Origin of the sequence: Rothia nasimurium (assembly GCF_049068285.1) — a bacterium.
Classification (GTDB): domain Bacteria; phylum Actinomycetota; class Actinomycetes; order Actinomycetales; family Micrococcaceae; genus Rothia; species Rothia nasimurium_I.
Genome location: NZ_JBLKPV010000003.1, coordinates 115,344 through 171,874 on the forward strand (window position 1 = coordinate 115,344; position 56,531 = coordinate 171,874).

Genomic DNA, 56,531 nt, shown 5'->3' on the forward strand with positions numbered 1-56,531 from the left:
CTGTCCATAAAGGCGTCCACCTGGCTCTCTTCGTAGGCCATAGAGCCGGTTCCACTGGTGAAAACCGTCCGGCGGATATCATCCATAGAAAGCCTCTCCTTGGCCTGCATGTGAAGCATCATGCGGCGGCAGAAAGCGTCGACGTCCTTCACATAGTAGCCCTTCGTCAGGCGGCGGGCAGGGCGGCGGAAACGCTGCCCCGGCTCCCGGGAGAGGCGGCCCAAAAGGAGGTCCCGCAGCTCAGCAACAGCCTTGAGCCAGATCTCCTCACCGTAAGTGTCGATGTAGAGGTCACGTTCAGTTTCAGCGTAGATGTCTTCAACCCGCTCCATCATGGCGTCCACATCGGCAAGGACGTAGCCCCCCGGCTCCGAATTGAACATTTTGGCTCGGATTGACCGGGACGTTGAAATTTTAGACGTGTCAGCGCCTGAAAGGAGCACCTGGTAGTCCTCCATCAGGCTGGTGGTGTAGGCGTCAACTTCTTCGACGGAGTAGCCGACCTCGCGGGCCTCCGCCCGGGCTAGGTCTTTAATATCGTGGGGGATTTCTTTTAACAAGGGGTTTTCCTCCTGCCTGAGGGCCGGTTAGGCGGGTAGGGCTTCTAGAAGGGCAAAGACGGCGTAGCCGCTGGCGATAGCGAAGACAATGGAGTCAAGGCGGTCCATGACCCCGCCGTGGCCGGGCAGAATATGAGACATGTCCTTGATACCAATTTCGCGTTTGACCATGGATTCGCCCAGGTCACCTGCGGTTGAGGCGATGACGAGGACGACAGCAACGATCAGCCCGTGCCACCAGGGGGCACCAATTGCTACAGCGCAGATAGTGCCCACAATCAGGGAGCCGACCATAGAGCCGGCAAAGCCCTCCCAGGTCTTCTTGGGACTAATCTTGGGCGCCATCGGAGTTTTACCCCATTTGACGCCTGCAATGTAGCCCCAGGTATCGTTGCCAATGGCCATCAGTAGGATCATCAGCACCTTACCGGGGCCTGATTCTTCCCGGTAGAGCAAGAGGGCCAGGGAAATCATGAAGGGCACCCAGGACATGACAAAGATGGATCCCATGATGCTCATAATCATGCCGTCTTTGGGGCCAACAGCCCGCCAGGCTATGGTCAGCAAAATCGCTGCAACCACGGTAAAGATGAGCCAGCTCCCCCCACCGTAATAGGCGGCGAAGGGCATGAGCAAGGCTGTCCCCACGGCAGGAACGATAGGTATTCCCATGCCCCGTTTTTGGTTGAGGCCGTGGCAGACCTCCCAGGTGCCGACGGAGACAGCAGCTGCTGCCAGCAGAACGAGAACGATGGGCAGGTAAGACAAACCCACCGCCAGCAGAGCGCCCAGCACGAGGCCGACGGTGATGGCGGCGGGTAGGTTCCTGCCGGCTTTTGAGGCCTTGGGGGGCTGTTCTTGTGAGTGAACAGTCATGACGGTACTAGACCTCGAGGAGCTCTGCTTCCTTGTGCTTCAGCAGGGCGTCGATGTTGTCGATGTGCTTCTTGGTGATAGCGTCGAGTTCCTTTTCGCCGCGTGCGCCTTCGTCCTCACCGATTTCGCCGTCCTTGACCAGCTTGTCGAGGGCGGTCTTGGCGTGGCGGCGGGTGTTGCGGACGGCAACGCGGCCTTCTTCTGCCTTGTGGCCGGCCATCTTGATGTATTCCTTGCGGCGCTCTTCGGTCATTTCGGGCATGACAACGCGCACGACGTTGCCGTCGTTAGCGGGGTTGGCACCCAGGTCTGAGTCGCGGATTGCCTTCTCAATGGCACCGAGGGCGCTCTTGTCGTAGGGGGTAATCAGGATGGTGCGGGCTTCGGGGGTCTGGAAGGACGCCAGCTGCTGCAGGGGGGTGGGTGCACCGTAGTAGTCTGCGGTGAGGTTTGCGAAGAGGGCGGGGTTGGCGCGTCCGGTGCGGATTGAGGCAAATTCGTTCTTGAGGGCCTCAACGGACTTGTCCATCTTTTCGCCGGCTTCGAGCAGGGTTTCTTCAACCATCTGTTGTTCGTCCTTAGTAGTTTGTGCCCGTCAGTGGGCGCGGTAGGTAATCTTTATCTAGTCTAGTGGGCTTGGGGCCTTTAGGCGGTCACCAGGGTGCCGATTTCTTCGCCAAGGATGGCGCGAGCCACATTTCCTTCACCCTGCATACCGAAGACGCGCATGGTGACGTTGTTGTCCTTGCAGAGGGAGAAGGCAGTCTGGTCCATGACGCGGATGTTGCGCTTCAGGGCTTCGTCGTAGGTGAGCTGGTAGAGACGCTCAGCGTTGGGGTCCTTGTTGGGGTCTGCGGTGTAGATACCGTCCACACCGTTCTTGGCAACCAGAACCTCGTCGGCGTGGATTTCGAGGGCACGCTGGGCGGAGACGGTGTCGGTGGAGAAGTAGGGCAGACCTGCACCTGCGCCGAAGATGACGACGCGGTCCTTTTGCATGTGGCGGATGGCGCGGCGGGGGATGTAGTTTTCAGCAACCTGCTGCATGGAGATGGCTGACTGGACGCGGGTGTCGATTCCGGCCTGCTCCAGGAAGTCCTGCAGGGCCAGGGAGTTCATGACGGTGCCCAGCATACCGATGTTGTCGGCGCGGGAGCGGTCCATGCCAGCTTCTGAGAGTTCAGCGCCGCGGAAGAAGTTACCGCCGCCCACTACGACTGCTACTTCAACCTTGCCGATGGTTGAGGCGATCTGTTCTGCGATGCCGCGGACGACCTCGGTGGAGATACCGACTTCACCACCGCCGAAGACCTCGCCGGAGAGCTTGAGTAGGACGCGGCGTCGTCCGGTGTCGTCACGGTGGATGTTGCGGGTTTCCTCTGCCATGTGGCCCTCCTGAAAAAGGTCAAAATTTTTTGCGCTACCAGCTGGTAGACGCTTTGTTTCTAGCATACGACAAAGGGGAGCACCCGGGCAGGGGCTCCCCTTTGTTTTTGCGTTTTTAGTGCTCAATCACAGTTGGCGGACGCCGGTGATTGGGCTAGTAACGCCGGGTGAGGCTAGGTGGCCTTATGCGCCGACGCGGAAACGCTCGAAAGCGGTTGCGGTTGCACCGTTCTCTTCCAGAACAGCAGCTACGGACTTGGAGGAGTCCTTAGCGAAGTCCTGGTCAAGCAGGGTGTTTTCCTTGTAGAAAGCCTTGAGCTTGCCTTCAACGATCTTGGGGATGATCTGCTCGGGCTTGCCTTCGCCGCGGGCGGTTTCTTCAGCAACGCGCTTCTCGGCTTCGATGTCCTCAGCTGAGATGGAGTCTGAGTTGAGGTACTTGGGGCTCATAGCTGCGATGTGAACGGCTACGTCGTGAGCAACTTCGTCGGTGTTGTCGCCGGTGACTGCCAGCAGGACGCCAACCTGAGCGGGCAGGTCCTTGGAGGTCTTGTGCAGGTAAACAGCAACGTTTTCGCCTTCAACGCGGGCTACGCGACGAACAACGATCTTCTCGCCGAGCAGGGCACCTGCGTCGGTGGTGAGTTCTTCAACGGTCTTGCCCTCGTAGGAGGCAGCCTTGAGCTCTTCCAGGGTGGAAGCGTTAGCAGCAACAGCTGCTTCCAGAACGTCGTTACCGAACTTGATGAAGGGCTCGGACTTAGCAACGAAGTCGGTTTCTGAGTTAACTTCAATCATGAAGCCAACGCCGTTTTCAACGCGGGCAGCAACGAGGCCTTCTGCGGTGGCGCGGCCTTCGCGCTTGGTAACGCCCTTGAGGCCCTTGACGCGGATGATTTCCATTGCCTTCTGCTGGTCGCCGTTGGCCTCGTCGAGGGCCTTCTTGACGTCGAGCATGCCTGCGCCGGTCTTTTCGCGCAGGGCCTTGATGTCAGCTGCGGTGTAGTTCGCCATGGTGAACTCCTTTTCGCGGTTTTCAGATGGGGTGAATCTTGCGCCCCGCGTCGCGGGCGGGGCTAGAAAAGATGAGGCACCCACCGAGGTGGGCGGGTGCCTCATCTTATGAAGTTTTACTTAGCTTCTTCAGCGGGTGCTTCAGCCTTGGCAGCTTCGTGCTGCTCCAGCAGTTCGCGTTCCCATTCAGCCATGGGCTCTTCGGAAGCGGTTGCGGACTTGCCGGCCTTCTTGTTTTCGCGTTCCAGCAGACCTTCAGCAACTGCGTCAGCGATAACGCGGGTGAGCAGGTTGACGGAGCGGATTGCGTCGTCGTTGCCGGGGATGGGGAAGGCAACTTCGTCAGGATCGCAGTTGGTGTCGAGGATAGCAACTACGGGGATGCCGAGCTTCTGAGCTTCGTCAACAGCCAGGTGTTCCTTCTTGGTGTCAACAACCCAAATCAGGGAGGGAGCCTTGGTCAGGTTGCGGATACCGCCGAGGGTCTTTTCGAGCTTTTCGTGCTCGCGACGGAGCAGCAGCAGTTCCTTCTTGGTGAACTGTGAGCCTGCGACGTCGTCGAAGTCGATCTGCTCAAGTTCCTTCATGCGCTCGATACGCTTTGAAACGGTGGCGAAGTTGGTCAGCATACCACCGAGCCAGCGGTGGTTAACGTAAGGCATGTTGACGCGGGTAGCCTGCTCAGCGATGGCTTCCTGGGCCTGCTTCTTGGTACCAACGAACAGGACGGTGCCGCCGTGGGCGACGGTTGCCTTAACAGCTTCGTAAGCCTGGTCGATGAAGGCCAGGGACTGCTGCAGGTCGATGATGTAGATGCCGTTGCGCTCGGTGAAAATGAAGCGCTTCATCTTGGGGTTCCAGCGGCGGGTCTGGTGACCGAAGTGGACACCTGAATCGAGAAGCTGGCGCATAGTTACGACGGGCATGTCGTCTCCTTTGAATGTGGGTGCCGGGCGGGTCCCTGATTCCAGGCTAACCGCGCTCCGCGCATAGTAGTTATCGGTTTACATGTGGAGCGTCTGAGGCTGATGCCTCGCTCCCCTGGTAAGACTCAGGTTGGCCGCTGGAGTGGCGGGTGGCCTCAGACCTTCACCGGTAGCTTTACCGGACCGAAAGTTCCTTATCAGGTTCAGCCCTAATGACTTTCCCTGCTTTGTCTTACGCGACGTCAGATCCTAGTGGTGGCACACCCCGCCCTTTTCAGAGGGCATTGGTGGACTAAATCTAGGAGGGGTCTCTATGTAAAGGGATCCCCCTTGCCTTCCTGCTGACTCCAGAAGGAGGTGGCAGGTGGCAAACTGCAATCAACAACTATACCGTACACAGGCGGTTTAAGCACAGGGGATTTAGACGACTTTTTGCCGGTTATTCCGCCCGTGATGAGGCCTAACGCAACCCTTCTCATTTAATGTAACTGCAACCACATATACCTCTTGTATTAGCGACCTTCATCTGGTTACCCTAGAGGCATACCGTGATTTCGCCGGGGTAAGGGCCGGGGGTACACGGAGGTTTTCATGTCGATGACGACACTCATCTTTCGCCTATCCGCCAGCGCCTTGCGTTTGACGGTTTTTCTTGTTGCCGTAGGGATCCTACTTCTTCCGCCCGCGCCGAGCGGGGCGACGTCGTCCTTCCCCTTCTCTGCTTCCTCCTGGGTGCCCCCGGTTGGCCAGGGTCTTGAGGTTGTTCGGGGTTTTGAAAAGCCGGACGCCCGGTGGTCAGCTGGCCATCGCGGTGTTGATTTGGCTTTAGAAGCAGGTGGGGAAATCCTGGCCCCGCATGAGGGGGAGGTTGTTTTTGCGGGCACCGTCGTGGACCGGCAGGTGCTCACCCTGGAGCACCCGGACGGGCGGCGGTCGTCCTTTGAGCCGGTGACCAGCCCCTTGCCAGTGGGCAGCCTGGTGCAGGCTGGGGACGTGATTGCCCACTTGGATCCTGATGTTCAGCATTGCGCCCCACGCTTCTGCCTGCACTGGGGCGTGCGTCAGCCGGTTCCATCGGGCGGAGACGCCAGCAACGGACTCGACTACGTCAACCCCCTCCTTTTGCTGGGCCAGGTGGGCCCCAGCGTCCTGCTCCCTATCGGCGATGACTTCTCAGCCTAACTCCCCTGCCTTTAGGAGCATTTGGAGTGTGAAGCTGGGGAGATAGATGGTCTGGGCTGACCCCTCTGATTTTGGAGCCATCTCCCATACGGTTTTTCCGTTGCTCTCTTTAAAGGTGGTCATTCGCTTTTTCTCAACGGTGGAAGGTAAAACGAGAGTTCCACCAGGGTGGAACTATTCCGACTTTGAGGAAGCTGCAAAGGCCACTGTGCGAGATCATGACTGCTTTATCCCTGCGAAGAAAGGGCCTCCTTTTGTCAAAATAATGGACGATTTGTCGGGGAATAATGTGGTACTCAAGGCACAGGTTCACCCAGGCACAAGTCAAATAGTTCACTTCTATCCGAACGTGCCAAAACCCTACTGCTGAATCTTCGAGCAGAAAAGGGAAACTACCAGGCAAAGCTCGCACCCCCAGCTCCGGGCGTCCTGGCACCCTAATTCTGTCTGACCCTGCCCCGGCCGGAGAACCTGCTACTGACCCCCGTCAGGAATACGCCGAAGCTCTCTTCAGCCATTAAACAGAATTGTGCCCAGACGGCACCCCACCATTTCAAGACCAGCGGTAACAACGGCACAGAGTTCCCCACCGACCGATACGGCCGCAGCCCCTTCGGCTGGGCCAGAGTGCTCACCGGCGCCGAAAACTGCGGCTTCTGCATACTCCTAGCCGCCCGAGGCCCGGTCTACCAGAGCCAGCGGAGCGCCGAATACATCAGCGATTCCAAGGCCGCCAAACGTAACGCCCTGGGCAAGAGCAAGCTACGCCACGAATACCATGACCGCTGTGACTGTATCGTGGTGCCAGTCTTTACCAGTAAACAGTGGCCCGGTAAGGAATCCTACGAAAAGGCCCGCGCCTTCTACGACTACTTTGCTGTTGAGAAAAACCTTAAAGGCAAAGACCTGATCATGGACATGAACAGAACAGTCGATGTGATGAAACAAAACGGCTGGATCCTCGACGTACCCCAAATCCGCCCCGGCGCCGGCTGGCAAGACAAAGACTGGCACTGGCCACCCAAAAACCTCCCCACAACAGACCTAGAACCCATCAACCACACCATCACCGACCAAGAATTCCACCACATCTGGCACGGAGAACCCAACAAACCCACTAAAGGAGGACACGGCCCAGGAGTAGGCCGGAACGAAAAAACCGAATTCCCCACCACCTGGACCCCAGAAAAAGCCAGAGAAGCTATCAACCACGCCATCAAAGACCCCGATGTTTACACCTACGAAGTTGACCCCCGAGGGAATGCAACATTCGAAGCCTACAAACTCATCGACGACGTCGTGGTCTACACCAGGCTACTCAAGAAGCCAAATAAACCCTGGAAAATGCACTCAGGCTACCCCTGGCGAGGCATAAACACCTATGTTAACCTAGGAAACAAACCCCTCCTCAGAGCACCCCTCTACGGCGACTTCCTCACAGAAAAGTTCAAAAATGGCGATACCACTTTATATGCTCGAAATGGATGATGTAGCAGCCTACTACATCAACAAAGCTCTTTTCGAAAACGCACCGGAAGAAGCCAAAAAATACCTCAGAGAACATGGGGGACAAGGCGAAACCGACTACCTCATCACAGACGGTATTAGCCTTATCGAATACTACGATATCCCTATCCCCCCACGCGCCTGGGTCGCCTGGCGAAACGTCAACCCCCTCCCCTACGACTCCCAATGGCCACCTGACCTAGACGCAATCCCCTGGATCAAAAACATCGACGCCCGCCCCGAAATGCAAGCCGAATTCAAACGCCGCGGACTCACCCCCCAATAAAAACCCATACCCCAGCTCAAGAGCCCCTACCGAACACCGTTCGATAGGGGCTCTTGCTCTACCCACAGGAGAAACCCATGACCGACACCACCCCCACCCCAGAAACCCCTGAAACCGCAGAAACCCCCGCCCTCGACGCCACCACCTCCACCCCGCCCTGGGGCAACGAAGAGAACTTTGCCCCCGCCAAGGTCAGAGTAAGTATCAACGGTATACCCTAGTGCATGACGAGAACGGGCGCTTTTACAGGCAAGACCACCCAAAGAACAAGCGAGCGCGGGCAACGATTCTCCCACCGTTCGTTGCACAGATGCTGATGAGGCGGCGTGATACTGAGATACCGGCTCACGCACGCACAACGGCATGGGCAGAGCCTGACATGTTCGTGTTCCCCTCAACTACTGGCACTCTTCAAGATCCGAACAATTTTCGCCGCAAGTGGCGGGAACAGGTCAAGGGAACTGATTACGAGGGCGTGCCCCCTCACAATATCCGTTCTACCGTGGCAACGTTCCTTAACCAAAATGCTGACCTCACCACAGCATCATTACAGCTTGGTCACTCAGACACGAGAGTGACAGCACAGCATTATGTGAAACGTGAGGAACTGGCACCAGACTCAACAGCTATTTTGGAGCTGTACGGGAGAGAAGTTTAGCCTGATGCAGGTTTTTGAAAACGTGCCCAAAACGTGCCCGCCTAACCCATAAAGAAAAGGCCCCTCACCTGTTTTACCAAGTGAGGGGCTTATTTTGTAGGGCCTGCGGGGCTTGAACCCGCGACCAAGGGATTATGAGTCCCCTGCTCTGACCAGCTGAGCTAAGGCCCCACTGCACACCAGCCGCAAAGACTGGGCACTGCCTCTAAGAATACCCAACAGCAGGCAGGTTAGCCAAACTCCACCCGTCCTGCGCCGAAGCTATCGGGGCAACAGCCAGCCAACCAGTGAGAAACCTCAGAACTGTTACTCCCTAACCCCGGTAGCCAGCCACGTACTGCTGGTAAAGGTCATCAGAAACGTAAAGAGACTCGAAAGTCTGCCAGGTCTTCTCAGCTGCATGCTTAGACACCATCTCATACGAGTGGGCTCCCATAGCCTGGCGACGGCCCTCATCTGCCCCCAAGACGTCAGCAAGGCGGGCTGCTAGCTCATCAGAGTTGCCAGGCTCAAAGAGGTACCCGTTCTTCCCCGAATCAACCAGGTGGGGCAGGGCCAAGGCATTAGCGAGCACCACCGGCTTTGAGGCACTCATAGCCTCTAGGGTTACCAGCGACTGCAGCTCGGCGGTACCCGGCTGGCAGAACACGTCCGAGCGCAGGTAGCCTGCGCGTAGCTCCTCATCAGATACATACCCCAAGAAACGCACTCGGTCAGCCACACCGCAAGCCTCAGCCTTAGCCTGCAGCTCACCCAGAATCTCGCCGGTCCCCGCGATTTCCAGCACCGTCCGTCCGCGCAACTCAACAGGGAGCTTCGAATAAGCCTCAATCAGAACATCAATATTCTTCTCGACCGCCAACCGGCCCGCAAAGAAAATATTGAGCTGACCGGCCGGCTTATCAACCACTTCACCCGGCGCTAACTCATAATCAGAACTCTGAATACCGTTAGATACCGGCAAGACCGGGTTACTGAACCGGCCTGCCTCTTCCATAGCCTTCGCCCCAATCGGGGTCGGGTTAGTTACCACCGCAGCATTCTTCAACACCCGGCGCATATCACCCCATGAGGCCTTGACCAGCAGCTCATTGCCCACCTTTCCAAAAGGCAGGAAGGGGGTAATGTTCTCAGGCATCACATGGTTGGTTGCAACAACCCGAATGCCCCGTTTGGCACCAATCCGGGCCAAAACCCGGCCAATCAACCAATGGCACTGAATATGAATCACATCGGGCTGAATCTCCTGCACAATCCGATCAGCCTCAGCGTAAATCTCCCAGGGGAGGTTCAGACGCATATAAGGGTGGGTAACAACCCTGTGGGAGCGCATGCGGTGCTCAACAATACCGTCGATGCTGTGCCGGGAGGTCTTACCTTGCTCCTGTTTAGGGGCCATCACATGAACGGTATGTCCTCGGTCTTTGAGGGCATGGGCCAGACGGGAGGCGAACTGGGCGGCTCCGTTGATATCGGGCGGGTAGGTGTCGGCGCCGATGAGGACGGTCAGGGGCTTACTCGCCATGCGCGGTTTCACTCCAAGATGTTAAAGGGGTTCTGCCCTCACGACCTTACCGGGTTCGGCGGGCTTTCGCATCAGCCGGGAGGCTGATTTGCTCGTGGGTCTAGGCACTTCTTGTGGTTTATTGGCCGTTTTGGGTAGGACGTTTTACGGCCAGGAGAAGCACAACAGCCCGCTTCCTACCTGGTGGGGCTGGGAGCGGGCTGTTGCGGCACGCTTATGGTGGGCTATGTGCCCAAAGCTTAGGTTGCTCGTGCGAGTGAGCTACTGCGCTGTTTTATTTGCGGGTGATGAGCTTGCCGAGGAAGACGATTGCTGCGGTGAGGGCCGCGGCCAGGGTTGCGACGGACTTCCAACGGGCCTGCAGGGTTTCAGGGTTGGTGATGTTGGCAGCAAGCTGCTTACCACCGTCAACTGCGGTTACGGGTGCGTTCTTGACAGAGTTCTTGGCGTTCTGGACAAGACCCTTGGCACCGGCCTGGACATCCTTGGCGTAGGTGTCGATATCGTCACGCAGGGTCTTGAGGTGTTCGCGACGCTGCTTAGTGCGCTGGATGAGCTGGGCCTTGTTGGGGGCGGGGGTAGCCGGCTTCTGCTCGTCCTTCTCGGCTTCCTTTTCAGCCTTCTTAGCGGCGGCCTTCGCTTCTGCCTTTTCTGCCTGCTCACGCTTGAGACGCTTGGAGGTCATGGCTGAGCCTTCCTTGAGGACGCCCAGGTCGTAGAGGAGGCCGAAGACTGCAGATTCGGGGGCGAAGGGCAGCTGAGCCTTGATCATCTTGACGCCTACCAGAGCACAGATGGCTGCAAGAATCAGGAAGAGGGCGATCAGGATGAGTGCTGCAGCCCAGTCGGGAACGAGGGCTGATAGGCCAACATAAGCGAGGATAACAATGGCAATGGCCATAAAGAGGGCGAAGACAAGGGCTACTGCGGCAACAGCTGCGCCCTTGCCCAGGTCGATGCCTTTTTCTTTGACCTCAATCTTGGCAATGGAGATTTCATCTTTAAGCTGCTTGGGGGCAAGGCTTTTGACGACTTTGCCAGCGTCAACGATGTTGGTGATATTGCTCTTGACACTGTTGATGCCAGAGCGCAGACCCTGTGCTCGGTGTGAGCCGTTCAGGTCGTTGGGAGTGGTCATGTGCCACCTCTCTATGTGTCGATAAGCGTGCTTGCGTATTACATGTACCAAATAGTAAGTTTACCGGCTTTAAGGGCTTGTGGCGACTGCGCCCCGATTTGTGATGCGATTATTGGTTCTTAGTCTTGCGCTGTTTCGAGATGGGCCAGTGCAACCGCAAGATGCATTCGGACGCCGGTGATGAGGGCTTCGTCATTAGCGTAGAAACGCGGTGAGTGGTTGGGAGCAAAACCGCGTCCGCCGTCAACAGGTTCTGGCATTGCACCCGAGCCGAACTTCACGTCCTGCACACCGAGCAGGGCATACATACCGGTGTACCGGTTAATGAACTCAGAGACGTCGTCGTACCCCAGCGACGCTGGCGCTGCAAAGACCTGATCCGGGTCTGCCGCTGCGCTTTCCAAAGCAGGGCGCAAGACTTCGACCGTTTCAGGCGCGTTAACCACAGCCGGAATTTGCTGCAAGAACTCAACGGTAGCTGTACAGTCATAGGCTTCTGCGATGTGGGTAGCTGTACGGGAAATCTTAGTGTTGACGGCGTCCATCAGTCCGTCTTTGAGACAGCGCACAGTGCCCCAAAGGGTTACCTTTTCGCCGATGATGTTGAAACGCCCCTGATCTTCAACATGTCCAATGGAAATAGTAAACGCGTCTTTAGCATCTATCTGGCGGTAGATTTGCCCCATGGCGCTGATGATGTCCGCAGCCGCTGGCATCGGATCTCGTCCCGCCCACGGCGATGAACCGTGCACCTGCTCACCGCACACGGTTATCTTGACCATTTCAGATGAAGCGTGCTGCACACCCGAGGACCATCCCACATAGCCACTTGGTGCAGGAATTACATGCATACCAAAGGCCAGAGTTGGCTGGGGGTCAAGTGAGTCAAAGGCCGCATCAGTTAGCATGTAGGCAGCGCCGCCCTCTTCTTCCACTGGGGCACCTTCTTCAGCTGGCTGGAAGACGAAGAAGATGGTTCCGGCGAGTTCCTCCCGATGCTCTGTGAAGGCACGCGCTGCTCCCAACAGCATGGCGACGTGGCAGTCGTGACCACAGGCATGGGCAACGGGGAAGGGGCCACCGGGGTATTTTTCATCTACTGCTTCAGAGGCATAAGGCAGATCGGTTTCTTCTTTGACGGGCAAGCCATCCATGTCCGCCCGTAATAGAACGGCCTTTTCTGAGGGGGTGCCCCCTCGCAGGGTGGCGATAATTCCGGTTCCGCCGATGTTCTGCTGTATGTCAGTATCTGCGAAGCCCATATCCTTGAGGCGTTCAACAATGTAAGCCGCTGTTTTGGTCTCGCGGTTTGAAAGTTCTGGGTGCTGGTGAAGGTGGTGACGCCAGGTGATGACGTCTTTTTCGTTTCGAGCGGCGGTGGCGTAGAGGTCGTTTAGAAGTTGCTGGTCAGACATTTTCTATTCCTTCATCTATGAACTATGGAACAGTTCACATGCTACGCCCCTTCAGACAAAGCCACCACCCTTAGTGAATAGAGGACAAGACTCCAGCAAGTATGGCGCTGATTCCCAGATGTGACAGTGGCTCCACCACATATGGCAGCCAGTACCACATATGGAAAGCGTAAGCATACAAAAAAGCCCGGCCATAAGACCGGGCTTTTTATTTGCTCCCCCGATGAGCCAGCGGGGTTAGTGTGGGTAGTCATGGTGTACCTCTAATCTGATGGTTAGCAAGCGTGCTTTTATAATGCTCGTATCAGCTTGCAATTTTTTCGGCCTTAAGGCGATATGACACAGGTGACGCTCGACATTGGGGTTGGGTGTGTTGCATCCAGCCCCCGCCCTTGCACTTTGGACCAAACCCGGGCCGTCCTGACACCACTTTGGACCAAGTCCGGGCCGTCCTGACACCACTTTGGACCATTGCAAGCCCGCCCCGAGCTACTTTGGACCATCCCCAGCCCACCCCGAGCTACTTTGGACTACATACAGCTCAAAAAAGCCTGATTTTGGGGCCTATTTTGAGCCCAGGATGGTCCAAAACTAATGCAAATGAGCTTGAACTGGTCCAAAGTTTTGATGGGTGCACTAGCCAGATGAGGTGAAATTTTCCAAACACACAAGGAAGCCAAAAGACACCAAACCCGGGCCGTCCTGACACTACTTTGGACCATTGCAAACTCAGCCCGCACCTATTTGGACCACCCCGAGCCACTTTGGACCAGCCCGGAGCCGTCCTACCACCACTTTGGACCATCCCCAGCCCGCCCCGAGCTACTTTGGACCGCATTCAGCTCAAAAAAGCCTGATTTTGGGGCCCATTTTGAGCCCAGGGTGGTCAAAACTAATGCAGTTGAGCTTGAACTGGTCCAAAGTTTGATGGGCGCGCTAGCCAGATGAGGCGAGCTTTTCCGAGCGAGCGAGGAAGTAAAAAGTTCGCTGAATCCCGAGCGGAGCGAGGGGGTTCTGGTAATGCAAAAGACCCAGCCGAAGCTGGGTCTTTGGTTGGCTCCCCCGACTGGACTCGAACCAGTAACCCTTCGATTAACAGTCGAATGCTCTGCCAATTGAGCTACGGGGGAATGTTGTTTGCGATGTTTTCATCGCTGCAACGAGTAATAACTTTACACGGGGTTTTTTGCGAGCGCAAATCCACACCCGGTTATCTACATCACACCTTGTGGGGTGGGGTTTAGTCCTGACCTTGCATGAGTTGGCGGCGCTGGGTTTCGAGGGTAAGAAGCTGCTGCTGGATGGTGCGGTAGTCGGTGGTTTGGGGGTCGGTGTTTTGTAGTTGGATCAGGAGGTCTGATTTTTGGCGGGTGATTTCTTGTTCGAAGAGCCGGTTCAGAATATCGCGGGAGTAACGGCCCAGCTGCTCTTCGGTGCGGGCAGGAATGGGGGTAACAGATAGCTCAGCTATGAGGTGGTGGACCGGCTCAGGAGCGTAGGTTCGAACTGTGTTGATCCAGGTGGCCCCTGCGGTAGGGGCGATGGTGGAAGCTGCGCCGATGATGCCTTGGGCGATGCCGGTGTGGGCACCGTAGCGGTAGTGCACGGTTGCAAAGCTTTGCCACTGGTCAACGGAAAGATATTGGGGGTATTGGAGGATGACCTCGAGGGCTTCCCGTTCGGTGCGGGCTGCCGGATCGTTGAGGTCGGGGAGGGCATAGGGGTCGGGGACGGGCGCAACCGGCTGGTTTTCGGTTTCTGCGATGCGGGCGGCTCGTTCTGCTTCTGTAGCTTCTGCTCTTTGGCTGGCGGAGGCCTGCGGATTAGCTGCCGCGGCGCTCACTGCTCGCTGCACTTCGGCAACGTCAAGCCCTAACTGCCCTGAGACTTGCCGGACGTAGGCGGGGCGGAGGGCGGCGTCCTTAATGCCTGCGATGATGGGGGCGATAGCCCTCATGCCGCGTACTCGCCCTTCGAGGGTGGTGAGGTCGTAGTTGGAGAGGGTTGCGTCGATTGCGAATTCAAAGAGGGGACGGCGGGAGACGATGAGGGAGCGGACGGCGGCGTCCCCGCGGGTTAGGCGCAGGTCGCAGGGGTCCATGCCGTCTTTGGCGACGGCGACGAAGGTTTGGGCGACGAAGCGCTGGTCTTCGGCGAAGGCGGAGAGGGCTGCTTTTTGGCCGGCAGCGTCGCCGTCGAAGGTGAAGATGACTTCCCCGCCGCTGCCGTCGTCGGAAATGAGGCGGCGGACAATTTTGATGTGGTCGGTGCCGAAGGCGGTGCCGCAGGTGGCGACGGCGGTGTCGATACCGGCCAGGTGGGCGGCCATGACGTCGGTGTAGCCCTCAACCACAACGATTTGCTTCTTTTTAGAGATAGGACGTTTGGCCAGGTCAAGGCCGTAGAGCACCTGGGATTTTTTGTAGAGGGGGGTTTCGGGGGTGTTGAGGTATTTAGGGCCCTGGTCGTCCTCAAAGAGGCGGCGGGCGCCGAAGCCGATGGTTTCGCCGGTGATATTGCGAATAGGCCAGATGATGCGGCCACGGAAGCGGTCGTAGAGGCCGCGCTGGCCTTCTGAGAACATGCCGGTCTCGCGGAGCTCCTCGACGGTGAAGCCCTTATTCATCAGGTATTTGAGCAGGTTATCCCAGCCGCGCGGGGCAAAGCCAACCCCAAATTTTTGGGTCGAGACAGGGTCAAAGCCGCGAGCGCCAAGGAACTTTTGAGCGTCAATGGCTGCGGGGGTGTAGAGGTTTTTCTGGAAGAACTCTGCAGCGATTTTGTGGGCATCGAGCAGGCGTTGGCGGCGGCCTACCTCTTCGCGGCTCATGCCGGTGCCCTGTTCGTAATGCAGTTCGTAGCCGATGCGGGCGGCAAGTTTTTCAACGGTTTCGGTGAAGGAGGTGTGGTCCATTTCCATGAGGAAGCTGATCACATCACCTGATTCACCGCAACCGAAGCAGTGGTAGGTGCCCATGGCCGGGCGGACGTGGAAGGAGGGGGTGCGTTCATCATGGAAGGGGCACAGGCCCTTGAAAGAGCCGATACCGGCAGATTTGAGGGTCACATACCCTTCGATGATTTCGCGGATGTCGGTACGGGTGCGTACCTCGTCTATGTCTTCTCGTTTGATTAAGCCTGCCACGGGTTCAATTCTAGCGAGGTGAGTCAAACCGGTGGCAGGAACTATTGTTAGTCTGTTTACTGCTTGTTGAGCGCTGGGGCTGCTTTTCGGTTCGCGATGGCGATGAAGAGCAATAAAAGAGCAGACATTCCAGCTGCTGACGCAAAGAGAATGTAATTGGAGGCTACTGCAGCTCCTGGTGAACTCCAGTTCAGTGCCAGCAGGGAACCTGCTATCTGCGGAGCCGCTACGGCACCAATTCGTCCGAATCCAAGGGCAAATCCCAGTGCAGTTCCACGTAGCTCTGAGGGGTAGTAGGCGGAAATTGCGGCGATAATGAGGATTTGAGTTCCGTGGGTTCCAACGCCTGCGAGTACCAGAATGATGTAAACCAATACCACTGGGGGCTGGGTTAGCAGTGCAAAGAGGGATACAGAGGCCAAGGTTGCGGCAATGACACCAGCGCGTAGAGGACCAAAGGTGTCTCCGGCCCAGCCGGTGATGAAGGACCCGAGTACAGCTCCAAGGTTGAGGACCAGGGTGAAGATGAGAGCAGCACCTAAATCATAGCCAGATTGTTGCATAAGTCGAGGTAGCCAGGTGCCTAGTCCATACCAAGCAAGCAACGTGACGACGGTGGTGAAGGAGAAGAGGAGAGTAGCCTGACGATAAGTGGATCCAAGCAGGGCCCCGAAGCCGGGCTTGATACGTTCTTCAAGGGTGATTTCCTTAATCTCTTCTCGTCTATTGGCGGGGATGACGTGATGCGCGATGGGGATGCCAAGGACCAATGGAATAACGGCGAAGAGGAACATAGCTCGCCATCCCCAATCAGGGTGGGACGGAACCACGAAGATTCCTACGATTGCAGCGATGGATCCACCAATTGGAATACCGGACATCATCCATGTTGCCCAGATTGCCCGGTAGTTAGCTGGAGCTAGGTCTGCAACCATTGCGTTCACTGAAGGGACGAGACCGCCAAGGCCAATACCTGCGATGAATCGGAAGGCTCCAAAGAGGATGGGGTCTGGAGCTAGGCCACAGGCTACTGTGAAGATGGAAAGAATGAGGACGGAACCTAGAATGGCCGCTTTTCGCCCAATAGCATCTGAGATACGTCCCATGGCGACAGCTCCAATCATCATACCTAAGAAGGCAGTGGAGCCGACTGTTCCTGCCTGGGCGGGGTTGAGACCCCACTCTTCCATGAGTCTGGATTGAACAGTTCCATAGACGATGAGGTCATAGCCGTCGAAGACGACGAAAAACCAGCCGGTCAGTACCGCGATGAGGGGTGTACCTGAGAGACCAAAAATCTGTATTTTACTCGAGCGGGTAGCAGAGTTGCCATTCCCTGTCTGTAGTGATGTTGTGGGCATCTTTGCCTCATTTCCACGAAGGGTTTGTTACGTAGGGTATGTGCCTAGTTTTATAGTGACGATCACTACATGCAATACAATTCCGTGCTACGGAATAAAATTTTACATAGAAAGAAAATAATGGAGCGCCCCAAAGAATTTTTAGGCTCGGTTGACAATGCCCTACGCATGATTTTGCTCTTGCGAGAACGCGGATCTCTTACAGTTACACAGGCAGCACATGAGCTTAACGTTGCCCCTTCAACCGCCCATCGCACCTTGCAAATGCTGGTATACCACGAATTTGCAGTACCTACGGAGGGAAAAGCCTACGTTATTGGCTCCGCCATCTCACTTGGTCACAAGCGTAAGAAACAAGGCGATAAGTTACGAGGAATTGCCCAACCCTACCTAGAAAAATTAGCTCGGGAAACAGGGGAGACTACCCACCTCATCATGCTGGAGGGAGCTGAAGCGACCTTCGTCCATAGCGTCGAAGGCACCCAACTCGTACACGTTGGCAAACGAATCGGTTTTACTTTTCCCGCCTATAAAAATGCCGCTGGCTTGCACATGTTGACCCATTTCTCAACAGGCGAGCTCCGAGAGTTACTCTCGGAGCTCGACGACGAAGAATTTTTTGAGGTGAGGAAGAAGGTTCAACGAGCTCGCAGCATGGGATTTGGCATCAACAATAGGGGTTCCGAACAGGATGTCGCCGCGCTGGGCTGTGCACTGGCCAACGAGGTGGGAGATGTTCTAGGGGGTATCGCTATTTCTATCCCCCAGTCACGTTTCAAGCAGGGATATAGCATGTACGCCAGCGCACTCGTGCGCTATAGCCGAGAGCTCAACCGAATCTTATCCAACATCAGCAAACGGGATCTGTAATTTTTCCGCTGTGCAGAATATTCTTGTGACCTACCTTTCACTGGGAGTAGCTTGGTCATCACACCGTATGAGCAACAGCTCACACTCGAAAGGAAAACCGCTATGCACAGCAAGGACGCTATGAACGTAGCCCCTCCCACCCCTGAAGAGCAGGCAGAACTCGACGCCATGTACGCTCAGATGGATGAGCTTCACATGAAGCCCCTCTGGAACCAGATCGGCAATCTCATGCCAGAGCATCCAACTCCTGAAGCAGTAGCACATCAATGGAACTGGTCAGCCCTGAAAAAACTGGCAGAGCGATCCGGAGAGCTGGTTCCTGTAGGACGTGGCGGTGAACGTCGCGCTATTGGCTTAGCTAACCCAGGACTAGGCGGCCACACTCACATCGCCCCCACCCTCTGGGCAGCTATCCAGTATCTGGCTCCCGGTGAAAACGCACCGGAACACCGTCACTCCCAAAATGCTTTCCGCTTCGTCATCGAAGGGGAGGGCGTGTGGACGGTCGTCAATGGTGATGCCGTGCCCATGCGTCGTGGAGACTTCCTCCTCACCCCCGGTTGGAACTTCCACGGTCACCACAATATAGCAACTAAGCCCATGGCTTGGCTCGATGGCCTAGATATTCCCTTCCAATACAAGATGGACACCGGTTTCTTCGAATACGGCACCGAGCATCTCACCGATGAGTCCACTCCCGAAAAATCCCGATCCGAGCGTCTATGGGCCCACCCCGGCCTCCGTCCGCTCTCCATTGCAGGAGCACACCCGTCCTCCCCCCTCGGTCGCTACGCTTGGGAACACACCGATGCCGCTCTCAACGACCAGCTAGCTCTTGAAGACGCAGGGTTCCCCGGTGTTGTCTCCCCCGGCCATGCCGCCATTCGGTTCTCCAACCCCACTACCGGTGGAGACGTTATGCAAACCATCCGAGCCGAATTCCATAGACTTCGCCCCGGTGCCGCCACCGTCCCCGTCCACGAAGTCGGTAATCGAGTCTTCCAAGTCTTCAATGGCTCAGCCACTATCTACATCGGCGACGACACCTTCCACCTTGCCCACGGCGATGTCACCGTCATCCCCTCCTGGAAGAAATGGCATGTTGAAGCCGGCAGCGACGGAGTTGATCTCTTTAGCTTCAGCGACCATCCCATTTTTGAAAAGCTCAATCTCTTCCGCACCTACACCCCGAAAGGAATCTAAGACATGCGACTAGCGACCCTCCGAACTGCCCAAGGCACAGTTACCCTCAGAATTGAATCCGACACAACAGGTACCCTTATCGACGGTTTTCAGGATGTCGGAGCCCTCCTCGCCCACAACAACTGGAAGCAAATTGCCGAGCAGGCTCAAGGTGAAACGATTACCTTCACCCCAACTGACCTGGCCCCGGTCGTCCCGGCTCCCTCCAAAATCGTCTGTGTTGGTCTCAACTACGCCAACCACATTAAGGAGATGGGGCGCGAACTACCCACATACCCCACACTTTTCGCCAAATATCCCGAAGCCCTCGTTGGACCCTACGACGAGGTCCATGTTCCGGAATACGCTAACACCCAACTAGATTGGGAAGGTGAGCTGGCAGTTATTATCGGAAAATATGCCCGCCGTGTTAAAGCGGCAGATGCATCCAGCTACATCGCAGGCTACGCCGTCATGAATGACTACACCATGCGCGACTACCAATACCGCTCCGTCCAGTGGCACCAGGGCAAGTCTTTCGAAAAGTCAGCCGGTTTTGGCCCCTGGCTGACAACCTCAGATTCCTTCACCTTCGGGGGTGAGCTCGCCACCTACCTCAACGGCGAAAAAATGCAGACCACGCCCACCGACGACCTCGTCTTCAAGCCCGAAGACCTGGTGGAATATATCTCTCATATCTACCCGCTTAACCCCGGCGACGTCATCATCACCGGCACACCAGGAGGTGTGGGCCACGCCCGCACTCCCGGCAAATACATTGGCGACGGAGATACGGTCGACGTTACTATCGAAGGCCTAGGAACAGTCTCTAACAAGACCGTTTTCGAATAAACCGGAAAGGAGGACGCCCCCATGGGAACCTTTCACGACCTCTCCCTTGAAGAGCGGCTGACGATTGCCCACCGTGGCACAGCCTTCTACACCCAGCAAATCCAGAGCTTTTACGATGAAGAGCTTTACCAACCCTCCCACTTAAAAGGGTGGGAACGAGCCCACATCATCGCCCATGTAGCCTACAACGCGGCAGCTCTCTGCAACCTCGTAGAATGGGCAAAAACCGGTGTGGAGACCCCCATGTATTCCTCCTCAGAGGCCCGTGACCAGGAAATTAGCTACGGGTACACCCTACCCACGGCAGCCTTGCGTCATCTGCACACCCACACCGTTGCCCGCCTCAATGCCGCCTGGAACACCATGACAGATGACGACTGGGCGGCGCTGGTACGCACTGCTCAGGGACGCACCGTGGCAGCTGAGGAGATGCTGTGGATGCGCACGCGAGAAGTCTGGATTCACGCTTTCGATGTGGACGGTACCGCTTCGTTCAGCCAAATACCCGAAGTGGTTCTGAAGACCCTACTGCCTGAAATCCTAGCTAAGTGGGGTGACAACGGTGAAGAATTTACCCTAGTCGATACCAACACTGGTGACAGGTATGGTCAGGGATCCACTGTGATTCATGGTTCTCTCGCCGGGCTTGCCCGTTGGGCCACCGGGCGAGGTGCTCAAGGCGTTGATACCGACAGAGTCCCACCGCGCTGGCTCTAGGCTACTCCTCATCGAATCAACACATCAGTACCAACTAGCCCAACGATGCCCTTCCCCAAGAAAGGTGTCATAGGGCTAGTTGGTACTTAAGTGACTATTCCTCGTCGAGGGGTTTGGGGCGGGTGCGGCCCAGTCCGAAGGATTCTGGGGAGAGGGCGATGAGCAGGGTGACGATGAAGGCCCCCACGCCTGCGATCCAGTAGCCGGTCATACTGCCGGTGAGCACGCCGATGAGGAGGCTGGCGATTGCCGCCATGAACAGTTCTTTAAATGATTTCTTATAGCGCATAGATTCCTTTGGGCTGAAATGGTCAGGGTATCAGGACGCCTCCGCCCCTCTCCCCTGCCGCAAGGGCAGGGACGGGGCGGCGGGCGTCCTACCAGAGGGGTTTATCGCCGATTGACCAGTGGGTTCCGGTGATCCGCTTGAAAAGGGCAAGGGCTGAGCGGTCGGTGAGGCAGGCGACCTGGTCGATGACGAGGCGCAGGCGGGCAATCTCGTCATTGCGGCCCAGTTCGCGCAGGTCAGCAGCAAAAATTGGGTCGAGGTAATCCGGGTTATCCATGAGGGCGTGGACTAGGAATTCGAGGATTTCCTGCTGGTTTTCGTTCTTGTCGCCCGCATCGCGCGGGGCCATGACAAAAGCTGTTGCAATGCCTTTCAAGACAGCGATTTCGTGCTCGGTTTCTTCAGGCACCACGAGCTGGGCTGCGTAGCGGGTCAAGGGGTCCTGGCCGTAGACCTGGCGGGTAGCGACCATGGCGCTTGCGGCAAACCGGCCAATCAGTTTTGAGGTGAGGGCCTTGAAAGCAGCCATGGACGCCCGGGTTCCGCTCATGTAGGGCACCCACCGGTTCAACTCTTCAAGGCGGATCAGGGCAGAATCCAGGGTCAGATCATCGACATCGGGGAGGTACCAGCGGCGGGTGATATCAAAAACCCGGGTGCGGGCTTCGGCGTCCTTGAGCTCATCGAGCTGGATGTGCCCGCCAAAGACCGCGTCCTCAACGTCATGAACGGAGTAGGAAATATCGTCGGCTAAATCCATGACCTGAGCCTCAAGACACTTTTGGTTTTCGGGGACGCCAGCTGCCGCCGCCCCTGCCCGGAACCATTCAAAGACAGGCATGTCATCAGTGTAAACACCGAATTTTCGGTTAGGTTTACCGTCTGACCTGGGCGGGGCGGAGGTACGCCCCCAGGGGTATTTGCAGGTTGCATCAAGCGAGGCTCGGGTGAGGTTGAGTCCGGCCGGGCCGCCGTCGTGCCGCATGACCTTTGGCTCTAACCGGGTGAGCAGGCGCAGGGTCTGGGCGTTGCCCTCAAAGCCGCCGGCATCAGCTGCTAGGCGGTCGAGGGCGGTTTCACCGTTGTGGCCGAAGGGCGGGTGGCCCAGGTCGTGGGATAGGCAGGCCGTATCGACGACGTCCGGGTCGCACCCCAGCATCCGGCCAAGCTCGCGGCCGATTTGGGCAACTTCAAGGGAGTGGGTCAGGCGGGTTCGCACGAAATCGTCGGTGTCAGGATCGACCACCTGGGTCTTAGCTCCCAGGCGGCGCAGGGCCGCAGAGTGTAAAACCCGGGCGCGGTCGCGCTCAAAGGGGGACCGGTACACGAAGCGGTGGTGCTCTGGCACCCAGCGTTCTGCGTCAGCGCTACTGTAGCCGGGTGTGGGGGCTTGTTCGGGGACGGGTGCGCTCATCTGCTGGCCTTTCTCTCATCTTCCTAGTCTAGTAGGCTGAAAGCCTGGCCACATCTCCTGTGGATAAGTCCTGTATTCCCCGGGTTTGTGCTGGTCAGAGGGGGTTGGGCGGACGTCCTCCCCAAGCCTCTATCTTCACTTTAAAGTTTTCTTACTCACCCCCTATTCCCGCAGGGAACTTGCAGGTAAAATTCAGAGTGATTTGTGCCCACCTGCGGGCACTCCTGACTTATGGAAAGGCGCCGTATGAACAAGAGGGCTGCTCTCATTCCCCTGTCCACGGCCATGCTGGGCATCATCATGATGAGTCCGGCAGAGGCCCAGGCGCCCCAGGTGCCTACTGTCCCTTCTGCTACTCCGGCAGCGGCTAGCGCTGATACTGCCGCAGCTGATGCGCAGGCGGCGCAGACCACGGTTGTGGACGTCGCCCCGGCAGTTCCTGGCGCCAAGCAGGTTACTGAGGTCCAGGTTAAGCAGGCTGCCCCCGAGGTCACTGTTCAGAAGACAGGCCTGGTGGAGGCTGAGCCTGCTGGTGCGGCCGCTGAACCTACCGTTCAGCCGACTCCCGCCCCCGCTGAAAAGGCAACCGAGCTAGCTCCGTTGGCAACTGCTGAAGCCACCGCCGAGCCCACTGGTCAGGCAAGCGAATTAGCTCCGGTTACGGTCACTGAACCCACCGCTCAGCCAACCCCCGCCCCCACTGGACAGGCAACCGAACTTGCACCGGTGGCAACTGCTGAACCCACAGCTCAGCCAACCCCCGTCCCCACTGGACAGGCAACCGAATTAGCTCCGGTTACGGTCACTGAACCCACCGCTCAGCCAACCCCCGCCCCCGCTGAAAAGGCAACCGAGCTAACTCCGGTGGCAACTGCTGAACCCACCGCCGAGCCCACTGGTCAGGCAACCGAATTAGCTCCGGTTACGGTCACTGAACCCACCGCTCAGCCGGCCCCCGCTCCCACTGAGCAGGCAACCGAACTAGCTCCGGTTGCAACTGCTGAACCCACCGCTCAGCCGACCCCCGCTCCCACTGAGCAGGCAACCGAATTAGCTCCGGTTGCAACTGCTGAACCCACCGCCGAGTCCACTGGTCAGGCAACTGAACTAGCACCGGTGGCAGCTGCTGAACCCACCGCTCAGCCAACCCCTGCCACTGCTGAAAAGACAACCGAACCAACCCCGGTTGCAACTGCTGAACCTACTGAAGAGGCTACCCCTGCTGCTACCACTGAGCCGGTTGTAGTTGAAGTCCCCGTAGCAGTTGATCCGGTTGAGCCCATTGCTATTGATCCTCCCGCCGCAGAAGTAACCCCGGCCCCGGTAGCCAGCACCGAGCCCGCCCCGGTTGAACCAGCCCCGTTTGAAGAGACCCCGGTTCCCACCGAACCCGCCCCCGTCATCGAAGCGCCGGCTCCGGTTGAACCCGCCCCGGCCCCAATCATTCCGGTAGAACCTATCCCAGTTGTTGCAGTCCCCGTGGTACCGAATCCGGCCCCGGAGCCCCTTCCGGCACCCGAGCTCCCCCTTCCCCCGGTTCTCCTGATTCCGGCCCCTGAACCGGTAGCCCCCGTCCTAGAGGAAACTCCGGCACCCCCGGCAACCACTGAACCCCTCCCAGAGGAAACCCTGCTACCGGACGCAACTCTTCAACCGGAGGCACCGGCACCGGTCGAAGAGACCGCTGAGGCAACCCCCCAGGAAGTTGCCCCCGACGAGACTGCCCAACCGACCGAAGAGCCAGTTGCTGAACCGACAGCTGACCCCACCACCGAGCCGTCCGCTGAACCCACCGCGTCCGCCGAGCCCACCGCGTCCGCAAAGCCTTCAGCCACCCCCACCGTGACTGCTGACCCCACTTCTTCTGCACCTGCGGTCACTGCCCCGGTCACTCCAGCACCCCCGCTCTCTCAAAGCGGCCTGACCCCCGGTTTGCTCCAGGCAGCCCAGCCTGCCACCCCCGCACCGACAGCTTCTGCCACCTCCAACCAGCAAGGTCTGGCCATTGAGAAGAAGCCCCAGGCCCTGGCCATTACCGGCACAACCATCAAATACGGCCTACTCGGCGGCGGTGCCATGATGCTAGTTGGCGCTATCTGTGTAGCAGCAGCCCAAAGGACCGAAGCGAAGAAGTACTAGACCGCTCCAGCTCCTGCCCGGGCAAGCGTCCTCAACCGCCAGGACGCCGCCGGAAAAGCTCAAGGCCCGCACCTGATTCCCAGGTGCGGGCCTTGTTCTGCCCTCATGCCGAAGACTTAGTGAAGCGGGGCTTCAAACCGGGCCAGGGCAAAGTTTTCGAGGGAGAACCAGGGCTCTTGATCGTCAATGAGGTCAGCAACAGCCCGGCCGAGGGCGGGGGTGAGCTTGAAGCCGTGGCCTGAGAAGGCGGTGGCAACTGTGATGCGGGAGGACAGGCGGTCGATAATGGGCCGGTGGTCCCGGCTGAAAAGATCCATGTGCATGGAGTGGCGGGCCGGTCCGTCGCTGACCTCGGTGAGGTAGCGGGTGACGAGCCTAGCAGGAACCCGCAGGGCGTTACCGGAGGCCCGCGGGGGCAACTCGCGCGGGGTAGGAACTTCAGAGCGCTGGCCGACGTTGCCCACCTTGACGGTGAGGCCGTCCAGGCAGGGGAAGCCGTAGAGGTGGGAGCCGTTTGACTCGCGGATGAAACCGGGGAACCGGGAGGGCGAGTAGTGTTTGGGCTTGTCAACGAGGTACCAGCCCAGGCTGATAGGGGTGATGGAGACGTGCGGATCAATCTGGGGAAGCAGGGTTTTGGACCAGACACCGGTGCTGATAATGGCCTGGTCTGCCTTGTAGGTCCCTTGGGTGGTGCGGATTTTGACGCCCCGGGAGGTTTCTTCGATTCCGACGACTTCTTCGTGGGTGAGCAGGGTAGCCCCGGCTGCGCGGGCTTCTTTCTGCATCTGGTAGACGATGGCGTCGGAGTAGAGCACGCCCCCGTTTTTGTCGAGGATGCCAACTTCGTCGGTGATATCGGAGTGCTGGGGGTAGCGGCGTTTGAGGTCGGCGGTGTCGTATTCTTCGTGGTCCAGGCCGAAGCGGTGGATGGAATCGTGGACGCCTTCCAGGCCGGGGGCGCCGGGGTGGCCGATAGATAGGGCCCCGGTTTGGTGGAAGAGGGTTTCGGAGTGGCGGGAGTCGAGGTCCAGGAAGTAGTTGCGGGAGAACCTGAGTAGGGGGACGTATTCGGCGCCCTCGTGGTAGGCCATGCGGAAGAGGCGGGACTCGCCTGAGTAGCCACCCCGGTCGTGGACGGGGGCGTATTGTTCAAGGCCGAGGACGGAATGGCCGCGGGCGGTGAGTTCCCCGGCAAGGTAGGAGCCGATAGCTCCTAGACCTACGATGATGACCGAATAGCGCATGGCTTTAAGGTACCGGGTATTGGGTAGATTTGTTGAACAAATCGACCACATGATGATACTTAGGGTTCATTTCGAACCGCCGCCGTTCCCCTCGAAGGCAGGGATCTGCCGGGAGCGGGCCGGTGCGTCCTTTGCCTTAGAGGTCATCTCCCTGGTCAAGGCCGTATTCGGCGGGCCAGGTGACTTCGCCTGAGATGGGTGGGAAGTCAGGGGTGAGGTTGAGCAGTTGCAGGGCTTCAGAGATTTGGGCCGGATCTGTGCCGTCAAGGTAAGCACGGACGCCGTGACGAGCAGCTGGTCCAAAGCCAAACCGAGAGTAGTAGGCCGGTTCCCCGAGCACCACCAGGCTGGTGGGTGCATTGCTGATCTGGGCGGACGCGCGTGCGCACGCCAGCGCTTCAAGGGTCAGGGCGGTGCCCACTCCCCTACTCTGATAGTCGGGGTGGACGGCCAGCGGCGCAAGAGCATAGGCGGGCCAGGAGCCTACCCAGCAACGGCTGATGAGAATGTGTCCAACGAGGGCACCGGTGACGCTATCGCGGGCCACCAGGGAGATTCCCGGCTCCCAGGCATTGGGGTTGCCGCGCAAGGCTTCCACTAGATCAGCCTCATAGCTTGTATCAAAGGCTGCCAGGAGCAGATCGCGGATCTCTGCGATATCGGCCGGGGTTTCGGGGCTGATGGTGTGGGTTCTCATGCCTTTAAGTCTAGGGGTAGGCCCACTCTGGGGCGGGGTGACCCTCGCCTACCTCCCTGACCTGCGGCAAGAAGGCGGGCGCGTCCGTCCGCCCCTGCGCCGCGAACCCAGTGTCTACAAGAATCGCGCAGCGTCCACTCACGGCGTGGGCACTGCGCGATTCTGGTAAGCACGGTTTTACTGGGGTAGAGGCTTCATGGATGCAAGGACGCGGTCAGGCAGCATGTGCACGCGCGGCGACAGGTCTTGGGGCGGGTACGTAGAATCGATACATTCACGCCAGTACTCGACGTGCTTTTCATCTAACCAGTGCTCAGACTCAGTAACTTTCTGTTCCAGGCCTGCCTCACCGCGCACCGAGTACCAGTAAAGGTAATCGACGCCATCAATCGTTTCAGCAAAGATTGTCTCAACGTACATGTGTTCAGGCTCTAGTGTCTCTTTGACAGCCTCCATGTTTTCGTTGAGGAAAAACATCCACTCATCAACCTTGTGCCGTTTGCCAGGTTTAACCCGAAACCGGGTCAGCTCAATCTGCATACCGTGATTCTACCAGGGCGTTTTGGGGCTATGACGGCCTCTTCTAAACGACTTTCCATAGCCGTTCTCGGCCGCCCACCGCGGAATTGTTTCGGTACCCTGAGTGCAATCAAAGTTATTAACCAGCTCATCACCACTGTCTACAAGAATCGCGCAGCGTCCACACACGTCGTGGACGCTGCGCGATTTTGGTAAGCACCCTATGTAACTTATGGTTTGTGCCCCCTGCGGGTAGGTATAGTCGGCTTCTATGAGCGAGAAGTACGTACCCAACTACGGCGATCTGGAGCGTTTTCAGTATGAAAGGCTGATCCGCACCAAATCTAGGGCCTACCAGATGGCCTGCTGGCAGGGCTACCTCGGCACCCACGACTTCTTCCTGGGCAATAACCTCAGAGGTTGGGCCACGCTCCTGCTCACCATGGCAACAGCTTCCCTGCTCGTCTACGAGTGGATGCTCGGGCTTCTCCTACTGATTCTCGTCATCGGCCTCAACATCACAGCGGTGCGGGCCATCGCCGCGTCAGACCCAAGCAGCGACATCTACGGTGAAGAGTGCGGACCTGTCTTTCACAGCCTCCACATGGTGAGCTCCTTCTCTATCATGTGGGATATCAACCTCTGGAAAGACAAGACTCCCACCGACCCACCGCCGCCCGACATGGATTAGGCGAGCCCGGACGTCCTCCCCCGGCTAGCTGGCCACTAGAGCACCAGCGTCACCCCGGCCAGGCTCACCCCTGCTACCAGGGCTGTTGAGAGAGCAGCAAGAACAAAGGGGCGGGAGCCCACCCGCAGGAGTTTCCGCACATCAACATTGCACCCCAGGGCAAACATAGCTGCTGCCAGCAGGGCGGTCTGGGCAGAACTACCCGCTGCCAGCACAGCCTCAGGCAGGGGCAGGCAAGAGCGCACCAGCACCATAGCCATAAAACCCGCCACGAAGAGGGGCACAAGCGGGGGCAGGGACGTCGTCCCAGCACCGTCCTGAAGCTCCCGACGGCGCACCCACCCCAAAACCGCAATAACCGGTGCCAACATCAGCACCCTGGCCAACTTCACCAGCACAGCAGCCGTCAAAGCCCCGCCACCGATCATGCCGCCCACAGCAACCACCTGGGCAACCTCGTGGATCGCCCCACCAGCCCAGGTACCTGCAAAAACCGGGTCAAGCTGCAACAGATAAGCCGCCAGAGGCACCAGGCCGATCATGGTCGTCCCGAAGAGCACCACCAGGGCAACAGCCGTCACGGTTTCTTCCTCATGCTCGTTCTTGGGGTCAAGGGTGCCAGACGCCCCTGCCACCGCAGCCGCCCCGCAGATAGAGAAGCCACAGGCCACAAGGTAGGTGAGGTAGCTCGAAACCCCCAGTAGGCGACCGATCGCAATCGTTCCCAAGATTCCCGTCACCACAGTGACGATAACCACCAGAATCATGGGGGCCCCAAGTGCCGCAATATCCCCCAGGGCAACTTGAAGGCCCAGCAGGACGATACCAAGCCGCAACAGCTTTTTGGCAGCAAAGGCCACCCCGGCGCTGCAACGCTGAGGGAGCCTGACAGTGTTTGCAACCACCACCCCCAACACGATGGCAACCAGCATAGCGCTGAGACCAGGTATCAGGCGGCTCAGCAGATAGGCGACGGCCGCTGCCGCAGCGCAGACAGCTAGCCCCGGCAGGTAGGTGCTCAGGCGGGAAACTCTGGGTGAACTCATACTCCTAGAAGTACCAGGTTTCAGGCCCAAAAGCTGGCAGGAAAGGGCAGACACTTCTGGGGTCTACCATTTCCGGGAGATAAAATTCACCGGCCTCCAGCTGGGCTGGGGCCGGTGAGGTGGGGCAAAGGGGGCCGGGGGTTAGCCGCCGCTGATATCCAGTTCAGCATCCACCAGACCCAGGCGCTCGGCGTCGCCCAGGACGCGGGAGTTCAGCCAGCCGTCGGGCAGGTGGGGCTTCTTGGGGTTGCCAGCACGTCCGCGAGGGCCCTCAACAGCGGCACCGGGGTAGCCGATGGAGTGGTCCAGCTCGGCCAGGTATTCGCGGAAGGCTTCGAGGGTGGGCACGGTAGACATCTTGGCACGTAGCTTGCCGCCGACCGGGTAGCCGTGGAAGTACCAGGCCACATGCTTACGGATCTCGCGCAGGCCCCGGGTTTCGTCGCCAAAGGTTTCAACCAAAAGCTCAGCGTGGCGGTAGATCATATCGGCTACCTCAGACACGCTGGGGCGGTGGCGGTCTTCAGAGCCCTCAAAGGCGTTTTGTAGGTCGCCAAAGAGCCAGGGGCGGCCCTGGCAGCCGCGGCCGACCACAATGCCGTCCACCCCGGTCTGCTCAACCATGGCGATGGCGTCCTCGGCGGAGAAAATATCGCCGTTACCCAGGATCGGCACGTCGGGAATGGCCTCGCGCAGGCGGGCAATGGAATCCCAGTCAGCCTTGCCCGAGTAGTGCTGGGCGGCGGTGCGGCCGTGCAGGGCGATACCGGCGACGCCCGCGTCACGCGCAATTTTGGCTGATTCCAGGTAGGTCAGGTGGTCCTCGTCAATACCCTTGCGCATTTTGATGGTCAGGGGCACGTCCCCGCGGGAGGCCTCGCGCACGGCGGTCTGGACGATAGCGGTAAAGAGGTCGGTCTTCCAGGGCAGGGCGGAGCCGCCACCCAGCTTGGTGACCTTGGGGACGGGGCAGCCAAAGTTCAGGTCGATGTGGTCGGCGCGGTCTTCTTCAACGACCATGCGGATCGCCTTACCCACGTTAACGGCGTCCACCCCGTAAATCTGAATGGAGCGGATCTTTTCGTCGCCGTCATGGTCGATAATACGGAGGGATTCGGGGTTGCGTTCCACCAGGGACCGGGCCGTGACCATTTCGGTGACGTAGAGGCCGCCGCCGTATTCGCGGCAGAGGCGGCGGAAGGCCTTGTTGGTGACGCCCGCCATCGGGGCCAGGACGACGGGGGTGTCGATGGTGTGCTTGCCCAGTTGCAGGGGCGGGAGCTTCAGTTGCTTGGCGCGGGCCGGGGTCTGGCCGGTTCCTGGGTTCTCTTCTGTCATAACGTTCCAATTTTGTCACAAGGACGCGACGGGTGCAGTAAGCACTGCCACGGCCAGCCGGACTGCCCTGCGCCGAATGTGCCAGTTACTCCCGAATGTGCCACTCTTGCTGCCCCATTCGGGAGTAAGTGGCACATTCGAGAAGTAAAAGAACATTGACAGGCGCACATGAGTCGTGAAACACTTGTGATAAGTCAAGTAACTCTTGACGATAAGCTAAATCTAGGAGGGACTATGGATTCCAGTGATCCCCGAATCGGGGCCGTCCGCACCGCCAACGAGCAGGTGGCCCTGGCAAACCAGGCCCTTGAGGACGCCGTGCAGGCAGCCCGCGCAGGCGGGGCCACCTGGCAGCTCATCGGCTCGGCTATCGGAGTGACTAAGCAGGCTGCTGCCCAGCGCTTTTCAGAGACGGTCTACAACGCCCGGTCTCTCTCGCAGATTCAGGTGGAACTGGAACAAATCACCGAGGCCCTCTTTGCCGCCCTGGCTCACGGCGACATTGAGCATGTCCACAGCCACATGACCTACACAACCGCCCGGCTGCTCTCCAAACGCAAGATTCTGAAAACCTGGCAGCAGGTACTTGAGGCCGCAGGCCCCTTTATTGAGGTCAAGAAAACGGTGGTGGAACAGGCAGGTTCCGGCTTTACCCTCACCTACCGGTTGCGCCACGAACACGGTGAGCCGGTTGGTCAGCTCTCTTTCAACTCAGCCCGCAAAGTCACAGGATTGGTGATCTTCAATGACGATTCAGCGCCCCTCCCCTGGTAACAGTATCTACGCGCCCCTCATCATGTGGGGATTGTGGGGCCTACACGGTTTTATCACCTGGTACCTCAGCCGAGAACTAGCTATAACCTTATGGGCGATTGGCCTCGTGGCTGTGGGTACGGTACTCACTCAGTGGTTCCTGCGCCCCAAGGGCAGCCGCACGATGGTATGGCGACCGGGACTCTTTGCCGGGACGCTTACTATTACCTGGGTCTTCTGGGCTCTTCTCAATATGTTTTGGGATATCGAAGTCCAGCATGCTCTTGCCTGGCCGTTGATTGGGTATATAAGTTCAAGTTATAACGTCCGGGAGGCCTCAGCCCAGAGGCGCAAAGCCCGCGACATCGGCGTCTAGCCCTCTAGGCCTGCCCCTCCCCCAGCTCAGCCAGGCGCGGGGCGGCGAGGTGGGTGAGGGCGTCCGCGCCGATACGGGCAGGGCCCAGATTGACCCGCCCGTCTGCCCGCAGCGGGGTCCCCTCGTCCTGCCAGTAGGGGCGGGCTTCAACCTGGTGACCCGGAATTTCGCCGCGGGCATTGCAGACCCGCCACCAGGGCACACTCGAGCCCCAGGTCGCCAACACGCGCCCCACCAGCCGGGGCGACTCACCGGCTACGGCACCGACGTCCCCGTAGGTCGCCACCTGCCCGGCAGGCACACACTCCACCACCCGCAAGATCCGTTCACAGCGCAGTTCATCCATACATCCTCCATACCGCGAAGACCCCCTCGATTCTCCCTTCACCCCCTCACAAATCAAGGGGGTGATGAGAGAACCAAGGGGGTCTTTTGAAGCTGTGGCCTAGCCGTCCACCACGGCCAGGGTTTCGCTGGTGACCTGCCCGGCGCCCATCTTAATGAGCTGATCAACAATGACGGCGAGGTCCTCCATGGAATCGTCAACCTCCACCTGCACCGGGTAGGAGGCGGTCAGCACAGACAGCAGCTGCAGGACGGCTTCCCGCGCCCCGGGGTTGCCCACCTGGTAGCCGATGGTGACTTCGGTGGCGTCGTCCTCAGAAACAGGCATGTGGCCGGCGTCCACTTCGAGGGGGCGGTAGCTCACGGCGAAGGCGAGCATATCGCCTTTTGTCCCGTTGGCTTGGGCGCGGAGGATGTCGTCGCGCAGCACCACAGCGCCCAGGGCCTCGGCCTCGTCTGAGAGGAAGAGGCGGTTGATGCGGCCGATGGGCAGGTCGGCGGGTTCATCCCAGGTATGGACGGCCCGGTAGAAGTCCCAGAACTTCTGGGTGAGTTCCACAGAGCCGGTGGCCAAATCTTCAATGGCCTGGGTGATTCGTTCTGAGGCGTCCTGGCGCAGGGGCATAGCCGGGACGGAGCCAGCTTCAAACCGCACCATACGCGAACGCTGGGCGACTTTAAAGCCCCTGGCCTGGGCAAAGGCGAGGCCGGTGGAGTCAGGTTCTACCTTGGTGCGGAAGGCGGTTGTACCGCTGGGGGCTGCCGTGGCGGCGTCCTTGAGGGCCTGCAGGAGCTGGGTGCCGAGGCCTGAGCGGCGGTGTTCGGGGGCTACTTCTAGGTAGGCCCAGAGGCGGTTGGGGTGCAGGTCGGTTTCGTAGACGACGCCTGCAGCGACGGGCACGCCCTGGTGTTCGGCGACGATGGTGCGGCTGAAGGGGGCGGACGAGTCGGGGGTGAAGGCGGAGCGGAAGGCGGCTACCTGCCGGTTTTCGGGATCGTTCCAGTATTCGAGGAGGGCTAGACGATCGCCCTCGCGCCAGGGGCGTAGGGTGTAGGTGTTCTCGGCGGTGCTCACGCGTCTTCTCTTTCATGGGTAAAGGGTGTACCCCTCTACTGTAGCGCCCCTGGCATATGCGGAACATGTGCCGGTGAACATCATATGTGTGAGCTTTACCGGCACATTTGAAGGTTTGCGGAACATGTTCTGTATATGCCGGATTGGTATCTACGGTTCATGGAGGTTTTACCGGCTAGACTATAAGGGTTTGTTTTCAGCCCTTCTTGTTACCTTAGTGTGGTGTTATGACTTCTCCCCTGGCCGATAAGCCCACCCTGACCGGTTCCCGTATTGAGTTGCGTCCTTTTGATGATGAGGCCGTTGAGGCCATGATTGGTATTTTGCAGGAGCCCGAGGTTTTGGTTAAGACCGGTTCTGTGCATACCCGGGTGACCGAGGATCACCCCTTTGATGAAGCCAAGACCCGCGAGTGGTATGCCCGCCGGAATGAAAAGAAGAACCGCTTAGATCTTGCTGTCTATGCCCTGGATCAGCAGAAGTATGTGGGTGAGGTTGTCTTCAATGAGTACGACCGGGCTAATAATTCGGTCAATTACCGGATTGCGATTGGGCGGGCTGGTCAGAATAAGGGCTACGGCACTGAGGCGACGAAGCTCATGGTCGATTACGCTTTTGAGAAGCTGGATCTGCACCGGATTGAGCTTGAGGTGCTGGACTTCAACGAACGGGCCAAGCACGTCTACACTTCCTGCGGGTTTGTGCCCGAAGGACGCCGCCGCGAGGCTTTCCTGATTGACGGCGAGTACCACGATGCGGTGATCAAGTCGGTGTTGCGCAGTGACTGGGAGGCTGCCCGATCGGCATCGGGCCACTTGACCCTGGATTTGAAGAGGGTAGAAATCTAGCGCCGAAGGTGCTGGAGGTATAGGAAAAGGACGGACGTGCGGAGAGCCTGCTGGCTCGGGGCTGGCGTGAATTGGGGTGAGCGCCCCAGCGCGAACCCCAAGAGGGTCAGCAGGCGAACGCACGTCCGTCCTTTTACATCCTTAGACTAGGTTGCACCCTACTTGGTCAGCTTGGCTGCCAGGTAGGCGGTGACCTGGTCGAGTGAGACGCGTTCTTGGGTCATGGTGTCGCGTTCGCGGATGGTGACTGCCTGGTCTTCGAGGGTGTCGAAGTCGACGGTGATGCAGTAGGGGGTGCCGATTTCGTCTTGGCGGCGGTAGCGGCGGCCGATGGCGCCGGCGTCGTCGTAGTCGATGTTCCAGTTGCGGCGGAGTTCGTCGGCCAGGTTCTTGGCTGTGGGGACGAGCTCTTCCTTCTTGGACAGGGGCAGGACGGCTGCCTTGACGGGGGCCAGGCGCGGGTCGAGCTTGAGGACGGTGCGCTTGTCGACGCCGCCCTTGGTGTTGGGGGCTTCGTCTTCGACGTAGGAGTCGACGAGGAAGGCCATCATGGAGCGGGTCAGGCCGAAGGAGGGTTCGATGACGTAGGGGACGTAGCGTTCGCCGGTGCCCTGGTCGAAGTATTCGAGCTTGGCGTTGGAGTGTTCGTTGTGCACGCCGAGGTCGTAGTTGGTGCGGTTGGCGACGCCCATGAGTTCGCCCCATTCGGAGCCCTGGAAGCCGAAGCGGTATTCGAGGTCCATGGTGCCGGCTGAGTAGTGGGCGCGGTCGTCTTCGGGCACGTCGAATTTGCGCATGTTGTCGGGGTTGATGCCGAGGTCTACGAACCAGTTCCAGCAGTCTTCGATCCACTGGTCGTAGTACTTGGGGGCGTCGTCGGGGTGGACGAAGTATTCGATTTCCATCTGTTCGAACTCGCGGGTTCGGAAGATGAAGTTGCCGGGGGTGATTTCGTTGCGGAAGGCCTTGCCGATCTGGCCGATGCCGAAGGGGGGACGCTTGCGGGCGGCGGTGACGACGTTGTTGAAGTTGACGAAGATGCCCTGGGCGGTTTCGGGGCGCATGTAGTGCAGGCCCTCTTCGTTGTCGACGGGGCCGAGGTAGGTCTTCATGAGGCCTGAGAAGTTTTGGGGTTCGGTCCACTGGCCCTTGGTGCCGCACTTGGGGCAGACGATGTCGTCCATGCCGTTTTCGGGGGCGCGGCCCTTCTTGGCTTCGAAGGCTTCGATCAGGTGGTCCTGGCGGTGGCGGGAGTGGCAGGAGAGGCATTCGACGAGGGGGTCGGTGAAGGTTGCGACGTGGCCTGATGCTTCCCAGACGGCCTTGGGCAGGATGATGGAGGAGTCGAGGCCGACCATGTCTTCGCGGCCTCGCACGAAGGTCTGCCACCACTGCTGGCGGATGTTTTCTTTGAGTTCGGCACCGAGCGGGCCGTAGTCCCAGGCTGAGCGGGATCCGCCGTAGATTTCGCCTGCTTGGAAGACGAATCCGCGGCGCTTGGCCAGTGAAATGACGTTATCGAGTTTGGACTTCGGTGCCATGGTCTGTGTTGTTCTCCTATGAGCCTGCGCCACCGGCTGTGGCGTGCTTGGGGTTAGTCAGCGGGCGCCGGTTTTGGCGCACACGTCTTTAAGCCTACCGCAGGTGGGGGTTGTGGGGTGGACGCTTGTGCTTGGTTACACGCGGTGCGGTGGGGCCGGGGCGGTAGAGTGGTGTCTATGAGTATTGAGTCTGTGTTTATTCGTGATGAGATGATTCGCCTGGGCCAGTTTTTGAAGCTGGCTAACCTGGTGGAGAACGGGGTGCATGCCCGCGAGGTGATCCAGGACGGCCTGGTGAAGGTGAACGGGGAGATTTGTGAGCAGCGGGGTCGGCAGTTGCATGCTGGCGATACCGTGGAGTTGAACGGTGTGACGGTAAAGGTTGATTCTGAGTAGGTTTTTCCTGCCAGCTATATCAAAGCCCGGAGGGTTTCCCTCCGGGCTGTGTGCTACTTGTGGCTTGGTAGTTGGTTAGCTGAGGACCTGCTGGGTAATGAAGTCTGAGAAGTGGCCAAGTTCTTCGGCTGAGACGGAGTGGGCCAGGCCCGGGTAGGTGTGAACGGTGGCGTCTGCGAACTTATGGACCCAGTCGGCGGTGTAGGTGATTTTGTCGGCGGGGATGACAGTGTCGGCCTCGCCTCGGCCCCAGAAGAGGGGCAGGGGCTTGAGGACGAATTCTGCGTCCATAAAGTAGTCCTCGCCGCCCTCGACGACGTAGCCTGAGAGGCCGACCACAGCCTTGAAGAGGTGGGGCTTACGGCGGGCGGCGCTGGTGGCAACTGCCATGCCCTGGGAGAATCCAGCCAGGGTAATGGATTCAAATTCGTGGGCTACGGCACCGACCCAGGTGAGCAGATAGTCGGTGGCCAGTTCAATGGCTTTGAAGCCAACGGTTTGGAGCTGCTGGTTGAGGGGCCACCACTGGTAGCCTGCAGCTACCTGTTTGACTTCGGCGGTGTCGGCGTCAGCGGGCAGGACGTAGCCGACCGGCTGGGGGGCCCGCATGGCTGCGTAGGTGATTTTGTCTTCGGGAAGACCCATGTGCCCGCGCAGGCCCATGAGGTCTTTTTCGTTGGAGCCGTAGCCGTGGAGGAAGAGAACGAGGTGGGTTCCGGCCCAGCCGTCCTTAGTACGGGAGAAGTCTACGGTGTAGTCAGCCATGAAAGCTCCTTGGTGCGCTTGAATAGGGCTTGTTTTCTTCCCAACCTACAGGATTTTGTGGGCTTCGGGGAGGGAGTTCGCGCAGGGGGTAGGGCCCGGTTTAGGCGACGACTTTCAGGTGCCGGGCCTTGGGGAGGTTTGCTTCGTCGGCAGCTTCCTGGTTTTCGATGCTGGTTGCCAGGATGCGTTCGAGCTGTTGGTGTTCGATGAGGAAGCCGTCGTGGCCGCAGGGTGAATGAATCACTGAAGGTTCTACGGGGTTGGGTAGGGCCGCTGCGAGGATTTGGGAGTCGGAGGGGAAGAAGAGGCGGTCGGAGTCGACGTAGGCGATAGTCCAGTGGCAGGTGCTGAGGGCCAGGGCCTTGTCGAGGCCGCCACGGTTGCGGCCGAGGTCGTGGGAGAGCAGGGCTTCGTTGATGGCCAGGTAGGAGTTGGCGTCGAAGCGGGCGGTGAGTTTTGCCCCGTGGTGGTCGAGGTAGTTTTCGACCTGGTAGCGGCCTCGGTCTGCGGGGACGGGGTGGAGGACGTCCTGGTTATCCTGGGCGTCCCGGCCAAAGCGGAAGTGCAGTTCGGCTGCTGAGCGGTAGGTGGTGTGGGCGATGCGTCGGGCTAGGGATAGGCCGTTTTCGGGGCCGGGGCCGGGGTAGTAGTCGCCGCCTGCGAAGGAGGGGTCTTGGCGGATAGCCAGGTTCTGCATGTGGCCCCAGGCGATTTGTTCGGCGGTGGCGGCGGGCCCTGAGGCTATGACGGCAACCGAGCGGACGAGGTCGGGGTAGGTGACGGCCCATTCGGCAGCGCGGGCCCCGCCCAGGGATCCCCCGATGACGTGGTGCAAGGAGGTGACGCCCAGCTGGTCGAGCAGGCGCTTTTCGGCGTGGACGGAGTCCCGGATGGTGACCAGGGGGAAGCGGGAGCCCCAGGGTTTGCGGTCGGGGTCGATACTGGCGGGGGCTGGGGAGGCCGGGCCGGTGGTGCCGTAGCAGCCGCCGAGGATATTGGGGGAAATGACGAAGTATTTATCGGTGTCAATGACCCGGCCGGGGCCTACTGCTGTGGGCCACCAGCCGGGGTTCTCGGCGTAGCGCCGGTCTGCCTCGCTTGCGTCGGGGCCGACGCGGCCAGCTGAGACGTGGGTGTCGCCGGTGAGGGCGTGGAGGATCAGGACGGCGTTGTCGCCCGCCTCATTGAGGGTTCCCCAGGTTTCGTAGCCGATGGTGACCTCGGGCAGGGCGGCACCTGATTCAAGGGTCAGGTCGCCGATAGGTGCGTAGGTGAGGACGCCGTCGGTGCGGCGGGTGGGGGCGGTGTCAGTGGGGCGGGCTGTCGTCATTGATCTACCTTTTCTTAGCGGATTGCGGCAAAACCAAGCTCGAGGTCGGCCAGGATGTCGTCGATGTGCTCGATACCTACGGAGAGGCGGATGAAGGCGGGGTTGATACCGATAGCTTCAAGTTCTTCGGTGGTGGACTGGCTGTGGGTGGTGGAGGCCGGGTGCACAGCAAGTGAGCGCACGTCACCGATGTTGACCAGCAGGGAGTGCAGGGAGAGGGAGTCCACGAACTTCTGGGCGGTTTCAGCGTCGGCGTCCTTGAGGGTGAAGCCGAGGACGGCCCCAGCCCCCTTGGGCAGGTACTTTTGGGCCAGGTCGTAGTAGGGGGAATCGGGCAGGCCGGAGTAGGTGACCGATTCAACCCGAGGGTGATCGTTGAGGAACTGGGCGACCTTGAGGGCGTTTTCAACGTGGCGTTCGACGCGCAGGGAGAGGGTTTCAAGACCGATGGCGATGTTGAAGGCGTTGGTCGGTGAGATGGAGGAGCCGAGGTCACGCAGCAGGGAGACGCGGGCCTTGAGGATGTAGGAGAGGTTGACCCCAAAAGCCCCGTCAGCACCGAGATCGCGGGCGTAGACCAGGCCGTGGTAGCTTTCGTCGGGCTGGTTGAAGAGGGGGTACTTCTCAGGGTAGGCGCCGTAGTCGAAGTTACCGGAGTCGACGATGACGCCGCCGACCGAGGTGCCGTGCCCGCCCAGGTACTTGGTGGCTGAGTGGATGACCACGTCAGCGCCGTGCTTGATGGGGTTGAGCAGGTAGGGGGTGGCCACGGTGTTATCAACGATGAGCGGCACCCCAACTTCGTGGGCTACGGTCGACACAGCCTCAATATCAAGGACGTCGCCGCGGGGGTTGGGCAGGGTTTCTGCAAAGAAGGCCTTGGTGTTCTCCCGGGCTGCTGCACGCCAGGATTCGGGGTTGGCAGGATCATCGACGAAGGTGGTTTCAATGCCCAGGTTCTTGAGGGTGTACTTGAGCAGGTTGTAGCTACCGCCATAGAGGGAGGGGGAAGCAACAACGTGGTCACCGGCTCCTGCGATGTTCAGAATCGCGAAGGTGGAGGCTGCCTGGCCGCTGGCTAGCAGCAGGGCTCCGACGCCGCCTTCTAGGGCCGCGATGCGGTTTTCAACCGCTTCCTGGGTGGGGTTGTTGATGCGGGAGTAGATGGGGCCCAGCTCGGAGAGGGCGAAGCGGCCAGCTGCCTGGGCAGAATCCTTGAAGACAAAGGACGTGGTCTGGTAGATGGGCAGGGCGCGGGCCCCGGTTGCGGGATCGGGCTCTTGGCCAGCGTGAATCTGCTGGGTTTCGAACTTCCAGCCGGTGGGGTTTATGGGGGTGGGAACGGTGTTCTCGGTGGTCATGCGGTTTCTCCTGATGAAGGATTCTTTCAGTGTTCTCTTGGAACGGGCCGCATGCCGTATCTTCCGCCCGGGTCAGGTGGAAAAGATTCTGATGCCCTCGCAGAAGATTGAGGCACATCGGTCCCGCGCTTGCGTACCTGGTTCTCGGTGGGTACGCCAGGTCTTCACCCAGGGCACCCCACCGCGAGTGGAGGGTTGCCGACCAGCTAGCTGGGGCTTAGCGCTGGCTCTCTTGACCTGCCTCTAGTTTGGCTGGCTCACCCGGGGACCGTCAAGATGAAGTACAAAAGTTTCAGCATGTGTCAATCTATTGCGCACGTTACGCCCTGGGGTCGTCATTTAGAATGGTGGGAAGTGAGTTTTTTACGAAAGGGCTGTTATGTCTCTGACTCCTCCTCGCGCCAAGCGGGTCCCGGTTGAGCGCACCCATCACGGTGATACTTTTATTGATCCCTACGAGTGGTTGCGTGATAAGGAGAGCGAAGAGGTTCTAGACCATCTGCGGGCTGAGAACACCTACACCGAGGCCGTCACGGAGGACCAGCAGCCCCTTCGCGATGCTATTTTTGAAGAGATTAAGGGGCGCACCCAGCTCACCGACATGTCGGTGCCTTCCCGGCGCGGGGCCTGGTGGTACTTCAACCGCACCGTAGCCGGTGAGCAGTACCCGGTCATGTGCCGCGTCCCCGCCCTGACCGAAGGTTCGGTTGAAGAGCGCTACCAGCCCCCGGTCGTCCAGCCCGGCCAGCCCTTAGAGGGTGAGCAGGTCGTCCTGGACTGCAACGAGTTCGCCCGCGATATGGCCTTTTTCTCCCTGGGTTCCTTCCAGGTCACCCGGGACGGCTCCCTGCTCACCTTCGGGGTGGATGATTCTGGCGATGAACGCTACACCCAGTACTTCAAGAACCTAAACACCGGCGAGATTCTCGATGAGAAGATTGAGGACGTCTTCGCCGGGGCCTTCTTCGCCTCGGGCGCTAAGCACCTGATCTACTCGGTGGCCGATGAGTCCTGGCGCCCCTACGAGGTGCGGGCCCACGCTATTGGCAGCGACCCGGCAGACGACATTGTGCTCTACCACGAGGCTGACCAGGGCATGTGGCTGGGGGCCTCTATGTCCTCCTCCCGCACCCACGTTGTCATCACCTCGTCAAACTCTGAGTCCTCAGAGAACCGCATCATCAATATCCACGAGCTGGGCCAGCTGGAGCCCACCCTCATCATGCGCCGGGAAGAGGGCATCGAATACTCGGTGGATGTCATCGATGTTGAGGGCACCGGCTACCTGGTAGTGGGCCATAACCATGAGGCCCCCAACGGGGAGCTCGTCCTGGCCCCCCTGAGCGAAACCTATATCCCTTTCGCTGACTTTTCGGCTTCCTGGATTCCCCTGGTTCCCCACCGGGCGGACGTCCGCCTGGAGAACTTCAAATTCTCCCGCAACCACCTGGTGCTCATGGCCCGCGAGAACACCACTGTTAAGGTCTTTGTCGCCTCCCGCCAAGAGCTAGCCACCCAGGTTGCCCAAGCCCACCCCCAGGGCATTGGCCTGCACGAACCCGGTGGTTTTACCGAAGAGCTTTACACCTCAGCCTTCTCTGGTGTGAACATCATGTCCCCGGTGATCCGTCTCAACTACACCTCCTTCCTCACCCCCAACAGCGTCTACGACTACTTCCCCGACACCGATGACCTGATCCTTCGCCGTCGGACCCCGGTCAAAAACTTTGACCCGGCTGCCTACACCGCCTACCGCATGTGGGCCCCGGCCCGAGACGGTGCCCTCATCCCCCTCTCCGTCATCCACCGCGCTGACCTGGACAAAACCGCCCAGAACCCGGTCATCCAGTACGGCTACGGCTCCTATGAGTCCTCCATGGACCCCTACTTCTCCATTCCCCGCCTGAGCGTCCTGGACCGGGGTGTCATCTGGGTTGTTGCCCATATCCGGGGTGGCGGCGAGATGGGCCGCACCTGGTACACCCAGGGCAAGAAACTGGCCAAGAAGAACACCTTCACCGACTTCATTGACGCCACCGATTTCCTGGCCTCCCAGACCTGGGTGGACGCTACTCGCATCGGCATCATGGGTGGCTCAGCCGGTGGCCTGCTCATGGGTGCTGTGGTCAATATGGCCCCGGAAAAGTATGCTGCCTGCCTGGCTCAGGTACCCTTTGTGGACGCCCTCACCACCATTCTCGACCCCAACCTGCCCCTTTCAGCCCTGGAATGGGAAGAATGGGGCAATCCCATCACCGACAAGGAGGTCTACGACTACATGAAGTCCTACACCCCCTACGAGAACATCCGGCCGGTCGCCTACCCTGCCATTGCGGCAGTGACCTCGCTGAACGACACCCGCGTCTTCTACGTTGAGCCGGCCAAGTGGGTTGCGGCCCTGCGCGAGACCATCGACAGCACCTCCCCCACCCCCCTACTCAAAATTGAGATGGACGGTGGCCACGGCGGCGGTTCTGGCCGCTACACCGCCTGGAAGGAAGTCGCCTGGGATTACTCCTTCCTCCTCCACCACTTAGGTATTCAGGGCTCAAACCTGTAGCCTTGAATCTCAAAGACAGAGGGAGCCGGGAGCATCCGCACCGTCCCCGGCCCCTCTGCCAGGCCCGTCCTGACCGCTATCTTTCGCACAGGTAGCGCCCAGCCTGCCTTGCGCCCCCCCCCCCCTGCACCTGGTCAAGGCCTGCTGGCAATATCACTACCATTTAGAGGCACTATGAACCATGATGAAACCCCTCGCCCTTTCAGCGCGAGCCTTATGACATCCGAAGCTACCGCAAAAATGCCGCAGGAGTTCCTACGCTCCCTGCTGCTCAAGCCGGTCTACCGGGATAAGTGGAGCCGCTACGTCCAACGGCGCCGGGGCGATTCCATCAACCAGCGGGCTGTTGCAACCTTCATCGCCTACGAACTCTCAGACTACTCCGGCCAGGACATCGACCCGGCCACCATCAAGGACCGGGTGTCTAGAGCCCTCAACGGCGATACCCTCTCCGGCTCCACCGCCCACATGTTCGCCACAGCCTTCGGCTTCACCGCTGAGGAAGAGCGGGAACTCTCCCGCACCATTGCCCTGGCCAGTCTGCAAAAGAAGCTCACCGCCAGCCCGGGCAAGACAACTGAGCCCTCCGAAGAACCCTATACTTCTATATCCACCTCGATGGAAGCCTTCGTCGATGCCTTCGGATACATCAAATATTTTTATTTCACCGAAGTCATCATCTCTGAAAGCGACGAACTGACGGAAATTGCCTCCCGCTTTGAGTCTCCCTCCTCAACGGTCAGCCTCCTAGAGGGGGGCACCGTCCACAAAATCAGCCCCTACGACAGGCTTCCCCTCAACGACCCTGCCAACGACGTATGGCAGACGGTCATCCGCACCCCCCACCCCATCCGCCGCGGGCAGATCCACCGCCTCAAATACCGGATCGACCTGGATTTAGTCTCTGAAATCGAAACCACTGACCCTTTGGTCAATAATGCCCTCATGGGCCCCTACACCAGCGGCAAATTTAACCTCTGTCTGATGATTCATTTTGATGAGGCCCCCCGGGAAATCCGCCAAAAATTCTGGGCCGGGGCCAAGAGCCCTGAAAGCCTGATTGAAGACATCATCTTGCAACCACAAGACTATGTCTCCATGTCCTTCCCCTACCTGCACGACGCCGCCTTCTCCTTTACCTGGAGCGTCCGCAAGCAAGAAGCCCTAGAGCACTACCGGGATCTGATCGCCCAAGCTACCCCGGGCGTCCCCCTCCACCTGGGCCTAGACTCCACAACTGCTACCCCCCGCCCGGTGGCTAGCACCGAGACAACCAATACCAAGGGTGAACTCTTCTACTCTCCCATCTCCGTGGCCAGTACCCCCTCCCTGGCCCCTACCCTCCCCCCGGCCCGCAAGAACCACAGTCCAGAAGATCAGGCCAACCAGTTCACCAGCACCTACCTCCGCGCAGAACTCCTCGAACCGGGCCCCCGTTCCATCTGGGAACCCTACCTCCACCAGGAACGGCTCAAGGAAAGTAACCCCTTCTCCATTCGAGCAATTGCCCGGGCTATGAGCGCCTACCAGGAAGATACCTACGGGCTGCATATCTCACCCAGTGTCTATAAAGACCGGGTCTGGAGGGCTATTACGGGCCAGGGCATGAGTCAAGATACCCTAGAGCTCTTCTGCAACACCTTCGACTTCTCCCCAGAAACCACCACCAGCCTCAACCGAGCTTTGGGGGGCAACATCGATGACGGCACCTCCCTTGCCTACCTGGTCAACCAGCCCCAGGCCATGGCCACAGCTGCCTTTGCAGACATCCAACTCACTTCAGATGGCTCCCCCATCACCCTGCAACTGAATCTCACCCTGCTCGCCCTTGAAGCCGGGTGCTCTATCCTCCATCTGATCCTGCCCGGGGCCAAGGAGGTCACCGTCCCCGAAGGGAACTTCTCCGTCTCCTCCGTCCCTGCTGAAGAGAGCTGGGTTTTCATCCCAGATACCTTCTACAACCCTATGCAAAACTTCCCCCTGGAGCTTATTGCCCAGACCGTCCCCGAGCTGGATGAGGACGGCTACTACTCCATCATCTTCCCGCTGCCCCCGCGTGGCTTCTCCCTGGGCGTTAGGTGTACAACAGGCGGCGACACCATGACAATCGCCTACTCTGATGTGCCCTACAGCCCCAGCGTTAAGCCCTCAGTCTCAGGCCAGGCAACCGTCTCTGATTCCTACAGCCACGTGGCTCCTATGCTGGGGGCAACCACCCTCCACATCCGCTGGAAACCAGAAAACTAGCCCTATAACTGAGGTCACATTCGGCGACCTGGTCTCTGCGATATAAGCGCGACACAGGTTTTTCTAAGATAAATAGTGTTCCTCAGGAGAACAGATCTAGTGCCCCTGAACCTCTGAGCGAACACCTGCAGAACTGAATTCGTGGGGAACACCCCCTCATAGCGGGCTGCCACCCAACAGCCTCCCAACGCTATGGTGCTGCAAGGACTTGATCACCTCAAAGTCCCAGTAGCTCCCCGACAGAAATCAGGCAGGAAAACCAGAATTTAATAGTGCGAAATTGAAACTGGTTACCTCATCATGACGCTAGTGGTAGTGTGCCACCACTAGCCCCAACAGACCGCTTATCCCTAGAAGCGGTTGATTCCAGTTGCATTCTGTCCCCCTACTTTATATGCAACTGGGTGCGAAGAATACCCCCCCCCGCTATTTTCGAGCGGAGGGGGGGTCTTGTTTAACCTGTTTTTCCTGTGGGGATGCCCGGTGCCTGCTTCCCCAGGTGAATTTGGCTAGAACACGCTGAGTTACAGTGCTTCAGTACTTTTAACTTAAAAAATGTTCCGCACCATCAGTAACAGTACAAAGCAACATCCTCCCCTCCTATACGGGAGGGGAGGATGTCACTGACCTGGAACTGGGCAAGGGGCCGGGGAAGGTCCTGGCCCCAGCAGGAGTGAGGGGTTTAGCCCTCAACCCCCAGCTTTTCAAGAATCAGCTCACGCACGCGTCCGGCATCTGCCTGGCCGCGGGTAGCCTTCATGACCTGGCCGACCACAGCGCCGGCGGCCTGGACCTTACCGGCACGAATCTTATCGGCAACGTCGGGCATAGCGGCCAGGGCCTCGTCAATGGCAGCGGTGAGGGCTGAATCATCAGAGACGACGGCCAGGCCGCGCTTCTCAACGATTTCAGCCGGGGTGCCTTCACCGTCGATCACGAAGCCCAGCACCTGGCGGGCGATCTTATCGTTGATCTTCTTGGCTTCAATGAGCTGGTTGAGTTCAACGATAGTAGCGGCAGTTGCCCCGGTTTCTGTCAGCTCAACCTCGCGCTCCTTGGCGATACGGGCGATTTCGCCCATCCACCACTTACGGGCAACAGAGGCAGGAGCACCGGCGGCGACAGTCTCTTCAATGGCGTCCATAGCACCGGCGTTGACCACGTCGCGGAACTCTTCATCCGAGAAGCCCCAGTCAGCCTTCAGGCGGCGACGGCGCTCGGCAGGAGGTTCGGGCAGCTCAGCGCGGAGGCGCTCAATCCACTCTTCATCGGTGACAACGGGAACCAGGTCGGGCTCGGGGAAGTAGCGGTAGTCATCAGCGTCAGACTTGGGGCGGCCGCTGGTGGTCTCGCGGGTGTCCTCGTGCCAGTGACGGGTTTCCTGAACAACCTTTTCGCCAGCTTCCAGGACGGCGGCGTGGCGCTGAATCTCGTAGCGTACTGCCCGCTCAACCGAACGCAGGGAGTTGACGTTCTTGGTCTCTGAGCGGGTACCGAACTCGGTAGAGCCCTTGGGCATGAGCGAGACGTTGGCGTCGCAGCGTACGTTACCGCGCTCCATGCGGGCGTCCGAAATACCCAGGTTCTTGACGATTTCACGGATGGCAGCCACGTAGGCGCGGGCCAGCTCGGGGGCCTTATCGCCCGCACCCACGATGGGGCGGGTGACGATTTCAATCAGGGGAACACCGGCGCGGTTGTAGTCAACCAGGGAGAAGTCCGCACCCTGGATACGGCCAGCGGTGCCACCCTTGTGGGTCAGCTTACCGGCGTCCTCTTCCATGTGGGCCCGCTCAATGTCAATGGTGAAGACGGTGCCGTCCTCCAGCTCAACATCCAGGGAACCGTTGGCGGCGATAGGCTCGTCGTACTGGGAGGTCTGGAAGTTCTTGGGCGTATCGGGGTAGAAGTAGTTCTTGCGGGCAAAGTGGCTCACGGGCGCGATCTCGCAGCCCAGGGCCAGGCCCAGCTTGATGGCAGACTCTACCGCCTTACCGTTGACCACCGGCAGGACGCCGGGCAGGCCCAGGGAGACGGGGGTGACGTTGGTGTTGGGGGTATCGCCGAACTCGTTGGGAGCGGCGTCAAACATCTTGGTCTTGGTGTTGAGTTCTACGTGAACCTCGAAGCCGAGTACGGGGTCGTACTTCTCCATGGCTTCTTCAAAGGACAGGATTTCGTCAGACATTTACTTAGCTCCCTCGAAGTCGAAGTCACGGATTAGGGCGGCGGTATCGGGTAGCTGCTCGTGCAGGTAGCCGCCCCACTTAGCGGTCAGCAGGGCTTCTAGGCCAGCACCGGCGCGGTAGAGGCGGGCGTCCTCGTGGGCGGGGGCGGTGAACTGGATACCGACGGGCAGGCCGTCCTCATCTGCCAGGCCACCGGGCAGGGACAGGGAGGGCACACCGGCCAGGTTGGTGGGGACGGTGGCGATATCGCCCTTGTACATGGCCATGGGGTCGCCGGAGGTCTTCTCACCCAGCTTGTAGGCGGTGGTGGGGGCGGTGGGGCTGATCAGCACATCTGCCACCTCAAAGGCCTTGGCGTAGTCGCGCTGGATTAGGGTGCGCACCTTCTGGGCTGAACCGTAGTAGGCGTCGTAGTAGCCAGCTGATAGGGCGTAGGTACCCAGGATGATACGGCGCTTGGCTTCAGAACCGAAACCGGCAGCCCGGGAGGCTCCCATGACGCGCTCAATGGTGACGTTGCCTTCTTCGGGCAGCTTGCGCAGGCCGAAGCGGACGCCGTCGTACTTAGCCAGGTTGGAGGAAACCTCGGAAGACATAATCAGGTAGTAGGCCCCGATTGCTTCCTTGACGGAGGGCAGGGAAACCTCAACGATTTCTGCGCCGGCTTCCTTGAGCAGCTCCAGGGACTCATTGAAGCGGGCCATGACGCCGGGCTGGAAGCCCTCGCCGGTCAGTTCCTTAATGACGCCAACACGCAGGCCCTTCAGACCGCCTTCAGCAGCCCCGGCGCGGGCGGCGTCCGCGTAGGCGGGGACGGGCTCGTTCAGGGAGGTGGAGTCCTTGGGGTCGTGGCCACCGATGACCTCGTGCAGCAGGGCGGTATCGAGGACGGTGCGGGCGCAGGGGCCCACCTGATCCAGGGATGAGGCCATGGCAATGACGCCGTAACGGGAGACAGAACCGTAGGTGGGCTTGACGCCGACCGAGCCGGTGACGGCTGCGGGCTGGCGGATTGAGCCGCCGGTGTCGGTGCCCAGGGCCAGGGGGGCCTGGAAGGCAGCCACAGCAACAGCGGAGCCGCCGCCGGAGCCACCGGGGATACGGTCCAGGGCCCAGGGGTTGCGGGTAACGCCAAAAGCTGAGTGCTCGGTGGTTGAACCCATAGCGAACTCGTCCAGATTGGTCTTACCCAAAATGGGCATCCGGGCTTCGCGGATCTTCTGGGTGACGGTGCCGTCGTAGGGGCTCATCCAGCCCTCCAGCATGCGGGAGGCAGCGGTGGTGGGCTGGCCCTTGGTAACGATCAGGTCCTTGACAGCGATGGGGACGCCTGCCAGTGCGGGAAGCTCCTTACCGGCGGCGCGGTCGGCGTCCACCCCGGCGGCAACTTCAAGGGCCTCTTCAGCGTTGAGGTGCAGGAAGGCGTTGAGGCCGCTCTTACCGGCTGCCCGGTTTTCTGCGTCCAAGGGTTCACCATCGGTAGCAATGATGTGGTCGATGTAGGCCTGGGTTACCTCGACAGAGGTCAGTTCACCGGCGGCCAGCTTCTCAGCAAGTTCTGCTGCAGAAAGTTTGATGATGTCGTTCATGCCCGCTCCTTAGTCTTCGTCCAGAATTGCCGGAACCTTGAACTTACCGTCTTCGGCGTCCGGGGCACCTGAGAGGGCCTCTTCAGCGGTCAAGGTCTCCCCCACAACGTCCTCCCGGAAGACGTTCTTGAGCGGGATGGGGTGGCTGGTTGCCGGAATATCGGCAGAAACAGCGTCAGAGACAGACTTGACGGAATCAACGATGACGTCGAGCTCAGCGGCCATAGCGGCCAGCTCCTCGTCGGTCATCTCGATATGAGCCAGCATGGCGAGGTGCGCCACCTGCTCACTCGTAATAGCAGACATAATCACTTCCACGAGGTAGACATAGATGTTCAGTCTCTATACTACCGGGAATGCAGAAAACCCGCCCACCGATTCCGGTGAGCGGGTTTTGCAGAAAAGTATTACTCGCTAAAGAGGAAGAACCTTACTTAGCGGGGATGGTCAGAACCCAACCGATTTCAATCAGGTCTTCGTCCTGGACCAGGTCAGCGTTAGCAGCCAGGATCTCGTTCCAGCCGTTGAAGCCGTGAGCGTAAGCGATCTCTGACAGGGTGTCGCCAGCCTGAACGGTGTAGGTGTTAGCGGCAGGAGCTGCTTCTGCGGTTGCTTCAGCGGCGGGAGCGGGAGCTGCTTCAGCTACAGGAGCAGGAGCTGCTTCAACAACGGGAGCAGGAGCTGCCTCAACAGGAGCAACCTCGGTTGCCTGGGGGGCAACGTAGGTCTGCTGGGTTGCGGGGGTCTCAGTGACGCTTGCTGCTGCACCTGAGGTGCCGTAAGCGTAGAGGTTCAGCTTTGCAGCACATGAAGGCCAAGCGCCCCAGCCCTGCATCTGGAGGAGGTTTTCAGCAACACGGATCTGTTCTGCCTTAGAAGCAGCCGCGGGGTTGCCGGAGCCGCCAGCTGCGGCCCAAGAGGAGAGGGAGAACTGCAGGCCACCGTAGTAACCGTTGCCAGTGTTGATGGCCCAGTTACCACCGGACTCGCACTGTGCCAGGGCTTCCCATGCTTCGAGGGGAGCAGCGTTTGCTGCGGAGGGGGCTACAACGAGTGAGCCTGCTACTGCTGCGCCACCGAGGGCGATGGCTGCTGCTGAACGACGAATGTTGGAAGTCATTGAATGCTCCATCAGGCCACCTGACGCTCTTCCCATCCCTGGGCGTCTTCGCGTTGCCGTCTACCCGTAATCATTGTGGGATCTTTTTGAGGTTCTACCCTGTAGACGGCATCAGGTGTGCGGTAGAACCCAGCATGCGCTCGCAGCTTCCACTGCGAACTATGGACCACTGGAACCAGTTCCTTGGTGGTCATTTTTGATTCGTTGATAACGATACTGTAACGATTTCGGCTTTGCCAACCCATTTTTGAGACACAACACAGTTCACCCGACCTAAAGTGACCGGCCCCACCTGAGCCCGGCCGTCCTCCCTGCCACCCGTGCCATACAGCCTAACACCCTTGAGAAACCTTGATTTTTCAAGGATTTTCGCACTTCCTTCCCCGCTTGCCATCCTCCGATCAGGGGCCAAGGCCCTGGGTGAGGGAGCTCCTAAATATTTTTTAAAAATTTTCTTCCCACCGACTCCCAAGGTCACAGAAAGGTCACAGGCAAGGGGCTTGTCTGTGACCTATCTGAGACCCACCTTATGGAAAGCCGGACGATTATTCGGCAGTCAGGGTCCCTGCCAGCAGGGCCGTGAAGCCCGCTTCATCCAGGACGGGCACCCCCAGCTGCTCTGCCTTATCCAGCTTGGATCCGGCCGCAGCACCGGCGACGAGATAGGAGGTCTTCTTGGAGACTGACCCGGAGGCCTTACCCCCTCGCACAATAATGGCCTCCTTGGCTGAATCGCGGGTGTAGTTATCCAAGGTACCGGTTACAACGATGGTGAGGCCTTCAAGGTTGCGTTCAATGGAGGTATCGCGCTCATCTTCCATCGTGACCCCGGCCGCCGCCCAGCGGTCAATAATTTCCCGGTGCCAGTCAACGGTAAACCATTCAGTGAGGGACTGGGCAATTGTTGCCCCAACACCGTCGACACCGGCCAGGCGCTCCTCGCTGGCGCTCCTGATGGCGTCCATAGACCCGAATTCGGTGGCCAGGGCCCGGGCTGCTGTGGGGCCGACGTGGCGGATCGACAGGGCGACAAGAACCCGCCAAAGCGGCTGGGACTTGGCCTTCTCCAGCTGCTCAAAGAGTTTCTCGGTGTTCCGGGTAGGGGCGCTGGGCTTAGCCTTAGTGCCCCGGGTGTAGAAGTAGGGAACCAGCTCGGTGGAGCCGGTGGGCTCCCCCTTAACCTTCTTTTCGCGTTCAATGCGCACATCTGCCAGATCTTCGGCTGTTAGATCAAAGAGGAAGGCCTCAGAAACCAGGGGCGGAGTGGCAGGGGCGGCCGGTTTGGTCAGGGCCTTGGCGGCCTCGTAGCCCAAGGCCTCAATATCGAAGGCGCCACGTCCAGCCAGGTAGTTGACGCGCTCAGTGAGCTGGGCGGGGCAGGAGCGGGCATTGAGGCAACGGATATCAACGTCGCCGTCCTTAGCGGGGGCCAGGGGCTGACCGCAGGAAGGGCATTCTGTCGGCATCACAAATTCCCGTTCGCTTCCATCCCGCAGGGCGACGACGGGACCCACAATTTCAGGAATCACATCACCTGCCTTCCGCAGCACCACGGTGTCGCCAATCAAGACCCCCTTGGCCTTGACGACGTCCTGGTTATGCAAGGTAGCCATTTCAACGGTGGAACCAGCCACCTTCACCGGTTCCATGACCCCGTAGGGGGTCACGCGGCCGGTGCGGCCTACCCCCACCTGGATATCGACCAGCTTGGTATTGACTTCTTCCGGCGGGTACTTGTAGGCAGCGGCCCAGCGGGGCACCCGGGAGGTGTAGCCTAGGCGCTCCTGGGTATCAAAGTCATTGACCTTAATAACAATGCCGTCAATTTCATGCACCAGGGAGTGGCGCTTCTCCCCGTAGGTGGCAATGAAATCCAGAAGCTCATGCCGGTTCGCCACCAGCTGGGAGTAGGGGCTCACCGGCAGGCCCCAGGCTTCAAGTTGGGCGTAGGTTTCAAACTGGCTGGTGATGCTCAGGCCGGTGCGGGACCCGATCCCGTGGACGAACATGCTGAGGGGACGCTCGGCGGTGAGGGCGGCGTCCTTCTGGCGGAGGGAACCGGCTGCAGCGTTTCGGGGGTTGGCGAAGGGGGCCTTGCCGGCAGCTACCATTTGCTCATTGAGGGCGGTGAAGTCGGCTGAAGAAATGAAGACCTCGCCCCGGATTTCGATTTCTTCGGGGTGGCCCGCCCCGGAGAGCTGGGTGGGGATAGAGGCGATGGTCAGGACGTTGTGGGTGACATCCTCGCCGGTTGTTCCGTCCCCCCGGGTGGCGGCCCTCACCAGTTTTCCCTTGCGGTAGAGGAGGTTGACGGCCAGACCGTCAATCTTGAGTTCGGCTAGCCACTGGGGGGCAGAGCCGGTCATGGTTCGGGCGTTGGTTTCAGCCCGGTCGAGCCAGGTGTCGAGTTCTTCTAGGGAGAAGACATCCTCCAGGGAGTACATGCGGGCCAGGTGCTTGACCGGGGCAAAAGCGGTGGAGGCTTCACCACCGACTTCCTGGGTGGGAGAGTCGTTGGAGACCAGCTCAGGGTGCTGGGCTTCGAGCACTTCGAGCTGCCGGTAGAGGACGTCGTAGGCGGCATCGGAGAGGACGGGGGCGTCTTCCATGTAGTAGGCCTGGCGGGCTGCCCGCACCCGGTCCACCAGGTCATCGTACTGGGCTTTGAGGTCTGCCGGGACGCTGTCACCTTCTAGGAGGTCGCGGTCTACCCCGTGGATGGTTTCTTCTGCTGAGGTCTTCTTGTTTTCGCTCACCCTTCTATTCTGCCCTATGAAGACGCCACCGCCCCACCCGAAATTCGCGGGGTGGGGCGGTGGCTCTCGGGGGGGGCTTAGCCGTTGATTCCCCGGTGCAGATCCCGTTCTGAGTGGAACTGCTCTTCTTCGCTGGTGGCGGTGTGGGCGTAGTCGTAGCCGTCGATGTGCTCCACGATTTGGTGGGCGTCGGTTGCGGTGAGGGCCTTGAGTTCTGCCAGGCGGGCCTCGTAGTCCTCAACGGTGATGGCGTCGGCGACAATGACGGTGATGTTATCCCGGCCTCCTGCCCGCAGGGCTGCCATCTGTAGGACGTCTGCGGCGTCTTGGGGGTGCTCAACGGTGGCGAGCACGCGGGCCATGTAGTTATGGGAGAGCTCACCGGAGAGGCCGTCGGAGCACATCATCAGGCGGTCCCCCTCCCGGGCCGGGATGACCCAGAAGTCTGGCTCCCAGTAGTTGCCGGTGCCAAGGGCCCGGGTAATGACGTTGCGGCGCGGGTGGGTGAGGGCTTCTAGGGCGGTAATCTGGCCGGTATCGACCAGGTACTGGACCTCGGAGTGGTCTACGGTGATCTGTTCCAGGCTCAAACCTTCAACAGGGCCGTTGGAGATGGACAGGGCGTCTTCGGTCTCTGCGTCCTCGGCCCGAACCAGCCGGTAGGTGCGGGAGTCGCCGACGTTGAAGATGAACCACATCTGCTGTTCGCCGATGTGGGTTAGCCAGGCGCCGGTGACTGTTGTTCCGGCGCGGAGCCCCAAGGCCCCCTTGATGGCTTCGTCAGCTTCCCCGATGACTTCCTTGATTTTCTCTAGGGTTTTCAGGATTTGACGGTTGAGGGCAGATGTTTGCTTGCGGGCTTTCAGGCCGCGGCGGCCGCCGGGGCCCTCCCCCAGCTTCTCGGATTCAACCTCAGCCAGGTAGGCAGCTTCTTCTTCATCGGTCATACCACCGGGGCGGCTAAAGACCTGGGCGTAAGCCAGGGTTCGGGTGCAGAGCCGGGAGGCAACCTCGCCTTTTTCGTGGCCGCCCATGCCGTCTGCGACAACGCAGAGGTTGCCAGCAACGACCATGGAGTCTTCGTTATTGTCCCTGAACTGACCTACGTCGGTTGATTTGCCTGCGTAGACTGCAAGCTGGGGGGCGGTGGTCATTCGAAATCGATCTCCAGTTCGTTACCGATGCCCGGGGTGATGGCCACGGGCGAGACGTTCCCGAAGCCTCGGACGTTCCGTACGCCCTGGGGAATCAGGACGAACTTGCTATCGCCTTCGAGGGCTTCGGCAGTCGATGAGTCAGTCAGGACGACACCGGGTTCGGTCAGTGCAACCAGGCGGGAGGCCAGGTTGACGGTGGGGCCGTAGATATCACCTAGGCGGGGCAGGACCCGGCCCCAGACGAAAGATACCCTGGCTTCGGGAAGCAGTGGATCCTCACTGATTAGTTTTGAGAGAGTCAGGGCGATGCGGGCACCGTCTTGAGGGGACTCAACCAGATACATTACTTCATCGCCCACCGTTTTAATAATACGGCCACCGCCAACAGCGATGACTTCGGCGCAGCGTTGCTCGAAGTGTTTGACCAGCTTGGCGAGGTTGCGTTCGTTCATCTCGCGGGAGAGGGAGGTGTAGCTGACGAGGTCGACGAAGCCGACGCCGCGGGCCAGCGGGAGGTCAGTGTCGTCGAGGTGGGTGCCTTCTTTTTCGTCGCGAAGGGCCAGGCGGAGGATCGCTGAGTTGAGCATCCGGCGGTAGCCGTAGACGGTCACGTTCTCCAGGTCTTCGATGAGCTTGGGCATCAGATCAAGTAGTTTACTGCGGGCCTCAACGTCGGTGAGGCCTCCGTTGATGACCATGTCTTCTACCAGGGTCTCGATCTGCCAGACCACCATGCGGTCCATCATCTGACCAACGGATCGGGTGATGGAGAGGGCGGCGTCTTCAGTTAGCTTGCCGTGCTTGACCAGGGAGGTGATGGTTTTGAGGGCTACAGCATCGGTGGGGGTGAAGTAGGCGTCGTCATCGGTCAGGTTGGGCAGGCCCAGGGCCCGCCAAACCTTACGGGCTGAGAGGAGGGATACCCCTGCTTCTTCGGCCACTTCCCGACGTTTGAGGGTCTGGTTTGCTCCCAGCAGGGCGCGTTCGAGTTCTTGGACGCCGCGGCGGGCTTCTTCACTGCGGTAGAGCTGGCCCTGCACGGGGTTGTGGGGTTTCTTGTCGCTCCTCTGGTGTGCGACGTCTGCCGTTTCGGCGGGGACGCGACCGGGTGCTGACTTCTCCACTGGTTTCTTCTTTCTATGTGCGACGCTTGTGGTTCTGGCAGCTAAGGCGCTGCTACCCTCCAGAATACCCAGTGGGTGTGAGTTGAGCTACACAAAACGTTACATATCCGTGCCTTGCATTGGATATTCTATGCAATGCACCACCAAAACCAAACTTGAGGTGAGCCATTTTCCCACATCACAGCAGGTTTCCCAGAGCTTGCTTGGACAAATCCCAGCGACTACCCAGAGAACTTTTCTGCCTGGGCCGTCCGCATTTCGAAACTAAATTTTTCAGGAAGTGGCACTGCCTGCAGGCGAACCTGGTGCCCGTGGGCATGGACCACCAAATCAGCAGCATGGGCGACACCAACCAGGTATTTCCGCCCGACGCTGACACCCTCAATTTCAGTCAAGGGAATAATGATGTCCCGGGCAACAGCAAGGCCCCTCCTAACCACCAACCTCTCGCCGGTCAGCTGGTAGACGGTCAGCCACCAGCGCAGTAGCCCCCGAACCGCCACTAAAGCCAACCAGATAGCCAGGGCTAGAGCAGGCCATTCCAACCAATGCCCGGCACCGCCCAGGGTCGATGAAAAGCTCCAAGCGACCACCGCAAAGAGCAGGATAAGTACAGAGCGCAAGGCCAGAACGCCGTGGGCCCTAGTGCTCTGCAGGACACGTTCATGGGGGGCAAGGGGACCTCGGAGTTTCATGGGTTAAAGGGTAGTAGATGAAGCTGGGGGTTTGCCGTACCCGTCAGGCCGCACATGCACCACGTCCCCCACGGTAAAACTGCGCTCCTCCCCCTGGTCTGAGCGAACCACCAGCTCCCCCTCAGCAGTGAGGTCCACCCCGGTCCCCCGGAAGGTTTCGTCCCCGGGCAGGTGGATGGTCAGGTAGGAGCCTAGGGTGCTCATACGATTTTTGAGGTGGTTAATTAGCGAGGCTTGCCCGCCGACTGAGGCATCGAAGCCAGTGGCAGCGAAGTTCCGGTAGTACTGCTCAAAACTGGTTGCCAGGACGGACAGGGCCCGGCTTAGATCAACGGGATTGCCGGTTTCAACCAGGGTGCTTGTGGCGGTAGCAACGGGCAGCTGGTCCTCAGCCAGGTTGAGGTTGAGGCCCACTCCCACGACAACAGAGATATGACCTTCCGGCTCAATCACAAGTTGGGCAAGGATTCCGCAGGCTTTTCGGTTTCCAATGAGAACATCGTTGGGCCATTTAATAGTTGGGCTCAAACCAGCCAGCTGCTCGAAGACATCACAGGCTGCCAGGGCGGCGAGGGAGGTGAGCCAGTGGTACTGGCCGGGGGCAGGTCGCAGGCTGGGATTGACGTGGGGACGCACCAGGAAACTGGTGGCCAGGCAGCAGCCAGCCGGGGCCTCCCAGACCCGGTCAAGGCGGCCCCGTCCGGCATTCTGGTCATCGGTGGATATAAGGGACAGCTCCCCGTAGCTCAGCCGGGCGACGGCGTCCCCCACCAAAACCTGGCGGGCAGCTTCGTTGGTTGAGCCAACACTGGGTAGAATCTGCAGGCGCCGATAGCCTGTTACCTCTAATGCGGCTTCATCTAGCCGGTAGGACTCTAGATTATGCACGGCATACCCCCTGGTGCTGGAAATGTTCTTTCTGCCTGTCATTCTACGGTGGCAGCGCCCCTGGCGGCAGGGTTGGTGAGATACTGGGTAGTGATAGACCCCGTTTGAAAGGTAGTACCCATGACCGTTTTCGCAGTGACCTACTCCTATGGCGATGCTGATTTGACCACCGAACACCGGCCTGCCCACCGTGAATACCTGGCCCAGTTGCACGAGTCAGGCAACCTGCATGCAGCTGGTGCCTTCCTGGACGGGGAGCCTTCCGGTGCCCTGCTGATTTTCGTAGCGGACGACCGCAAGCACCTTGACCAGCTCATTGCAGCAGACCCCATGAGCACTGGCGGGGCCCTGGTGGGGTACACCGTCCGTGAGTGGAACGCTGTGATTGGCAAGGTCGGCATGTAGGCCTTGAGAGCCAAGGACGAGCGGGGTGGGGCGCATGCCCCACCCCGCCCTGGTTTTAGCCCTAGCGTGTAGCAATAAGCCACCCAACCCAGGGGCCTTATTTAGAAAAATTGCCCCCATTTCCCAAAAATATCCCGGGGTCGGGGCTGGGGCGGGTCTATAGTTGAGAAGAATAACCATTACCCCAGGTCACCTACCCCACCTGACCGTCCTTTTCTTCGCGCGAATCGAGGCCCAGCATGAGCGAGACCCCCACCACCGACGCCCCCGATTTGACCACCACCGCCGGAAAAATCGCTGACTTTTACGCCCGCAGGGAGCAGACCCTAGCCCCCACCGGGCAGGGCCCCATCGACCGCCAGCACGAGCGGGGCAAGCAGACCGCCCGCGAACGCATTGACATGCTGCTCGATGAAGGCTCTTTTGTGGAGTTTGATGCCCTGGCCAAGCACCGCACCACCGCCTTTGGCATGGATAAAAAGAAGCCTCTGGGGGACGGCCTGGTCTCTGGCTACGGCACCATTGACGGACGCCTGGTGGCCGTCTATTCTCAGGATTTCACCGTCTATGGTGGCTCCCTCTCCCAGGTCAATGGCGAGAAAATTGTCAAGGTGCAGAAGTTTGCCCTGAAGAACGGTTGCCCCATCATCGGTATTAATGACGGCGGTGGCGCCCGTATTCAGGAGGGTGTAGCTTCCCTGGCCATGTTTGCCGATATCTTCCGCATGAATGTGCGGGCTTCGGGTGTGATTCCCCAGATTTCGGTCATTATGGGCCCCTGCGCCGGTGGCGCAGCCTACTCCCCGGCCCTGACGGACTACATTGTGATGGTTGATAAAACCAGCCATATGTTTATTACCGGCCCTGACGTTATTAAGACTGTCACCGGTGAAGAAGTTGATATGGAAACCCTCGGTGGTGCCCGCCAGCACAATGCGGTGACCGGTACCTCCACCTACCTGGCTGAGGACGAAGAGGACGCTTTCGACTTCGTCCGCGAACTGATCGAGTTCCTCCCCTCCAACAACCTCA

52 protein-coding genes, 2 tRNA genes and 1 riboswitch (2 of these 55 cut by a window edge) are annotated in these 56,531 nt (G+C 59.4%); of the genes, 19 read left to right on the plus strand and 35 right to left on the minus strand.

Annotated elements, in window-relative coordinates; all coding sequences use genetic code 11:
• From ACMXX3_RS04030 to rpsB, 6 genes are all read right to left on the minus strand, one after another.
• Positions 1-560 carry the 5' portion of a cell division protein DivIVA gene (locus ACMXX3_RS04030; RefSeq protein ID WP_421083476.1) on the minus strand. Its footprint begins 31 nt before the window's first position, so the window shows 560 of its 591 coding nt (coding positions 1-560); the start codon lies at positions 558-560; its stop codon lies off the left edge, out of view.
• Between the two features lie 27 nt (positions 561-587).
• Positions 588-1,436 (minus strand): phosphatidate cytidylyltransferase, encoded by an 849-nt coding sequence (locus tag ACMXX3_RS04035; protein ID WP_421083477.1) that lies wholly within the window; start codon positions 1,434-1,436, stop codon positions 588-590.
• Between the two features lie 7 nt (positions 1,437-1,443).
• On the minus strand, positions 1,444-2,001 hold the full coding sequence (gene frr, locus ACMXX3_RS04040; protein WP_421083478.1) for a ribosome recycling factor: 558 nt from the start codon (positions 1,999-2,001) through the stop codon (positions 1,444-1,446).
• A gap of 80 nt (positions 2,002-2,081) precedes the next feature.
• Positions 2,082-2,822: a UMP kinase gene (pyrH, locus tag ACMXX3_RS04045; RefSeq protein WP_237188591.1), complete on the minus strand. Its 741-nt coding sequence runs from the start codon at positions 2,820-2,822 to the stop codon at positions 2,082-2,084.
• A 183-nt stretch (positions 2,823-3,005) separates the two neighbouring features.
• Positions 3,006-3,836 (minus strand): translation elongation factor Ts, encoded by an 831-nt coding sequence (gene tsf / locus ACMXX3_RS04050; RefSeq protein ID WP_237188593.1) that lies wholly within the window; start codon positions 3,834-3,836, stop codon positions 3,006-3,008.
• Between the two features lie 116 nt (positions 3,837-3,952).
• The gene (gene rpsB, locus ACMXX3_RS04055; RefSeq protein ID WP_237188595.1) at positions 3,953-4,762 is read right to left on the minus strand and encodes a 30S ribosomal protein S2; all 810 of its coding nucleotides are present in this window, start codon (positions 4,760-4,762) and stop codon (positions 3,953-3,955) included.
• Positions 4,763-5,353: 591 nt separating this feature from the next.
• On the opposite strand from rpsB, the gene ACMXX3_RS04060 reads away from it, so the two are divergent.
• The 5 genes from ACMXX3_RS04060 (at position 5,354) to ACMXX3_RS04080 (ending at position 8,394) form a co-directional block, all read left to right on the plus strand.
• Complete coding sequence (locus ACMXX3_RS04060) at positions 5,354-5,944, plus strand: peptidoglycan DD-metalloendopeptidase family protein (RefSeq protein WP_421083479.1); 591 nt, start codon at positions 5,354-5,356, stop codon at positions 5,942-5,944.
• A 627-nt stretch (positions 5,945-6,571) separates the two neighbouring features.
• Positions 6,572-7,432 carry a hypothetical protein gene (locus ACMXX3_RS04065; RefSeq protein ID WP_421083480.1) on the plus strand — a complete coding sequence of 287 codons (861 nt, stop codon included), beginning with the start codon at positions 6,572-6,574 and terminating at the stop codon, positions 7,430-7,432.
• Entirely contained in the window at positions 7,398-7,736 is a 339-nt protein-coding gene (locus ACMXX3_RS04070) for a hypothetical protein (RefSeq protein WP_421083481.1), read from the plus strand. The genes ACMXX3_RS04065 and ACMXX3_RS04070 overlap by 35 nt, the downstream gene beginning before the upstream one ends.
• A gap of 77 nt (positions 7,737-7,813) precedes the next feature.
• Positions 7,814-7,957, plus strand: a complete 144-nt coding sequence (locus ACMXX3_RS04075) for a hypothetical protein (protein ID WP_421083482.1) — start codon at positions 7,814-7,816, stop codon at positions 7,955-7,957.
• Complete coding sequence (locus ACMXX3_RS04080; RefSeq protein WP_421083483.1) at positions 7,957-8,394, plus strand: tyrosine-type recombinase/integrase; 438 nt, start codon at positions 7,957-7,959, stop codon at positions 8,392-8,394. The genes ACMXX3_RS04075 and ACMXX3_RS04080 overlap by 1 nt, the downstream gene beginning before the upstream one ends.
• Positions 8,395-8,491: 97 nt before the next feature.
• On the opposite strand, the gene ACMXX3_RS04085 is transcribed toward ACMXX3_RS04080, so the two are convergent.
• The 7 genes from ACMXX3_RS04085 to ACMXX3_RS04115 all read right to left on the minus strand — a co-directional run bounded on the left by ACMXX3_RS04085 (position 8,492) and on the right by ACMXX3_RS04115 (position 16,978).
• Positions 8,492-8,565 (minus strand) — tRNA-Ile (locus tag ACMXX3_RS04085).
• A 142-nt stretch (positions 8,566-8,707) separates the two neighbouring features.
• Positions 8,708-9,919, minus strand: coding sequence for a glycosyltransferase (locus ACMXX3_RS04090; protein WP_421083484.1), 1,212 nt, complete (start codon positions 9,917-9,919; stop codon positions 8,708-8,710).
• Positions 9,920-10,193: 274 nt separating this feature from the next.
• Positions 10,194-11,057, minus strand: coding sequence for a phage holin family protein (locus ACMXX3_RS04095; RefSeq protein WP_237200577.1), 864 nt, complete (start codon positions 11,055-11,057; stop codon positions 10,194-10,196).
• A gap of 119 nt (positions 11,058-11,176) precedes the next feature.
• Positions 11,177-12,472, minus strand: coding sequence for a M20 metallopeptidase family protein (locus tag ACMXX3_RS04100; RefSeq protein WP_421083485.1), 1,296 nt, complete (start codon positions 12,470-12,472; stop codon positions 11,177-11,179).
• Between the two features lie 1,054 nt (positions 12,473-13,526).
• Positions 13,527-13,602: transfer RNA gene (locus tag ACMXX3_RS04105), tRNA-Asn, on the minus strand.
• A 110-nt stretch (positions 13,603-13,712) separates the two neighbouring features.
• Positions 13,713-15,617, minus strand: coding sequence for a DNA primase (gene dnaG, locus ACMXX3_RS04110; protein WP_421083486.1), 1,905 nt, complete (start codon positions 15,615-15,617; stop codon positions 13,713-13,715).
• Positions 15,618-15,673: 56 nt separating this feature from the next.
• Positions 15,674-16,978 carry an MFS transporter gene (locus tag ACMXX3_RS04115; protein ID WP_421083487.1) on the minus strand — a complete coding sequence of 435 codons (1,305 nt, stop codon included), beginning with the start codon at positions 16,976-16,978 and terminating at the stop codon, positions 15,674-15,676.
• A 120-nt stretch (positions 16,979-17,098) separates the two neighbouring features.
• Here ACMXX3_RS04115 and ACMXX3_RS04120 point away from each other — a divergent pair, with 120 nt between their 5' ends.
• From ACMXX3_RS04120 to ACMXX3_RS04135, 4 genes are all read left to right on the plus strand, one after another.
• On the plus strand, positions 17,099-17,848 hold the full coding sequence (locus ACMXX3_RS04120; protein WP_421083488.1) for an IclR family transcriptional regulator: 750 nt from the start codon (positions 17,099-17,101) through the stop codon (positions 17,846-17,848).
• A gap of 102 nt (positions 17,849-17,950) precedes the next feature.
• Entirely contained in the window at positions 17,951-19,051 is a 1,101-nt protein-coding gene (locus ACMXX3_RS04125; RefSeq protein WP_421083489.1) for a cupin domain-containing protein, read from the plus strand.
• 3 nt (positions 19,052-19,054) lie between these two features.
• Positions 19,055-19,882: a fumarylacetoacetate hydrolase family protein gene (locus tag ACMXX3_RS04130; RefSeq protein WP_421083490.1), complete on the plus strand. Its 828-nt coding sequence runs from the start codon at positions 19,055-19,057 to the stop codon at positions 19,880-19,882.
• A 21-nt stretch (positions 19,883-19,903) separates the two neighbouring features.
• Entirely contained in the window at positions 19,904-20,599 is a 696-nt protein-coding gene (locus tag ACMXX3_RS04135) for a maleylpyruvate isomerase family mycothiol-dependent enzyme (RefSeq protein WP_421083491.1), read from the plus strand.
• Between the two features lie 94 nt (positions 20,600-20,693).
• Here ACMXX3_RS04135 and ACMXX3_RS04140 read toward each other — a convergent pair whose 3' ends face one another.
• A complete protein-coding gene (locus tag ACMXX3_RS04140; RefSeq protein ID WP_421083492.1) occupies positions 20,694-20,855 on the minus strand; it encodes a hypothetical protein in 162 nt (53 codons plus the stop codon).
• A 121-nt stretch (positions 20,856-20,976) separates the two neighbouring features.
• Positions 20,977-22,302 carry a deoxyguanosinetriphosphate triphosphohydrolase gene (locus ACMXX3_RS04145; protein WP_421083493.1) on the minus strand — a complete coding sequence of 442 codons (1,326 nt, stop codon included), beginning with the start codon at positions 22,300-22,302 and terminating at the stop codon, positions 20,977-20,979.
• A 246-nt stretch (positions 22,303-22,548) separates the two neighbouring features.
• Between ACMXX3_RS04145 and ACMXX3_RS04150 the strand changes: the two genes are divergently transcribed.
• On the plus strand, positions 22,549-24,441 hold the full coding sequence (locus tag ACMXX3_RS04150; protein ID WP_421083494.1) for a hypothetical protein: 1,893 nt from the start codon (positions 22,549-22,551) through the stop codon (positions 24,439-24,441).
• Between the two features lie 116 nt (positions 24,442-24,557).
• On the opposite strand, the gene solA is transcribed toward ACMXX3_RS04150, so the two are convergent.
• The 3 genes from solA to ACMXX3_RS04165 form a co-directional block, all read right to left on the minus strand.
• Positions 24,558-25,688, minus strand: a complete 1,131-nt coding sequence (solA, locus tag ACMXX3_RS04155) for an N-methyl-L-tryptophan oxidase (RefSeq protein WP_421083495.1) — start codon at positions 25,686-25,688, stop codon at positions 24,558-24,560.
• A 136-nt stretch (positions 25,689-25,824) separates the two neighbouring features.
• The gene (locus ACMXX3_RS04160) at positions 25,825-26,385 is read right to left on the minus strand and encodes a GNAT family N-acetyltransferase (protein WP_421083496.1); all 561 of its coding nucleotides are present in this window, start codon (positions 26,383-26,385) and stop codon (positions 25,825-25,827) included.
• A gap of 177 nt (positions 26,386-26,562) precedes the next feature.
• Positions 26,563-26,925, minus strand: a complete 363-nt coding sequence (locus ACMXX3_RS04165; RefSeq protein WP_421083497.1) for a DUF6176 family protein — start codon at positions 26,923-26,925, stop codon at positions 26,563-26,565.
• Positions 26,926-27,175: 250 nt separating this feature from the next.
• On the opposite strand from ACMXX3_RS04165, the gene ACMXX3_RS04170 reads away from it, so the two are divergent.
• Entirely contained in the window at positions 27,176-27,595 is a 420-nt protein-coding gene (locus ACMXX3_RS04170; protein WP_421083498.1) for a hypothetical protein, read from the plus strand.
• A gap of 35 nt (positions 27,596-27,630) precedes the next feature.
• On the opposite strand, the gene ACMXX3_RS04175 is transcribed toward ACMXX3_RS04170, so the two are convergent.
• Complete coding sequence (locus ACMXX3_RS04175; RefSeq protein ID WP_421083499.1) at positions 27,631-28,641, minus strand: YeiH family protein; 1,011 nt, start codon at positions 28,639-28,641, stop codon at positions 27,631-27,633.
• 141 nt (positions 28,642-28,782) lie between these two features.
• On the minus strand, positions 28,783-29,979 hold the full coding sequence (gene dusB / locus ACMXX3_RS04180) for a tRNA dihydrouridine synthase DusB (RefSeq protein WP_237189040.1): 1,197 nt from the start codon (positions 29,977-29,979) through the stop codon (positions 28,783-28,785).
• Positions 29,980-30,213: 234 nt separating this feature from the next.
• On the opposite strand from dusB, the gene ACMXX3_RS04185 reads away from it, so the two are divergent.
• Positions 30,214-30,753 carry a hypothetical protein gene (locus ACMXX3_RS04185; protein WP_421083500.1) on the plus strand — a complete coding sequence of 180 codons (540 nt, stop codon included), beginning with the start codon at positions 30,214-30,216 and terminating at the stop codon, positions 30,751-30,753.
• The gene (locus ACMXX3_RS04190; protein ID WP_421083501.1) at positions 30,725-31,108 is read left to right on the plus strand and encodes a hypothetical protein; all 384 of its coding nucleotides are present in this window, start codon (positions 30,725-30,727) and stop codon (positions 31,106-31,108) included. Before ACMXX3_RS04185 ends, ACMXX3_RS04190 begins: the two co-directional genes overlap by 29 nt.
• 4 nt (positions 31,109-31,112) lie before the next feature.
• Here the strand turns inward: ACMXX3_RS04190 and ACMXX3_RS04195 are convergent, their stop codons facing one another.
• On the minus strand, positions 31,113-31,454 hold the full coding sequence (locus ACMXX3_RS04195) for an MGMT family protein (protein ID WP_421083502.1): 342 nt from the start codon (positions 31,452-31,454) through the stop codon (positions 31,113-31,115).
• A 99-nt stretch (positions 31,455-31,553) separates the two neighbouring features.
• Positions 31,554-32,528, minus strand: coding sequence for a GNAT family N-acetyltransferase (locus ACMXX3_RS04200; protein ID WP_421083503.1), 975 nt, complete (start codon positions 32,526-32,528; stop codon positions 31,554-31,556).
• Between the two features lie 227 nt (positions 32,529-32,755).
• Here ACMXX3_RS04200 and ACMXX3_RS04205 point away from each other — a divergent pair, with 227 nt between their 5' ends.
• Complete coding sequence (locus ACMXX3_RS04205; RefSeq protein WP_421083504.1) at positions 32,756-33,376, plus strand: GNAT family N-acetyltransferase; 621 nt, start codon at positions 32,756-32,758, stop codon at positions 33,374-33,376.
• A 158-nt stretch (positions 33,377-33,534) separates the two neighbouring features.
• On the opposite strand, the gene ACMXX3_RS04210 is transcribed toward ACMXX3_RS04205, so the two are convergent.
• Positions 33,535-34,917 carry a glycine--tRNA ligase gene (locus ACMXX3_RS04210; protein ID WP_237200564.1) on the minus strand — a complete coding sequence of 461 codons (1,383 nt, stop codon included), beginning with the start codon at positions 34,915-34,917 and terminating at the stop codon, positions 33,535-33,537.
• Positions 34,918-35,094: 177 nt separating this feature from the next.
• Between ACMXX3_RS04210 and ACMXX3_RS04215 the strand changes: the two genes are divergently transcribed.
• Positions 35,095-35,313, plus strand: coding sequence for an RNA-binding S4 domain-containing protein (locus ACMXX3_RS04215; RefSeq protein WP_237208223.1), 219 nt, complete (start codon positions 35,095-35,097; stop codon positions 35,311-35,313).
• A 75-nt stretch (positions 35,314-35,388) separates the two neighbouring features.
• On the opposite strand, the gene ACMXX3_RS04220 is transcribed toward ACMXX3_RS04215, so the two are convergent.
• The 3 genes from ACMXX3_RS04220 to ACMXX3_RS04230 form a co-directional block, all read right to left on the minus strand.
• Complete coding sequence (locus ACMXX3_RS04220) at positions 35,389-36,078, minus strand: alpha/beta hydrolase (RefSeq protein ID WP_421083505.1); 690 nt, start codon at positions 36,076-36,078, stop codon at positions 35,389-35,391.
• Between the two features lie 100 nt (positions 36,079-36,178).
• On the minus strand, positions 36,179-37,408 hold the full coding sequence (gene metX, locus ACMXX3_RS04225; RefSeq protein WP_421083506.1) for a homoserine O-acetyltransferase MetX: 1,230 nt from the start codon (positions 37,406-37,408) through the stop codon (positions 36,179-36,181).
• A 14-nt stretch (positions 37,409-37,422) separates the two neighbouring features.
• Positions 37,423-38,769 (minus strand): O-acetylhomoserine aminocarboxypropyltransferase/cysteine synthase family protein, encoded by a 1,347-nt coding sequence (locus ACMXX3_RS04230; RefSeq protein ID WP_421083507.1) that lies wholly within the window; start codon positions 38,767-38,769, stop codon positions 37,423-37,425.
• Positions 38,770-38,889: 120 nt separating this feature from the next.
• A riboswitch (SAM riboswitch) is annotated at positions 38,890-39,007 on the minus strand.
• 141 nt (positions 39,008-39,148) lie between these two features.
• Here ACMXX3_RS04230 and ACMXX3_RS04235 point away from each other — a divergent pair.
• Both ACMXX3_RS04235 and ACMXX3_RS04240 read left to right on the plus strand, forming a co-directional pair.
• Positions 39,149-41,329, plus strand: coding sequence for a S9 family peptidase (locus ACMXX3_RS04235; protein WP_421083508.1), 2,181 nt, complete (start codon positions 39,149-39,151; stop codon positions 41,327-41,329).
• Between the two features lie 216 nt (positions 41,330-41,545).
• The gene (locus tag ACMXX3_RS04240; protein WP_421083509.1) at positions 41,546-43,576 is read left to right on the plus strand and encodes a hypothetical protein; all 2,031 of its coding nucleotides are present in this window, start codon (positions 41,546-41,548) and stop codon (positions 43,574-43,576) included.
• A 682-nt stretch (positions 43,577-44,258) separates the two neighbouring features.
• Here the strand turns inward: ACMXX3_RS04240 and gatB are convergent.
• The 9 genes from gatB to ACMXX3_RS04285 form a co-directional block, all read right to left on the minus strand.
• Complete coding sequence (gene gatB / locus ACMXX3_RS04245) at positions 44,259-45,764, minus strand: Asp-tRNA(Asn)/Glu-tRNA(Gln) amidotransferase subunit GatB (RefSeq protein ID WP_237222300.1); 1,506 nt, start codon at positions 45,762-45,764, stop codon at positions 44,259-44,261.
• Positions 45,765-47,354: an Asp-tRNA(Asn)/Glu-tRNA(Gln) amidotransferase subunit GatA gene (gene gatA / locus ACMXX3_RS04250; RefSeq protein WP_421083510.1), complete on the minus strand. Its 1,590-nt coding sequence runs from the start codon at positions 47,352-47,354 to the stop codon at positions 45,765-45,767.
• 9 nt (positions 47,355-47,363) lie between these two features.
• Entirely contained in the window at positions 47,364-47,660 is a 297-nt protein-coding gene (gene gatC / locus ACMXX3_RS04255; RefSeq protein WP_237189026.1) for an Asp-tRNA(Asn)/Glu-tRNA(Gln) amidotransferase subunit GatC, read from the minus strand.
• Positions 47,661-47,784: 124 nt separating this feature from the next.
• Positions 47,785-48,474, minus strand: a complete 690-nt coding sequence (locus ACMXX3_RS04260) for a transglycosylase family protein (RefSeq protein WP_421083511.1) — start codon at positions 48,472-48,474, stop codon at positions 47,785-47,787.
• A gap of 545 nt (positions 48,475-49,019) precedes the next feature.
• Positions 49,020-51,194 carry an NAD-dependent DNA ligase LigA gene (gene ligA / locus ACMXX3_RS04265; protein WP_421083587.1) on the minus strand — a complete coding sequence of 725 codons (2,175 nt, stop codon included), beginning with the start codon at positions 51,192-51,194 and terminating at the stop codon, positions 49,020-49,022.
• A 113-nt stretch (positions 51,195-51,307) separates the two neighbouring features.
• Positions 51,308-52,384 (minus strand): PP2C family protein-serine/threonine phosphatase, encoded by a 1,077-nt coding sequence (locus ACMXX3_RS04270; protein WP_421083512.1) that lies wholly within the window; start codon positions 52,382-52,384, stop codon positions 51,308-51,310.
• Complete coding sequence (locus tag ACMXX3_RS04275; protein WP_421083513.1) at positions 52,381-53,511, minus strand: adenylate cyclase regulatory domain-containing protein; 1,131 nt, start codon at positions 53,509-53,511, stop codon at positions 52,381-52,383. The genes ACMXX3_RS04270 and ACMXX3_RS04275 overlap by 4 nt, the downstream gene beginning before the upstream one ends.
• A gap of 221 nt (positions 53,512-53,732) precedes the next feature.
• A complete protein-coding gene (locus tag ACMXX3_RS04280; protein ID WP_421083514.1) occupies positions 53,733-54,206 on the minus strand; it encodes a PH domain-containing protein in 474 nt (157 codons plus the stop codon).
• Between the two features lie 3 nt (positions 54,207-54,209).
• A complete protein-coding gene (locus tag ACMXX3_RS04285) occupies positions 54,210-55,094 on the minus strand; it encodes a biotin--[acetyl-CoA-carboxylase] ligase (RefSeq protein WP_421083515.1) in 885 nt (294 codons plus the stop codon).
• A gap of 120 nt (positions 55,095-55,214) precedes the next feature.
• Here ACMXX3_RS04285 and ACMXX3_RS04290 point away from each other — a divergent pair, with 120 nt between their 5' ends.
• Both ACMXX3_RS04290 and ACMXX3_RS04295 read left to right on the plus strand, forming a co-directional pair.
• Complete coding sequence (locus ACMXX3_RS04290) at positions 55,215-55,499, plus strand: YciI family protein (RefSeq protein ID WP_421083516.1); 285 nt, start codon at positions 55,215-55,217, stop codon at positions 55,497-55,499.
• Between the two features lie 239 nt (positions 55,500-55,738).
• Positions 55,739-56,531: the beginning of an acyl-CoA carboxylase subunit beta gene (locus ACMXX3_RS04295; protein WP_421083517.1), read on the plus strand. The gene runs 812 nt beyond the window's last position; the window shows 793 of its 1,605 coding nt (coding positions 1-793); it begins with the start codon at positions 55,739-55,741; its stop codon lies beyond the right edge, outside the window.

Excerpts from the sequence above, each read along its gene's own strand:
- ACMXX3_RS04150 (WP_421083494.1), top strand. The coding sequence starts at position 22,549 with ATGAACAAGAGGGCTGCTCTCATTCCCCTGTCCACGGCCATGCTGGGC.
- ACMXX3_RS04235 (WP_421083508.1), top strand. The coding sequence starts at position 39,149 with ATGTCTCTGACTCCTCCTCGCGCCAAGCGGGTCCCGGTTGAGCGCACC.
- ACMXX3_RS04120 (WP_421083488.1), top strand. The coding sequence starts at position 17,099 with ATGGAGCGCCCCAAAGAATTTTTAGGCTCGGTTGACAATGCCCTACGC.
- ACMXX3_RS04210 (WP_237200564.1), bottom strand. The coding sequence starts at position 34,917 with ATGGCACCGAAGTCCAAACTCGATAACGTCATTTCACTGGCCAAGCGC.
- ACMXX3_RS04035 (WP_421083477.1), bottom strand. The coding sequence starts at position 1,436 with ATGACTGTTCACTCACAAGAACAGCCCCCCAAGGCCTCAAAAGCCGGC.
- metX (WP_421083506.1), bottom strand. The coding sequence starts at position 37,408 with ATGACGACAGCCCGCCCCACTGACACCGCCCCCACCCGCCGCACCGAC.
- pyrH (WP_237188591.1), bottom strand. The coding sequence starts at position 2,822 with ATGGCAGAGGAAACCCGCAACATCCACCGTGACGACACCGGACGACGC.
- ACMXX3_RS04260 (WP_421083511.1), bottom strand. The coding sequence starts at position 48,474 with ATGACTTCCAACATTCGTCGTTCAGCAGCAGCCATCGCCCTCGGTGGC.
- ACMXX3_RS04090 (WP_421083484.1), bottom strand. The coding sequence starts at position 9,919 with ATGGCGAGTAAGCCCCTGACCGTCCTCATCGGCGCCGACACCTACCCG.
- ACMXX3_RS04115 (WP_421083487.1), bottom strand. The coding sequence starts at position 16,978 with ATGCCCACAACATCACTACAGACAGGGAATGGCAACTCTGCTACCCGC.
- ACMXX3_RS04130 (WP_421083490.1), top strand. The coding sequence starts at position 19,055 with ATGCGACTAGCGACCCTCCGAACTGCCCAAGGCACAGTTACCCTCAGA.
- ACMXX3_RS04240 (WP_421083509.1), top strand. The coding sequence starts at position 41,546 with ATGACATCCGAAGCTACCGCAAAAATGCCGCAGGAGTTCCTACGCTCC.
- ACMXX3_RS04125 (WP_421083489.1), top strand. The coding sequence starts at position 17,951 with ATGCACAGCAAGGACGCTATGAACGTAGCCCCTCCCACCCCTGAAGAG.
- ACMXX3_RS04205 (WP_421083504.1), top strand. The coding sequence starts at position 32,756 with ATGACTTCTCCCCTGGCCGATAAGCCCACCCTGACCGGTTCCCGTATT.
- ACMXX3_RS04060 (WP_421083479.1), top strand. The coding sequence starts at position 5,354 with ATGTCGATGACGACACTCATCTTTCGCCTATCCGCCAGCGCCTTGCGT.
- tsf (WP_237188593.1), bottom strand. The coding sequence starts at position 3,836 with ATGGCGAACTACACCGCAGCTGACATCAAGGCCCTGCGCGAAAAGACC.
- ACMXX3_RS04230 (WP_421083507.1), bottom strand. The coding sequence starts at position 38,769 with ATGACCACCGAGAACACCGTTCCCACCCCCATAAACCCCACCGGCTGG.
- gatC (WP_237189026.1), bottom strand. The coding sequence starts at position 47,660 with ATGTCTGCTATTACGAGTGAGCAGGTGGCGCACCTCGCCATGCTGGCT.
- frr (WP_421083478.1), bottom strand. The coding sequence starts at position 2,001 with ATGGTTGAAGAAACCCTGCTCGAAGCCGGCGAAAAGATGGACAAGTCC.
- ACMXX3_RS04220 (WP_421083505.1), bottom strand. The coding sequence starts at position 36,078 with ATGGCTGACTACACCGTAGACTTCTCCCGTACTAAGGACGGCTGGGCC.
- ACMXX3_RS04070 (WP_421083481.1), top strand. The coding sequence starts at position 7,398 with ATGGCGATACCACTTTATATGCTCGAAATGGATGATGTAGCAGCCTAC.
- ACMXX3_RS04270 (WP_421083512.1), bottom strand. The coding sequence starts at position 52,384 with ATGACCACCGCCCCCCAGCTTGCAGTCTACGCAGGCAAATCAACCGAC.
- ACMXX3_RS04175 (WP_421083499.1), bottom strand. The coding sequence starts at position 28,641 with ATGAGTTCACCCAGAGTTTCCCGCCTGAGCACCTACCTGCCGGGGCTA.
- ACMXX3_RS04140 (WP_421083492.1), bottom strand. The coding sequence starts at position 20,855 with ATGGCGGCAATCGCCAGCCTCCTCATCGGCGTGCTCACCGGCAGTATG.
- solA (WP_421083495.1), bottom strand. The coding sequence starts at position 25,688 with ATGCGCTATTCGGTCATCATCGTAGGTCTAGGAGCTATCGGCTCCTAC.
- ACMXX3_RS04280 (WP_421083514.1), bottom strand. The coding sequence starts at position 54,206 with ATGAAACTCCGAGGTCCCCTTGCCCCCCATGAACGTGTCCTGCAGAGC.
- gatA (WP_421083510.1), bottom strand. The coding sequence starts at position 47,354 with ATGAACGACATCATCAAACTTTCTGCAGCAGAACTTGCTGAGAAGCTG.
- gatB (WP_237222300.1), bottom strand. The coding sequence starts at position 45,764 with ATGTCTGACGAAATCCTGTCCTTTGAAGAAGCCATGGAGAAGTACGAC.
- rpsB (WP_237188595.1), bottom strand. The coding sequence starts at position 4,762 with ATGCCCGTCGTAACTATGCGCCAGCTTCTCGATTCAGGTGTCCACTTC.
- ACMXX3_RS04100 (WP_421083485.1), bottom strand. The coding sequence starts at position 12,472 with ATGTCTGACCAGCAACTTCTAAACGACCTCTACGCCACCGCCGCTCGA.
- ACMXX3_RS04195 (WP_421083502.1), bottom strand. The coding sequence starts at position 31,454 with ATGGATGAACTGCGCTGTGAACGGATCTTGCGGGTGGTGGAGTGTGTG.
- ACMXX3_RS04160 (WP_421083496.1), bottom strand. The coding sequence starts at position 26,385 with ATGAGAACCCACACCATCAGCCCCGAAACCCCGGCCGATATCGCAGAG.
- ACMXX3_RS04165 (WP_421083497.1), bottom strand. The coding sequence starts at position 26,925 with ATGCAGATTGAGCTGACCCGGTTTCGGGTTAAACCTGGCAAACGGCAC.
- ACMXX3_RS04215 (WP_237208223.1), top strand. The coding sequence starts at position 35,095 with ATGAGTATTGAGTCTGTGTTTATTCGTGATGAGATGATTCGCCTGGGC.
- ACMXX3_RS04185 (WP_421083500.1), top strand. The coding sequence starts at position 30,214 with ATGGATTCCAGTGATCCCCGAATCGGGGCCGTCCGCACCGCCAACGAG.
- ACMXX3_RS04145 (WP_421083493.1), bottom strand. The coding sequence starts at position 22,302 with ATGAGCGCACCCGTCCCCGAACAAGCCCCCACACCCGGCTACAGTAGC.
- dusB (WP_237189040.1), bottom strand. The coding sequence starts at position 29,979 with ATGACAGAAGAGAACCCAGGAACCGGCCAGACCCCGGCCCGCGCCAAG.
- ACMXX3_RS04135 (WP_421083491.1), top strand. The coding sequence starts at position 19,904 with ATGGGAACCTTTCACGACCTCTCCCTTGAAGAGCGGCTGACGATTGCC.
- ACMXX3_RS04170 (WP_421083498.1), top strand. The coding sequence starts at position 27,176 with ATGAGCGAGAAGTACGTACCCAACTACGGCGATCTGGAGCGTTTTCAG.
- ACMXX3_RS04075 (WP_421083482.1), top strand. The coding sequence starts at position 7,814 with ATGACCGACACCACCCCCACCCCAGAAACCCCTGAAACCGCAGAAACC.
- ACMXX3_RS04095 (WP_237200577.1), bottom strand. The coding sequence starts at position 11,057 with ATGACCACTCCCAACGACCTGAACGGCTCACACCGAGCACAGGGTCTG.
- ACMXX3_RS04290 (WP_421083516.1), top strand. The coding sequence starts at position 55,215 with ATGACCGTTTTCGCAGTGACCTACTCCTATGGCGATGCTGATTTGACC.
- ACMXX3_RS04190 (WP_421083501.1), top strand. The coding sequence starts at position 30,725 with ATGACGATTCAGCGCCCCTCCCCTGGTAACAGTATCTACGCGCCCCTC.